This window comes from Caulobacter vibrioides, assembly GCF_002858865.1.
Taxonomy (GTDB): domain Bacteria; phylum Pseudomonadota; class Alphaproteobacteria; order Caulobacterales; family Caulobacteraceae; genus Caulobacter; species Caulobacter vibrioides.
This window is the reverse complement of sequence record NZ_PJRR01000016.1, coordinates 1-55,408: the sequence shown is the minus strand read 5'-3', so window position 1 is coordinate 55,408 and position 55,408 is coordinate 1. Positions and strand designations below refer to the sequence as shown.

Here is a 55,408-nt window from a genome sequence, read left to right as displayed (position 1 = left end):
ATCCAGCGCTACAACGCCCGGGGCGGCGACATGCTGAACGGCCTGCCGATGGTGGTGCTGATCAACCAGGGCTCGGCCTCGGCGGCCGAAATCGTGGCCGGCGCGCTGCAGGACCGCAAGCGCGCCGAAGTCGTGGGCCTGACCAGCTTCGGCAAGGGCTCGGTCCAGACGGTCATCCCGCTCCGCGGCGGCGCCGACGGCGCGCTGAAGCTGACCACGGCGCGCTACTTCACGCCTTCGGGCCGCTCGATCCAGAAGACGGGCATCGCCCCCGACCTCGAGGTCGCCCAGACCCGCGACCAGGCGCAAGACATCGCCAACCGCGTATGGTTCAGCGAGGCCAGCTTCAAGAACGCCCTGAACGCCGACGAAGGCAAGTCGCGCGTCGGCGCCCACACGCCGGCCGAGGCCCCGCCCACAGGCTTCGACGACAAGAAGGGTGATTTCCAGCTGCAGCGCGCGATCGCGGTGTTGCAGGCGGGCGGCGTCGCCAAGACGCCCAAGCTCCCCAAGCCGGCCGCCAAGGTCGCCGAGGTCACCGCCAAGGCCGCCGCAGCGGCGGGCGGCAAGACGCCGGTCACCGAGGTCAAGTAGGCGGCGACATCTCGCCCAAGACCCTGAAACGTCAACGCCGCCCCGGGACCCCGGGGCGGCGTTTTCGTTGTCGGAGCGCGCTTTCTAGAAGTCGGCCGAGATCGTGAACTGCACCGTCCGGGGCGGCGCGGGACGGAAGCTGGCGGCGGTGTTCACCGTCGTGCTGATCGTGCCCAGATAGTCCTTGTCGAACAGGTTATCGACATTGACCCGCGCCTTGATCTGGCTGAACGGCCCCGCCGAGAAGCCGTCGCCGATGTCGATATAGGCGTTGACGATCGTGTAGCCGCCGACCTTCTCGCTGTTGATGAAGTTGGTGAAGCGGCTCTCCAGGTGGCGCGCGGAGATGTTCATCAACAGGCCGTCGAACGGTTCGACGGTCAGGCCGCCCTGGACCACCCAGTCGGGGAAGTCCGGCACCTTCTTGCCGGCGATGCCCAGGGTGGTGGCCGCCGCCGTGGTGCTGGCGCGGTAGTTCAAGACATCGTCCTGGAACTTGGCGCTGTTATAGGAAACGTTGGCGTTGAAATAGGCCTTGCCCGCCAGGAACTCCGGCTTCCACTGGCCGCTGAACTCGACGCCCTTGGCCCTCACCGCACCGACATTCTGGAAGAAGGTCTCGGTGATCCCGCCACCGCCCGGCACCAGGGCGGCGAACGACTGCAGACGGTTCTTGAACTCGGTCTGATAGGCCACGATCGAGGCGTTGAACGTCTTGTGGTTGGCGCGATAGCCAAGCTCCCAGTTCGTCGAGGTCTCCGGGTCGGGGCCCGCCACGGTCGGGCTGGCGGCCGAGAAGATGTCGTCGGCCCCGCGCGGCAGCGCCATGTTCTCCGAATAGGAGGCGAAGACCTGATCGCGCCCTGTCAGGCTGTAGACCGCGCCCACCTGGGGCAGGAAGCTGTCCTTCCAGTTGTCCTTCAGCAGCGGACGGCGGCGGTTGATATAGTCGTTGGGATTGCGATAGCCGGCGATCTTGTAGTCGATGTCGGTGGCCTTGAAGCCGAGCTCCAGCTTCAGCTTGGCGTCCATCAGCGTCAGGGTGTCCTTCAGGAAGAACTGCTTGGTCTCGCGCAGGGATGTGTAGTCACGCTGGGCGTGGACCCGCTCGTTGAACAGCGGCGCGCCGTCAGGGTTGCCGCCCGCGACGTTGTAGCGGTTCTGAGTGCGGTGATAGTCGTCGTTCTCCAGCCAGAGACCGGCCTCGATCTTGTTGAAGCCGACATGCCAGGCCAGCTTGGCGGTCACGCCCTGGCGGATGCCGTCGACGCCGGACAGGCCGTACTGAATGCCCTTGGGCGCGAACAGTCCCGGCACGATCAGGCGCTGGGCGTTGTGACTGGCCAGCGAGGTCGCATAGGCCTCGGGCGAAACCCCGTATCCGCCCTTGTCCTCGTAATAGGCCGTCGTGGTCAGGTCGAGGCTTTCGCCCAACGGCGTGTTCAGCGTCAGGCCATAGAGGTGGTCCTTCCGCTTGTTGATCGCGAACTTGTAGTACTGGGCGTAGCCGGTGTTGGAGTACGGCACGCCCGCCACGGTTTCCGGGAGGCTGGCGGTCGGGATCGTGATCGCCGTGCCGAAGGGAACCGAGGTCGGGGGCACGCCCAGATAGGCGAAATAGCGGCCCTTGCGTCCGAAGACATCGCCGGCGGTTCCGGCGTACTGCGCCTTGGTGATCGACGGGCTGTCATAGTCGAAATAGTCGTTGTGCACGGTCTGGAAGGTGATGTCGCCGCCGTTGGGCAGGTCGTACTTCAGCTTGCCCTCATAGTGCTTGCGATCGATCGTGCCCGGGCCGCGCCATAGGTCGCCCTTGATCCACGAGCCGCTGACATAGCCGGACACCGGGCCCAGCTTGCCCATCTCGAGCCGCAGGAAGGTGCGGCGCAGGGCGTCGCTGCCGAAGGTCTGGCTGATCGCGCCACCGGCCTCCTGCGACGGCGCCTGGGTGAAGTAGTCGACGATCGGGCCCAGCGACGCGTAGCTCGGCAGGCCCACATCCCCGGCGCCTGAAGAGGCCGTGACCCGCAGCAGGTTCTCGTTGTCGACATAGCGATAGATCGGGCTACCGCCGAACTGGTCGCTGCGCCCCATCGGAATATTGTCCAGCAGGAAGCCGATCTGCTGGAAGTTGAAGGCTCGCACCGAGACCGAATTGCCGAACTCGTACATGCCCAGCGCGTCATTGGCCTGGACGTTGAAGCCCGGCAGGCTCTCCAGCATCTTCAGGCCGGTGATGCCGGCCGGGGCCGACAGCAGAGCCTCGCGCGTGATCGAGACGGTCGCGGTGGCGCGGTCGGTGCCGATGGCGACGCTGGCCTCCGACAGGCGCTTGCCGGTCACCACCACCGAGTCCACCTCGGCGGCCTTCTCCGCGTCCTGGGCGTAGGCGGAGGTCGCGCCGCCCAGCAGGGAGGCGGCCAGTAGGAGCGCTCTGAAGCGCGCGGTGTCGCGCGTGGGTTTGCGAGAGGTCATGACTATCCCCAATCATGTTGACCCGCCCAGCGTCACAAGGGGACAAATTCAGGTAAAGCCGCAACAAATGAAAACACGTAAACGAAATTGCATCGGCAAAAGCTTACGCAACATCTGTTTGATTTTCGGTCATATGAAATTTGAATACAAAAGAGAAAACGACTTAACCGCGAAAACCTGAAAGGCGATCGCGCTATAAATGCCACCTCGGCGAATTTTTGATCTATAAGCTCGCTAACACACACAGGGGCCTGGACGGGTCGAAGCGACCCGCCTTCTGCCCCCGCTGTCCTTGGCGCCTGAGAGATTCAGCGGCCGACCAGACAGTCGGCGGGCCTTGCTCCTTCGGCGAGAGCGGCGCGCGCTCTGCTTTCCAGCGTTCAACGTCTCGCGCGGTCCTTCTGCTTGAGCGTTTCCGGGGCGGTTTCGCCTTCAGCGCCGGGCAAGGCCCGATCTCTCCCGCGAGAGGCCTTTGAGGAAAGAGCATGGGCGAGGATCGTCAATCCGGGTTCGGAACACTTTGTCGCCGGTTCACGCCTGCGCCCGCGTCCGTTGCAGAAAACGATGATTTCAGCGGCGCCCGCGTCGCCGCGCCGCGCCTCGGATCGCGTCTGGCCACATCTCGTTAACCATATCTTCGAAGCTTGCCGCCTAGGGTGAGGACGTCATGGCCGTCTCGTTTTCGCGCAAGCCCGCCTACGCCGCCGCCGCGCCCGCTCCGGGCGCGCCTGGTGATCTGCGCGCCAAGTTCATGGCGGCGATCAGCAATCCCTATATCAGCGCCAGCGGCGCGGCCCTGCTGTTCCTGGCGTCCGTCGCGACCCTCGTCTTGATCACCAGCGACCCGCATGCAGGCTCGCCCGTGATTCGGCTCGAGCTGACCAAGATCGGCGCGACCAAGAACGCGCCCGAAGGCTGGCGAGAGGCCCTGGGCGGGGATCCCGCTCACGAGGCCGGCCTGCTCCCGGGCGAACTGGGTCTTTCGGCCAATCCGTTCGGCCCGATCATGGCCAAGGCCGAGAGCGAGGCGCCCGTCGCCGAGGGCCTGGAAAACGCGCCGGCCATCCCGCAGGGACCGGGCCTGCCCCAGGCGCCGCTCGCCGGCCTCAGCGCGCCGGGCCCCGGCGGCGGCCTGCTGCCGATCATCGCCGCCGACGGTCGAACGGCCGCCGAAGCCTATGCCCGCCCGTTCACGCCGAACGGTCGCCCCAAGGTCTCGATCGTCATTGGCGGCCTTGGCCTGAACGCCCAGACCACCCGTGCGGCGATCGAGACCCTGCCCGGCGAGGTCACCCTGTCCTTCGCCCCCTATGCCGAGGGCCTGCAGGGCTGGATCGATCTGGCGCGCGCCCACGGCCACGAGGTGCTGCTGGAAACGCCGATGGAGCCGGCCGACTACCCCGCCAACGATCCGGGTCCCTATACCCTGATCGCGGCCAATCGTCCCGACGATACGGTGCGCAAGCTGGAATGGCTGATGTCGCGCGCCACGGGCTATTTTGGCTTGTCCAACTATCTGGGCGCCCGCTTCGTCGATAACGACCAGGCGATGAACACCTTCAACGCGACACTGAAAGCGCGCGGCCTGGCCTTCATCGACGACGGTTTGGCCGCGCGGCGCGCAGGTCCGATCCCCCGAGCTTCGGCCGATCGGGTGATCGACGACGAACTGTCCGCCGGCGCGATCGACGCGCAATTGCGGGCGCTGGAGACAGGCGCGGCCGCGCGGGGTCAGTCCCTGGGTTCAGGCTTCGCCTATCCGGTGACGATCAACCAGGTGCGGGCCTGGGCCGCCGGCCTGCAGGCGCGCGGGATCCAGCTGGCCCCCGCATCGGCCCTGGCGCATCGCTGAGCGCCTTGAGATAAGCTCAGGCATGACTGAGCTGGACCATCCTCAACATCGCCCCAATGTCGGCGTCGTGCTGTTTCACCCGGACGGCCGCGTCTGGCTGGGCCGACGCCATCGCCAGGCCCCGCCCTACAACTGGCAGTTCCCGCAAGGCGGCGTGGATGAGGGCGAGGACCTCGAAGTCGCCGCCCGTCGCGAGCTCGCCGAGGAAACCGGCGTCACGTCCGTGGAGTTGCTCGGGCGCACCGAGGGATGGATCACTTACGACTTCCCCCCCGAGGTCATGGCCAATCCCAAGCACGCGCGCGGCTGGCGGGGTCAGAAGCAGGTCTGGTTCGCCTACCGCTTCGTCGGCGAGGAGTCGGAAATCGATCTGGAAGCGGACGAACACATCGAGTTCGACGCTTGGCGATGGGGCAGGCTCGACGAAACGCCCGAACTGATCGTACCCTTCAAGCGCGGGGTCTACGAAGCGGTAGTCGCCGCGTTCCAGGGGTTCGCGCGCGGGGACTGACCGGTCCGCCGCCGCGAGGGGGAGAACTGAATGGCGGAAACGGTTCTGTTGATCCATGGCTATGGCTGTGCGGGGGACGTCTGGGGCCCCGTCGCCGAGCGCCTCAAGGCCGAGGGCTATCGCGTCGAGGCGCCGACGATCCGATCGGCCGTGCGGACCGTCGATGGCCCCAAGCCTGGCGTCGCGGGCTTGAGCCTGGCTGACTATGTCGCCGAGATGAGCGCCCTGGCCCAGACCCTGGCCAAGGAGACCGGTAAGAAGCCGCTCGTCTTCGGCCACTCGATGGGCGGCCTGATCGCTCAGAAGCTCGCCGAGGCGGGGCATGCCTCAGCCCTGGTGCTGTTCGCCCCCGCCTCGCCGGCGGACGCGCGCGGCAAGCCCAAGCTCTCGCCCGTCTTCACCTTCCTCAACATGGCCCTTCAGGCCAAGCCCGAGACCAAGGCGGGCAAGATGTGGAAGACCGGCTTCAAGTTCGGTGTGATGAACGCGGTGCCGGCCAGCCGTCACGACGCGCTCTACGCCACCATGGTGCATGACAGCGGCCAGGTGCTGGCCGATCTGGCCTGGCCGGACAAGGATCCGAACAGGACCGCCTATGTCGACTCCGCCAAGGTGACGGTTCCGATCCTGGTGATGGCCGGCGCGCTGGACCGGACGACCCCGCTGGATGACGTGCAGCGGATCGGCCGCAAGTACGCCAGCGCCGATATCAAGATCTATCCCAACAACGCCCACTATCTCATAGACGAGCCGAACACGATGAAGATCCTCGATGACGTGATCGCCTGGCTGCGGGGCAAGACCCAAACTCCCGCCGCCAAGGTCGAACCGGCTCCCGCGCCGGCCGCTCCGGCGCCCGCGCCGGAACCGGCGAAGGCGCCCGAGCCCGCCCCCGCCGCCGCGCCTGAACCCGTGAAGGCCGCCGAGCCGGCCTCCCCGCCCAAGGCCAAGGCCGCTCCGAAGGCCGCTCCAAAGGCCGCCGCGAAGCCCAAGGCCGACGCCAAGCCCAAGGCGACGGCCAAGGCTCCGGTCGCCAAGAAGGCCGCGCCCAAGGCCAAGGCTGCGCCGGCGGCTGAAGCACCGGCCAAGTCCGCCGCCGCGCCGAAGGCGAAGGCGCCCTCCGCGCCCAAGGCCGCTGCGGCTGCGAAGCCCAAGGCCGAGGCCAAGCCCAAGGCGGCGGCCAAGGCTCCGGCCGCCGAGACGGCGCCTGCCACCAAGAAGCCCGCGGCTCCCAAGGCTGCGGCGAAGCCGGCCGCGAAGACTGCGACCAAGGCCGCCCCCGCCGCAAAGGCGCCCGCCGCCCCCAAAGCGGCCAAGGCCCCTGCGACAAAGGCGCCCGCCAAATCCTCGCCCAAGGCCAAGAAGTAAGTGTAGGCTGACCCCGCCGACTCTGTTCGTCGGCGGGGTGTTAGGGGCGTTCATGCGCGCACCGGTGATTATGGTCCACGGCGCTTTCTGCGGTGGATGGACGTTCGATACGTTTCGCGCGCCGTTCGAGGCGGCGGGCCATCGGGTGATGACGCCCGACCTGATCGGCCACGACGGAGCCAGCAGCGCCGCCGGCGTGTCGATGACGGACTACGCCCACCAGATCCGCCGCCTGATCGAGACCTGCGACACGCCGCCGATCCTGATTGGCCACTCGATGGGCGGCCTGGTGGCCCAGATGGCCGCCGCCCGCGCGCCCGTCTCGAAACTGATTCTGCTGGCCCCGTCCGCGCCCTGGGGCGTCTCCGGCGGCAGCCTGGAGGAGGCCGTCTCGGCGGTCAGCCTCTATGCGTTCGGACCGTACTGGATGCAGGCCATCGCCCCGGACTATGGGGTCGTGCGCCGCTATAGCGTCGACCGCCTGGAGCGCGCCGAACGCAAGGCCATCTTCGCCCGCATGACGGCCGAGAGCGGTCGGGCGCTGTGGGAGACCCTGAACTGGTGGCTGGATCCGTTCATGACCACCAATGTCCGCGCACCGGCCTGTCCGGTTCTGGCCATTGCGGGCGGCAAGGACGTCATCCATCCCCCCGCCACGGTGCGCCAGACCGCCGCGCGCCTGGGCGGCCAGGTCGAGGTGTTCCCGGACATGAGTCACTGGCTGCCAGGCGAACCCGGCTGGGAAACGGTGGCCGAACGCTGCCTGACCTTCATCGCCGCCGAAGGGCGCGCGGCCGCTTGACCGCGAGGCCTACTGCGGGCCGAAAACCTTCAGCCCCAGAATGCCGGCGACGATCAGTCCAAAGCAAACGAGCCGCGCCGCCGTCGCCGGCTCCTTGAACACGATGATCCCGACGATCGCCGTGCCGACCGCGCCGATGCCGGTCCAGACCGCATAGGCGGTCCCCAGCGGCAGGGTCTTCACCGCCCAACCCAGCAGGCCCATCGAGATCACGAGGCTGACAGCGGTCAGCACGCTCGGAATAGGCCGCGTGAAACCTTCGGTGAACTTCAGGCCCACGGCCCAGCCCACTTCAAACAGTCCGGCGATAAGGAGAATGATCCAGGCCACGACGAGCCCCACTTCGAAAGGCGGGGTCGTCCCCGGAAAAGCAAAAGGCGCGGGGTCGTCCCCGCGCCTTCGCTAGATAGGTCCGCCTCCGGGAGGAAGCAACTGAGCCTTAGCGGCTGGTCGTGCTGTACAGGATCTGCGCACGCTCGAAGTTCTTGCCGACCGAGGTCTCGTCCAGCTTCTTCAGACGCATGTAGACGAGGCCCGCACGACCGCCGGCCCAGGCGTCGTCCCACGAGACGGTGAAGCGGCGGAAGTCGCTGCCGACGGTCTGGTCGTTGCGGATCAGGCGCAGCTGCGGGCTGTTTTCCCAGGTCGCCCAGTCGTGCAGGCCATTGGCCAGCTCCTGAGCCTGCTCGGGGGCCTGCGAATAGTCGATGGTGACGGTGCAGACGTTCTTGTTCGAGCCCGGGTTGTCCAGGGTGACGTTGAACGGCTTCTCCAGCGCGAAGACCCACTGCTCCCTCTTCTTCTTGAAGCCGTAGCTCTTGACCAGCTGGGCGAAGTCGCCGCCGGCCACCTGCGGCTTGCAGACCTTGTCCAGCACGTCGAGCAGGCGGACGGTGAAGGGGTCAGTGGTGCGCGGACCGCGAACCGGCGCGACATAGGTGTCGGCGGCGGGCGCAGCTTCGGCGGCCGGGGCGGCGACCGGCGCAGCCTGGTCCGCAGGCGCGGCTTGAGCGGCAGGCGCAGCCGGGGCGGCGGGAGCCTGAGCGGGCGGGGCGGCAGGGGCCGGAGCGGCGGTTTGTTCCTGAGCGGCGGCGGTGGAAGCGACCGCGCCCCCAATCACGAGGACGGGTGCGATCAGGCTGACGAGCGCAAGGCGCATAGGCAAGGTATCCCCAACAAGACGAGAGGACGGCATTAAAGCCGACGGACGGTCCCTCGCAACCCTTATGGGCGCTGATTAAGACCAAGATTAGGCCACAGGTGTAATTTTATCTCCCGTAGCGCGATGGAAGATCGCTCGCGGCGCGAAAACGCCCCCGATCCGGGGGACCGAGGGCGCCTTAAACCGTGCATGCGCACACGTCGATGCGGATCAGGCCGCTTCGACGGCGTGCTCCGCCAGGATGGTGAGGCCTTCGGGACCAACGTCCGCGAAGCCGCCCTGGATGTCGAACACCTTGGTGGTCGCGCCGTCCTTCACCGTCACCTTGCCTTCGCGCAGGGTGGTCATGAACGGCGCGTGGTTGGCCAGCACGCCGAAGTCGCCTTCGGCGCCCGGAGCCTGGACCATGTCCACCTCGCCCGAGAACAGTTCACGCTCGGGGGCGACCAGAGAGAAGTGCAGCTTGGCCATCAGTTGAACGTCTCCTCGACGCCGCCCAGGGCGGCCTCGATATCTTCATCGGTCTGGATCTCGGTTCCGCAGAACGGGCAGAAGCGGATCGTCGCCAGCACAACGCCGGTTTCGCCCTCTTCTTCCCGCTCGCCGAGATTCAGCAGGATCAGGCCGCTATCGTGCTCGATCAAGCCGGCGTTGGCGTCCGGAGACACCGCTTCGGCCAGCTCGTCGCAGCAGAAATTGGCCAGGTCCGCGTCTTCGGTCATTAGGCTTCAGCCGCCATCTTTTCGGCCTTGGCCACGGCTTCTTCGATCGGACCGACCATGTAGAAGGCGCCTTCCGGCAGGTGATCATACTCGCCGTCGACGATGCCCTTGAACGAGCGGATCGTGTCCTTCAGCTGGACGAAGGCGCCCGGCGTGTTGGTGAACTGCTCGGCGACGTGGAACGGCTGCGACAGGAAGCGCTGGATCTTGCGGGCGCGAGCCACGACCAGCTTGTCCTCTTCCGACAGTTCGTCCATGCCCAGGATGGCGATGATGTCCTTCAGGGCCTTGTACTGCTGCAGCACTTCCTGGACGCGGCGCGCCACCGTGTAGTGCTCTTCGCCGATGACCAGCGGGTCCATGATCCGCGAGGTCGAGTCCAGCGGGTCCACGGCCGGGAAGATGGCCTGGGCCGCGATGTCACGCGACAGAACGGTGGTGGCGTCCAAGTGGGCGAACGAGGTGGCCGGAGCCGGGTCGGTCAAGTCGTCGGCGGGCACGTAGATGGCCTGGACCGAGGTGATCGAACCCTTGTTCGTCGAGGTAATGCGCTCCTGCAGGTTGCCCATCTCGGTGGCCAGGGTGGGCTGGTAACCCACGGCCGACGGGATACGGCCCAGCAGAGCCGACACTTCGGCGCCGGCCTGGGTGAAGCGGAAGATGTTGTCGACGAACAGCAGCACGTCCTTGCCTTCTTCGTCACGGAAGTATTCCGCAATCGACAGGCCGGTCAGGGCGACGCGGGCGCGGGCGCCCGGGGGTTCGTTCATCTGGCCGTAGACGAGGGCGCAGCGCGAGCCTTCGGTCGAGCCGTTGTTGGCCTTCGGGTCGACGTTGACGTTCGACTCGATCATCTCGTGATACAGGTCGTTGCCTTCGCGGGTGCGCTCACCCACGCCGGCCAGAACCGAGTAACCGCCGTAAGCCTTGGCGATGTTGTTGATCAGTTCCTGCATCGTCACGGTCTTGCCGACGCCGGCGCCGCCGAACAGGCCGATCTTGCCGCCCTTGGTGTAGGGGCACATCAGGTCGATGACCTTGATGCCCGTGACCAGCACTTCAGCGGTGTTGGTCTGCTCGGCGAAGGACGGGGCGTCACGGTGGATCGTGCGGCTGATGTCCGAACGGATCGGGCCCTGTTCGTCGATCGGCTCGCCGATGACGTTCATGATGCGGCCCAGGGTGCCCGGACCGACCGGCACGCGGATCGGCTCGCCGGTGTCGCGCACGGGCTGGCCACGAACCAGGCCTTCGGTGGCGTCCATGGCGATGGCGCGGACGGTGTTCTGACCCAGGTGCTGGGCGACTTCGAACACCAGGCGCTGGCCCGTGGCGGTGTTGACGGTCTCGACGGCGTTCAGGATCGCCGGCAGAGCGCCGTCGAACTCGATGTCGACGACGGCGCCGATGATCTGGACGAGGCGGCCGGTGGCGCCTTCCAGGCCGGCGGCGGGAGCCTTCGGCGCGGCGGCGGCCTTCGGAGCGGCCGGCTTCTTGGCGGCCGGAGCCTTGGCGGCGGCGGGGGCCTTGGCGGCGGCGGCCTTCGGAGCAGCGGCGGCCTTGGGGGCGGCGGGCTTCTTGGCGGCGGTCGCCGGCTTTTCAGCGGGGGTCTTGGCCATGGCGTTGCGGTCTTTCGGTCTCTGCGTGCTTGTGTCGTTAGGCTAGATCAGACGGCTTCGGCGCCGGAGATGATCTCGATCAGCTCCTTGGTGATCTGAGCCTGGCGGGAACGGTTGTACTCGAGGGTGTAGCGCTTGATCATGTCGCCGGCGTTGCGCGTGGCGTTGTCCATGGCGGTCATCTGGCTGGCGTAGAAGCCGGCCATGTTGTCCAGCAGGGCCGAGAGGATCTGGACCGTCAGGTTGCGCGGCAGCAGGGTCTCGAGGATGGCCTCTTCCGAGGGCTCGTACTCGTAGACCGCCGTCGGGCCCGAGGCGGCTTCGCCGGTCTCGACCACGGCCGGGATCAGCTGCAGGCCCGTCGGGATCTGCTGCACCACCGACTTGAAGCGGCTGTAGAACAGGGTGACGACGTCGGTCTCGCCCGCTTCGTATTCGCGGGTGATGACGTCGGCGATCGGCTGGGCCACCGACAGCGTCAGCTGGCGATAGGACGACAGGTCAAAGGTCTCGACGATCCGGCCGGCATAGGGCTTGGCGAGCTGCGCCGTCACCTTCTTGCCGACGCAGACCACGCGGACATCCTTGCCCTGGGCGATCAGCCCGTCGATGTGGGCGCGCGCGGCGCGGACGATCGACGAGGTGAAGCCGCCCGCCAGGCCACGATCGGCGGCGGCGACCACCACCAGGTGGCGGTCATCGCGGCCCGTACCGGCCAGGAGCTTCGGGGCGCCGTCGCCGGACACGCCGGCGGCGAGGTTGGCGATGACGCTGGCCAGACGCCGGGCGTAAGGACGGGCGGATTCCGCCGCGTCCTGGCTCCGGCGCAGCTTGGCAGCCGCCACCATCTGCATCGCTTTCGTGATCTTTTGCGTCGCTTTGACGCTCGAGATCCGATTGCGCATTTCCTTCAAGCTGGCCATTCGGCGCTACTCCCTCCGAGCGGTTCCGAGGGGCTTAGGCGAAGGTCGACGAGAAGCTGTCGAGCGCGCTCTTCAGCGTGTTCTCCAGATCCTTGTCGAGCGCCTTCTTGGTGCGGATGCCTTCCAGCAGGTCGGCGTGCTGGCTGTGCAGACGCGCCAGGAACTCAGCTTCGAAGCGACGCACCGACGAGGTCGGGATGCCGTCGAGGTAACCGCGGGTGCCGGCGTAGATCACGCAGACCTGCTCTTCGACCGACAGCGGCGCGTATTGCGGCTGCTTCAGCAGTTCGGTCAGGCGTTCGCCGCGCGCCAGCATCTTCTGGGTCGAGGCGTCCAGGTCCGAGCCGAACTTCGCGAAGGCGGCCATTTCACGATACTGGGCCAGCTCGCCCTTAATCGGGCCGGCGACCTGCTTCATGGCCTTGATCTGGGCGGACGAGCCCACGCGCGACACCGAGATACCGACGTTCACAGCCGGACGGATGCCTTGGTAGAACAGGTCGGTTTCCAGGAAGATCTGGCCGTCGGTGATCGAGATCACGTTGGTCGGGATGTAGGCCGACACGTCGTTGGCCTGGGTTTCGATGATCGGCAGAGCCGTCAGCGAGCCCGAACCGTTGTCTTCGTTCAGCTTCGCGGCGCGTTCCAGCAGGCGCGAGTGCAGATAGAAGACGTCGCCCGGATAGGCTTCGCGGCCCGGCGGGCGGCGCAGCAGCAGCGACATCTGACGGTAGGCGACGGCCTGCTTGGACAGGTCGTCATAGATGATCAGGCCGTGCAGGCCGTTGTCGCGGAACCACTCGCCCATGGCGCAGCCGGCGAACGGGGCCAGGTACTGCAGCGGGGCCGGCTCCGAGGCCGATGCCACGACGACGGTCGTGTATTCCAGGGCGCCGTGCTCTTCCAGGGTCTTGACGATCTGGGCGACGGTCGAGCGCTTCTGGCCGATGGCGACGTAGACGCAGTAGAGCTTGGCGCTCTCGTCCTTGCCGGCGTTCACGGCCTTCTGGTTCAGGATGGTGTCGATGGCGACGGCGGTCTTGCCGGTCTGACGGTCACCGATGATCAGCTCGCGCTGGCCACGGCCGACCGGGATCAGGGTGTCGATCGACTTCAGGCCGGTCTGCACGGGCTCGTGCACCGACTTGCGCGGGATGATGCCCGGCGCCTTGACGTCGACGCGGCGGCGCTCGGTGTACTGGATCGGGCCCTTGCCGTCGATCGGCTCGCCCAGCGGGTTGACGACGCGGCCCAGCAGGCCACGGCCGACCGGCACGTCCACGATCTCGCCGAGGCGACGGACTTCGTCGCCTTCCTTGATTTCCTGGTCCTGGCCGAAGATCACGGCGCCGACATTGTCGCGCTCGAGGTTCAGGGCCATGCCCTTCACGCCGGCCTTCGGGAACTCCAGCATTTCGCCGGCCTGGACGTTGTCCAGACCGTAGATGCGGGCGATGCCGTCACCGACGGACAGCACCTGGCCGACGTCCGAGACGGCGGCCTCTTCGCCGAAGTTGGCGATCTGCGACTTGAGGATGGCCGAAATCTCGGCGGCGCGGATGTCCATGGTCTTCTGGGCTCTCTGCGATCTAATTTTTTCGAGGCGCTTAATTAAAGGCTTAAGCGCGCTTCAGGGCGAATTTCAGGGAATCGAGCTTCGAACGGAGCGAAGCGTCGAAGAGACGCGAACCGACGCGCACCTTCAGACCGCCCAGGAGGGACGGATCGACGCGCGTGGAAACTTCGGGGGTCTTGCCCAGGGCCTGGGCCAGGGCGGTTTGCACGCCCTTCAGCTGGGCCGGCGACAGGGCGGCGGCCGAGACGACTTCCGCCGTCACCACGCCGCGATGCTTGGCCGACAGCTCGACGAAGGCCGAGATCGCGCCGAGCAGGTCGCCGGTGCGACCGTTGGCCGCGACGAGGCCCAGAAACTTGGTGGTCAGCGGCTGGAAGCCGGCCTTCTTGGCCACGGCGGTCAGGCCCTTGCCCTTATCCTCTGCCGAGAAGGCGGGCGAAGCGATCAGGCGGCGCAGGTCGGCGCTGTCGGCGACCATGGCCTTCAAGCTCTTCAGGTCGGCTTCGACCTTTTGCAGGGAGCCGTTCTCGATCGTCAATTCGAAGAGGGACTGCGCATAACGCTGACCCGCATCCGTCGCCTTGGTTTCGTCCGCCACTTGGTATCCGCCCGGTGCGTTGCAAATCGCCGCCGACAAGAAGTTTAACCCTCATCGCGACTTAAAGGCTTGAACGCGCTTGAAAAAAGCACATGGACGGTCGGCGCTGCCGCGCCGCCCCGTCCGAAGCCGCGCGCCTGATAACACGGGCCTTTCGCAGTCGCAACCAAAGGGGCGCAACCGAGCGCTCGCTCAGACCCCGGAGCGACGGAATATCGCCGAGGCCGAGGCCGCCAGCCCCCCGTCGGCGCGGCGCAGTTCACCCTGCGCGAAGATCAGGCTCTTGGTGGCGCGTTCCACCCAGGCCTTGCCGTCAAGGTCGCCAGCGGTCTCGCCCGCGCCATAGTCGACGGTCAGCGAGGCGAGCGAGGCGTCCTCGCCTGCGGCCTTGCAGAGAACGGATTCCAGTTGGGCGGCGAGGCTCTTGTCCATGGGTTTCAACTAGTCCTGTCGCCGGAAAAGAAAAAGAGGCGGCGGGAGGTCCCGCCGCCCCATAAAGGCGAATGCTCGAGGAAACAGCCAGACCGGGCCGGAGAAACGGCGGCCCACAACGCGTCTGGTACTAGGGTAAAGCGATAGGTGTTCTTACTTAGCCGCGACCTTGGCCGAGGCGTTGCAGCGGGCCAGGTCTTCGGCGTCCAGCGACTTGGTTTCGCCGCCGAAGGCCGCGACGCGACCCACTTCCTTGGCGAGCGCCTTGCAGGCGGCCGCAGTGAGGGCTCGCGAGGGGGCCTGAGCCGAGACGCACTCGGCGCCCTCGCAGACAAAGACGGCGCCGCCGGCGACAACCTTGGTCTTGGCCGCGACGGGCGCGTCCAGCGCAGCGGCGATGCGACCGTCGGCGAAGGCCGAACCGGCGAACATGGAAACAGACAGGGCGGCGACAGCCGCCAGCGAACGGAGCTTCATGAGAAAGCCCTCCGGCTTTGGGGACGTTGCGGTCAGATCGAGGATCGGTGAAACGCGTGTACTGGCCGCTCGACCCCGGGGATGACGGCGCCGGTATCCCCACCGGTGCTTCGGGTCCGAACTAAGCATCGCTTAGATATCAGTGATAAGAAATTGCGCAAGGGCAATTTTGCTTGCGCTTCGCATTTTCGAGAATCGCGGATCTCTCGCCGGATGCGGCGAGGCCAGGGTGGAATCGGCGAGCCTTAAAGACCCAGGATCTGGTCGATCCGGCTCTCGGCCTTGGCGTGGATGGCGCGCTCTTCGACCATGCCCTTGGCGCGGGCGTAGCGGCCGTCCTTGCCGACCCGGCGCTGGATGCCGTCGGCGGTCAGCACGGGTCCCGGACCGGCGGGATCGGTGAAGGCGCTCATCAGGGCGGCCATGGTCGCGCCGATGAAGGCGGCGGCCACCGGCCCGATCGCGCCGACCCACCCTTCGCCGAAGATGGTTTGCAGACGATCGATCAGAAGCTCGCGGTTCGGCTGCTTCTCCATCACCCCGATCATCCAGAGGACGGAGCCCTCGACAATCGCGGCCAGCAGCACCGGCAACACTACGCCCAGAACACGCGGTCGGACAAACAGTCCGAGCGCTGCGCCGATGATCGCGAAGGCGGCCATGGTGATCATGCGGCGAGTGTAACCCCGTTCTGGTCAAGGACCGGTTAAGGCCCGTTCCGCAGGGGCACGATTGGCCGCCGCCGCCGCCCGCGCTTTAGTCGCCGCTATAAAGAGAACAATGCGCGCAGGGAGGCTTGACCATGGACTTCCGACTGTCACCGGAACTTTCGGCCTATCTTGAGGAGCTCGACGCCTTCATCGCGAAGGAGATCGCCCCGCTCCAGGCGAAGGACGACAACCAGCGCTTCTTCGACCACCGCCGCGAATGGGCCCGCACCGACTGGGACGCCGGCGGCCTGCCGCGCCACGAATGGGAGGAACTGCTCGCCAAGGCCCGCAAGTTGGCCGACAAGGCGGGCCACTATCGCTATGCGCTCCCCAAGGCCTATGGCGGCCAGGACGGCACCAATCTTGGCATGGCGGTGATCCGCGAGCACCTGGCGTCCAAGGGCCTTGGCCTGTTCAACGACCTGCAGAACGAGCACTCGATCGTCGGCAACAATCCGTTCGTGCTGATGATCCGCGACTTTGGCCGGCCCGACCAGCAGCACCTGATCGAGGACATGCTGGATCGCGGCGCCTTCCGCCCGACCTTTGGCCTGACCGAACCCGACCACGGCTCGGACGCCACCCACATGGAGACCCAGGCGGTCCGCGAGGAACGCCACGGCCAGGCGGGCTGGCGGATCGACGGCGAGAAGATGTGGACCACGGGCATGCACGTGGCCACGCACTGCTGCCTGTTCGCCCGCACCAGCGGCCAGGACGGCGACGCGCGCGGCATCACCGCCTTTCTGGTCCCGGCCCACGCGCCCGGCGTGAAGATCGAGGAGTATCTCTGGACCTTCAACATGCCGACCGACCACCCGCGCGTCAGCTTCACCGACGTGTGGGTTCCCGACAGCGCGATGTTCGGTCCGGAAGGCGGGGGCCTGGCCCTAGCCCAGCACTTCGTGCACGAGAACCGCATCCGCCAGGCGGCCTCGAGCCTCGGCGCAGCCGCCTACTGCATCGAGGAGAGCATCAAGTACGCCCGCGCCCGCAAGCCGTTCGGCAAGGCGCTGTCGGAAAATCAGGCCATCCAGTTCCCGATCGTCGAACTCTCGACCCAGGTCGAGATGCTGCGCCTGTTGATCCGCAAGACGGCCTGGGAGATGGACCAGATGTCCAAGCCCGAGGTCGAAAAGCGCCTCTCGGACAAGGTCTCGATGTGTAACTACTGGGCCAACCGCCTGTGCTGCGAGGCCGCCGACCGGGCCATGCAGATCCACGGCGGCATCGGCTATTCGCGCCACAAGCCGTTCGAGCACATCTACCGCCACCACCGCCGCTACCGGATCACCGAGGGCGCCGAGGAGATCCAGATGCGCAAGGTCGCCGCCTGGCTGTTCGGCTATATGGGTCCGCGCAAGCAGGCGTTTGCGGAGATGGATAAGGTTTAACCTCTGCGCCCCTGACGCGTATCAATTCCCGCGCTATCTAACAGCGGTATGCGAGCCATCATGGTCGCATACCGCAGGCTCGCCTGGTTTGGTGGAGGGATACTTGAACAGCCGTCTCGTTCGTAACGCCGCGCGCGTCGCCCTGGTCGTCGCCATCCCCGCCACCCTGGCCGGTTGCGGGATCAACACCATTCCAACCCAGGACGAGGCGACCAAGACCGCCTGGGCCGAGGTCCAGAACCAGTATCAGCGCCGCGCCGACCTGATCCCGAACCTGGTGGCGACGGTGAAGGGCTACGCGGCCCAGGAGAAGGACGTGCTGACCGCCGTCACCGAGGCCCGCGCCAGCGCCACCCAGGTCAAGGTCGACGCCTCGACCATCACCGACCCGGCCCAGTTCCAGAAGTTCGCCGCCGCCCAGGACCAGCTGTCGGGCGTGCTGGGCCGCCTCATGGTCATCCAGGAGCAGTATCCGGACCTGAAGTCGAACCAGAACTTCCTGGCCCTGCAGAGCCAGCTGGAAGGCACCGAAAACCGGATCACCATCGCGCGGCGCGACTACAACGAGACCGCCCAGAAGTACAACACGACCCTGCGGACCTTCCCCAGCCTGCTCTGGGCCAAGACCCTCTACAGCGACCAGAAGCCGGCCCAGCTGTTCCAGGCCTCGGCCGCCGCCCAGAGCGCCCCGACGGTGGACTTCTCCAGCCCGCCGACGGCGACGCCGCCGAAGGTTCAGTAGATGCGTCTCCTCCCCCGAGAAACGGGGGACGGGGACCGCCCCCGGGTCGCGCGAAGCGCGCGCCCAAGGGCAGGCTCAGCGGTGGAGGGGGCGCTCTCCGCCGCACAGCGTCCCCTCCGTCACGGCGCCTATCCGCGCCGCGCCACCTCCCCCGTTGCACGGGTGAGGATGGTGTTTCTCGCCCTCGTCGCGACCCTCTTCGCCCTGCCCGCGCTCGCCGAGCCCAAATTCCCGCCGCTGTCCGGCCGCGTGGTCGACGAGGCGCAGGTGCTGTCGCCGGACGTCGAGCGCGACCTTTCCGACAAGCTCGCGGCGCTGGAGACCCGCACCAGCCATCAGCTGGTGGTCGCCACGGTCAGCAGCCTGCAGGGCTATCCGATCGAGGATTACGGCTATCGCCTGGGCCGAACCTGGGGGATCGGCGACAAGGACAAGGACGACGGCGCGATCCTGCTGGTCGCGCCCAATGACCGGCAGGTGAGGATCGAGGTCGGCTATGGCCTCGAGCCGGTGCTGACCGACGCCCTGTCCAGCGTGATCATCCAGTCGGCGATCCTGCCCAAGTTCCGGGACGGCGATCTGTCGGGCGGCGTTGTCGCCGGGACCGACGCGCTGGTCGAGCAGTTGGGCCTGCCGCCCGAAGAGGCCAAGGCGCGCGTCGCGGACGCGGCGCGTCCCGAGCGTCACGAAGCGCGCGGCTCGCCGATCGTCGGCTTCCTGATCCTCCTGTTCATCATCTTCGTGTTTTCCAGCCTGTTCCGGGGCCGGCGCGGTGGCCTCGGCTCGGCCCTGCCCTGGATCATCCTCAGCGCGCTGAACAACAGCGGACGCGGCGGCGGCGGTTGGGGCGGCGGCGGTGGCGGCGGTTTCTCCGGCGGCGGCGGCTCGTTCGGCGGCGGCGGCAGTTCGGGACGGTGGTGAGATGGTAAGGCGCATGACCCCCCAAGATCTCGACCGCATCGCCCAGGCGGTGGCGGAGGCCGAAAAGACCACCGCCGGCGAGATCTTCTGCGTCCTGACCCCCGAGGTGTCGGACTATCGCGAAACGCCGCTGGTCTGGGCGGCCGCTTCGGCGCTGGTCCTGCCGGCCGGCGCGCTGCTGGCGGGCTTCCGCCCCGAGATGCTGACCCGCCTGTTCGGCGGCTGGAGCGTCGGCCACCAGGCCGCACACGACGGCGCGATCCTATCAGCGCTCTCCACCTACATCGTGCTGCAGCTCGTCGTATTCGTCGTCGCGGCTCTGGTGGTGTCGATCCCGCCGGTCCGCCGCGCCCTGACGCCCGGCGCGCTGAAGACAGCCCGCGTCAAGCGCGCGGCGATGGAGCAGTTCCTCAGCCACGGCCTGCACGTCACCCGCGACCGCACCGGCGTGCTGATCTTCGCCGCCCTGGCCGAGCACCGCGTCGAGGTCATCGCCGACGAGGGCATCTACAAGGCCGCGCCCAATGCGGTCTGGGATGAGGTGGTCGCCGACCTGGTGGCCGGACTCAAGCGCGGCAAGATCGCCGACGGCTTCGTCGCCGCCGTCGCCCGCACCGGCGGCATCCTGGCCGCCCATGTCCCCCCGCGCGGCGACGACCGCAATGAACTCTCCGACGGCCTGACGATCCTGCCCAAACGGTGACGCTGAGGAAGGCTGGCGGAACGCCTCGCCTCGGCGTCATCATCGACGCCAAGGAAGAGGGGAAACGCCATGTCCAACATCGACCCGACCCGCGCGCAGTTCGACGCCTTCAAGGCCCTGCCGCGCGACACGCCGATCCACATGCTGAACCTGATCCGGCTAAAGCCCCTGGCCGAGTATCCGGCGGACCATCCCAATCACGGCAAGGGGATGAGCGGCCTGGACGCCTATCGCGAATATGGCCGCACCTCCGGTCCGATCTTCGAGGGACTGGGCGGGCGGCAGGTGTGGGCGGGCAGCCCCGAAGTCGTGCTGACCGGTCCCAGCGACGAGCGATGGGACCTGGCCTTCATCGCCGAATATCCGAACGCCGGCGCCTTCCTGGCGATGGTCACGAACCCGGACTACCGCGAGCACGTCAAGCATCGCCAAGCGGCGGTGGAGGACTCGCGGCTGATCCGCTTTTCGCCTTTCGCGCCCGGCAAGGGCTTCGGCGAATAACCGCTACTCGGCCGCCAGGGCGAGGGGCGCGGCCTGGGCGCCGCGCACCAGTCGGCCGGGTAAGGCCCCGGTCGGCTCGCCGTCGCGCTGGGTGACGACGCCGGCGACGATCGTGGCGACATAGCCGTGCGCGCGCTGGGTCAGACGACGGCCGCCGGCGGGCAGGTCATAGGCCACCTGCGGCGCCTCCAGCCTCAAGCCCGCATAGTCGATGACATTGAGATCCGCGCGGTAGCCCGGCGCAATCAGGCCCCGGTCCAGCAGGCCCACAGCCTGGGCGGTGTCGCGGCTTTGGCGAGCGATCATCGTCCCCAGCGGGATCCTTGGACCCCGCGTCCGATCCCGGGTCCAGTGGATCAGGTTGCTGGTCGGGAAACTGCCGTCGCAGATCATGCCCACATGCGCCCCGCCGTCAGACAGGCCCGGCACGGTGTCGCGATGGGTCAGCATGGCGAAGCTGGGGTCCAGCGAGCCGTCGGCGTAGTTCAGGAACGGATGGTACAGCATGCCCCGCCCGTCCTGGGCCAGCATGGCGTCCAGCGCGACGGCGGCCGGGTCGCGACCCTCCCGCGCGGCGATCGCGGCCACGGTTTTGTCGGCCGTCGGCTCGTAGTCCGGGTCGGCGCCGCCCATCGGATAGAGATTGTCCCAGGCTCGCAGCGCGCTGCCGGCGAAGGGGCCCCTGGCGTCGCCGTCGTGGGCCAGTAGCCGTGCGCGGAACGCCGGATCGGACATGGCCGCGACCTTGTCGGCCAGGGGGTGGTCCTTCAGTTCGGCGAAGACCGGGTTCTGGCTGAACGGATTGAGCGTCAGCTCCAGGCCAAACAGCACCCCGACCGGACGACCGCAGACCTGCGCCTTCATCGGCAGGCCGGCGTCGACGGCGGCCGCAACCCCGTCGAGCAGACCGCGCCAGCCTTCAGGGGCCTTGGGGCTCTGGACCAGGGAGAACGACAACGGGCGCCCGGAGCGCTCAACGATCCGCCGCAGCATGGCCAGCTCGGCGGCGCCGTCGACGAAATCCGACACCACCTGCAGCACGCCCTTACCGGCGGCCGCCAGGCCCAGCGCGATCCCCGTCAGTTCGTCCTCACCGGCGGTCAGGGTCGGGGTGGGCTGGCCGTCGCTGGTGCGGTGATTGAGGGTGCGCGAGGTCGAGAAGCCCAAGGCTCCGGCCTCGACCGCACGCCGGGCGATCGCGGCCATGGCGGCGATGTCGGCGTCGGTCGCCGGCTCACGATCGGCGCCCCGGACGCCCATCACATAGACCCGCAAAGCCGCGTGCGGCAGCTGAGCGCCGACATCCACGTCGAAGGCGCGGCCGGCCAGGAAATCTAGATAGTCGGGAAAGCTCTCCCAGGCCCAGGGCAGGCCCTCGGTCAGCACGGGAAAGGGGATGTCCTCGACACCTTCCATCAGGCGGATCAGGCGGTCGTGGTCGTCCGGGCGGCACGGCGCGAAGCCGACGCCGCAATTGCCCATCACCACCGTGGTCACGCCGTGGCCGGAGCTGGGGCCAAGCTGACCGCTCCAGGTCGCCTGGCCGTCATAGTGGGTGTGAATATCGACGAAGCCCGGGGTGACGATCCGCCCTCGGGCGTCGATCTCCTCGGCGCCGGCGGCGAGGCCCTTGCCGACCGCGACGATGACGCCGTCACGCACGCCGACATCGGCCTGGAAGCCCGGTCCGCCCGCGCCGTCGAACACCACGCCGCTCCGCAGGACCAGATCGTAGGCGCGATCACCCATGGCCGTCCTCCCGTTATCTTATCGTTGTTCACCAAGGTGCGCCCGGCCGGATGCAGGCGTCAAGAAAAAGGGCGGCCGCCGCAGCGACCGCCCTTCCCCGTTCCAGCCTATCTACCCCTAGAACGACTTCCTGACCGTCACGCCCATGGTGCGCGGCTGGCCCACGGCGTAGCCCAGGCGGGCCCGACCACCGCGTTCGCGGTCGAACGACAACAGGGCGTTCTCGTCGAACAGGTTGTTGACGTATAGCGTCAGGTCCACGCCGTCCTGCATCTCGAGACCGGCGCTGAGATTGACGATCTCATAGCTGGGCAGCGCAAGATTGACAGCCGTCGGAACCCTGCCCGTGGCGCCGCCGAACGCCAGGTTCGAGACGAACAGGCGCGGATTGTTCTCCTGGTCGCTGGCCTGGGTGAAGCGGTTGCCCACGTGCTGCAGCGAGGCCTTCAGGTAGCCGTTCACGCCCGGGCGGACTTCCTTGCTGTAGGTGACGTCGAACGACACCTGGAACTTCGGCACCGACGGCAGGCGATTGCCCTCGCGGATGCCGCCGATCACCGCGCCCGTCCCGTCCTTCACGGTCGAGTCGAACTCGGCTTCCAGCAGGCTGCCCGACAGGCCGATGTCGAGGCCGTTGGCCAGGCGCGCGGTCAGTTCGGCCTCGACGCCCTTGGTGTGGGCCTTGGGCACGTTGAACACCACGCGCGACGAGCACGAGCCGGCGTCCAGAGTGGTCTGCAGGTTCTTGATGTCGGTGTAGAAGGCCGCCGCGTTCAGGGTGACGCGCCCGAACCGCGACTTCACGCCGCCTTCGTAGTTCCACAGCGTCTCGTCGTCATAGTTCTGGTAGCCGCCGAAGATCGCCCGGTCCTGCGCCGAGCACAGCGGGATGTTCAGCGGGTCGTTGACGCCGCCCAGACGGAAACCCTTCGAGGCCTGGGCGTTGAAGGTGACCGTGTCGCTGGCCTCATAGCTGAGCAGGAAGCGCGGGGTGAAGCCGTCCGACGAGGTCTTGTCGGTGCGGTTGTCCCCGTTGGCGAACAGGCCGCCCGACTTGAACTGGCGAGTTTCGCTGAAGTCGTAGTAGCGGCCGCCGGCCGTCGCGGTCAGCTTGCCGACCGTATAGTTCAGCTCGCCGAACAGGGCCTTCTGCTTGATGTCGTAAGGCAGGTAGGCGTTGTAGGGCGAGTCCTTGCCAAAGCCGTTGGCGACGGCGGCGGAGGTGCCCGCGCCCAGGACGGCGTCGGTGTAGGTGTCATAGCCGGTGGTCGGCAGGCGCTGGTTGTAGACGCGGTCGACCTTCGAATAGAAGCCGCCGATCACCCACTGCAGCGGACCATCGGTGGTCGAGGCCAGGCGCAGTTCCTGGGTGAACTGCTCGAGGTCGGTGGTGTCGCGCAGGTTCGACGGCAGCAGCACCGCAGCGGCCGGATAGCCCAGATCCACCGAAACGCTGCCGGTCAGGGCGCTGGCGTCGCGGCTGACGGTGATGTCACGGCTGATGAAGCTGGTGACGCTGGTCAGGGTGGCGGCGTCGAACTTGAGGTTGGCGGTCATGTCCGCCAGCAGCGTGTTGTCCGAGAAGCGCTCGTCCAGCAGCAGGTACTGCTCGCGCTCACCCAGCTGGATCTTGGGCCGGGTGGTGGTGTTGTTGTTGGCGAACAGGTTGAAGGTTTCCTGGCGGTTGAAGCCGCCGGCGCGGATCTCCTGATAGACGACGCGCGGGGTGAAGTTCACCTGCTCGTTCGGCTCGATATAGAACGACAGACGGCCGCCGCGACGGGTGCCGTCATTGACGTTCTTGTCGACCTTGCCGCCCTCCTTGCGAGCGTCGATGAAGCCGCCGTACTGGGTCAGGTAGCCGACGGCGCGCATGGCGATCTTGTCGGAGATCGGGATGTTGACCGCGCCCTTCACGTGACCGCCGAACGCGTCGCCGTCCACCAGGTTAGCGTTGGCCTCGAACGTGCCCTCCGAGACGCCCAGCTTGGGCTGGTTGGTGATGTAGCGGATCGTGCCGCCCACCGAGCCCGAGCCGAACAGCGTGCCCTGCGGACCGCGCAAGGTCTCGACGCGGTTCAGGTCGAAGAGATCGACATCCGGCGTGAACAGCGACAGCGAGATCACCGACTCGTCGAGATAGACGCCGACCTGCTCCTTGACGCCGGGCTGGTCGCGAACGACCTGACCGGCCGAGACGCCACGCACCGACACCTGGCTCTGACCCGGGCCGAGGTTCTGGATCGTCAGGCCCGCCACGTTGCGCGACAGGTCTTCCAGGGTCACCGCGCCCGAGCGTTGGATGTCCTTTTCCGTCTGGGCGTTGATCGAGAAGGGAATGTCCTGGATCGTCGCGTCGCGCTTGGTCGCGGTGACGATGATTTCCTCGATGGCGTTCTGATCGGCCTGCTGCGCGGCGGCGATCGACGGCAGCGCCACGAGGCCCGCCCCGATAAGCGTAGAAAGCGCGCTGGCCCCCAGCAGCGCACGCGCGCGACCGCGCGACGACACGATGGTCATGATTACCTCCCTGATGTTTTTGGCGTTCTTGGAGCGTGACTCCCGACGCAACTGCAGCGTTCGTCCTCGCCCTGACGAAAGTCAACGCCAAACGAAGCGCACTAGAATCAGGGCGTTAGACACGCATAACACTGTGATCACAAAGCCACGCCAGGGCCGGGGAAGGGACGGTTTTCCTTTACGCACGCGTGATCTTTCGCAGCGCAAAGAGACGGTCTAGGGTGGCCGCCAATTCAAACTAACGTTTAACGGGGAGTGCGCCTCTATGCGCGAAGCGGTCATTGTTTCCTACGCCCGCACCGGTCTGGCCAAGTCGGTCCGTGGCGGCTTCAACAACACCCATGGCGCGGCGATGGCCGGCCACGCCATCCAGCACGCTGTGTCGCGCGCCGGACTGGAAGGGGCTGAGGTCGAGGACGTGGTCCTGGGCTGCGGCGGTCCCGAAGGCGCCACCGGCATGAACGTCGCGCGCAACGCCGCCATGTGGGCGGGTCTGCCGGTCACCACCTCGGGCCAGACCATCAACCGCTTCTGCTCGTCGGGCCTGCAGGCCATCGCCACGGCGGCCAACTATGTGCGCAACGACGGGGCCAATGTCGCCATCGGCGGCGGCGTCGAGTCTATCTCGCTGGTCAATGCGGGCGGTCATATGAACCGCTTCCACATCACCGAAGAGAAACTGATGCAGACCCATCCGGCGCTGTGGATGGCGATGATCGACACCGCCGACATCGTGGCCAAGCGCTACAATGTCAGCCGCGAGTACCAGGACGAATACGCCCTGCGCAGCCAGCAGCGCATCGCCGCCGCTCAGGCCGCCGGCCTGTTCAAGGACGAGATCGTTCCGATGGCCACCAAGATGAAGGTGGTCAACAAGGAAACCAAGGAAGAGTCCTTCGTCGACTACGTGGTCGACAAGGACGAGTGCAACCGCGCCGACACCACCCTGGAAGGCCTGGCCAGCCTCAAGCCCGTCATGGGCGAGGGCAAGTTCATCACCGCCGGCAACGCCAGCCAGCTGTCTGACGGCGCCGCCGCCGTGGTGGTGATGGAGGCCAAGGAAGCCGAAAAGCGCGGCCTGACCCCGCTGGGCGCTTTCCGCGGATTCGCCGTCGCCGGTTGCGAGCCTGACGAGATGGGCATCGGCCCGGTCTTCGCCGTGCCGCGCCTGCTGGAACGTCACGGCCTGAAGGTCGACGACATCGACATCTGGGAACTGAACGAAGCCTTCGCCTCACAGTGCCTGTACAGCCGCGACCGCCTGGGCATCGACCCGGAGAAGTACAACGTCAACGGCGGCTCGATCGCCATCGGTCACCCCTTCGGCATGACCGGCGCCCGCTGCGCCGGCCACCTCTTGCTGGAAGGCAAGCGCCGCAAGGCCAAGCTGGGCGTGGTGACGATGTGCATCGGCGGTGGCATGGGCGCCGCCGGCCTGTTCGAAATCTTCTGATTTCGATCAGGACGGATCACGGCGCCCATCCTCCAAAGAGACCTGGATCGCTTCACGCGATCCAGAGCGGCGCCGCCGGCCTGTTCGAAATCTTCTGATTTCGATCAGGACGGATCACGGCGCCCATCCTCCAAAGAGACCTGGATCGCTTCACGCGATCCAGAGCGGCGCCGCCGGCCTGTTCGAAATCTTCTGATTTCGAACAGCACACCCGTCTGACAGGGTGCTTGATTGAAAAAGGCCGGAAACCGCTTTCGCGGTTTCCGGCCTTTCTTTTTGCGTCAGGCGCTCAGCGAACCGATCACTGACGAAGGATCAGTGCGCCTCGTCCCAGTTGCTGGCGGCCCGCGCCTCGACGGTGAGCGGGATCGACAGCGCCACCGCCGGCTCGGCCGCCTTTTCCATGACCGCCCGGACCACCGCGCAGGCGCGTTCGGCCTCGGCCTCGGGGGCTTCGAACACCAGTTCGTCGTGCACCTGCAGCAGCATCCGGGTCGAGAGGCCGGCGGCCTCTAGCGCTGCGGGCATACGGATCATCGCCCGGCGCATGACATCGGCGGCCGCCCCCTGGATCGGGGCGTTGATCGCCGCGCGCTCGGCGAACTGGCGGTGCGCGGCCGACTTGGCCTCGATGTCGGGGATGTTGATCTTCCGACCGAAGATCGTCGTCACATAGCCATGCTCGCGCACGAAGGCCTTGGTCGCGTCCATATAGGCCTGGATGCCCGGGAAGCGCTCGAAATAGGTCTTGATATAGGCCCCGGCCTCGCCCTGGCTGATGCCCAGCTGGTTGGCCAGACCAAAGGCGGAAATGCCGTAGACAATGCCGAAATTGATCGCCTTGGCCCGGCGACGGATCATCGGATCCATGCCCTCGATCGGCGTGTCGAACATCTCCGAGGCCGTCATGGCGTGGATGTCGAGACCCTCCTGGAAGGCCTTCTTCAGCTGCGGGATGTCGCCGATATGGGCCAGCAGGCGCAGCTCGATCTGGCTGTAGTCGGCGCTGATCAGCACATGGCCCGGCGCGGCGACGAAGGCCTTGCGGATCTTGCGGCCTTCCTCGGTGCGGACCGGGATGTTCTGCAGGTTGGGATCGGACGAGGACAGCCGCCCCGTGGTCGTCGCCGCCAGGGCGTAGGACGTGTGCACCCGGCCCGTCGACGGCGCGATCGCCGCGATCAGGTTCTCGGTATAGGTGCCCTTCAGCTTGGAGAGCTGGCGCCAGTCCAGCAGCACGCGGGGGAGCTCGTGCTCCGGGGCCAGGCTTTCGAGCACGTCGCTGTCGGTCGACCACTGGCCAGTGGCGGTCTTCTTGCCGCCCTTCATCTGCATCTCGCCGAACAGAACATCGCCGATCTGCTTGGGGCTGCCTAGGTTGAAGGGGCGTCCCACCAGTTCCTGGGCGCGCGCCTCGAACTGGGCCATGCGCAGCGAGAACTCGTTGGACAGCAGGCGCAGGGCCTCTGGGTCCACGCGGACGCCGTTGTTCTCCATCATCGCCAGCACCGCCGGCATCGGACGCTCCAGCGTCTCGTAGACGGTCGACAGGCTCGCCCGCGCCAGCTGCGGCTTCAGATGGTGGTAGAGCCGCAGGGTGACGTCGGCGTCCTCGGCGGCGTAGGCGGTCGCCTCGGGCAGGGCCACGTGCTTGAAGCTGATCTGGCCCTTGCCGCTGCCGGCCACTTGCTTGAACGGGATCGGCTTGTGGCCCAGATGCAGCTCGGACAGCTCGTCCATGCCGTGGCCGTGCAGGCCCGCCTCCAGCACATAGCTGATCAGCATGGTGTCTTCGATCGGCGCGACCTGGATCCCGTGCCGGGCCAGCACGGCGATGTCGTACTTGGCGTTCTGCGCGACCTTCAGCACCGCCGGATCTTCCAGCATCGGCTTGAGGGTAGCGATGACGTCGGCCAGGGGGATCTGCTCGATGTCGGCCGGGGCCTCGAAGGCCAGGCCGTCGGCCTTTTCGCAGTGGCTGATCGGGATGTAGCAGGCCTCGCCCGGCGCGATGGCCAGCGACACGCCGCACAGCCCCGCCGTCGCCGATGAGAGCGCGTCGGTCTCGGTGTCGAAGGCGACCAGGCCCTTGTCCGTCGCCTTGGCGACCCAGGCCTTGAGGGTCGCAAGATCACGGACGCAGGCATAGGCCGCATGGTCGATCTTCACCGGCTCGACCGGATGCGCCGCCGCGCGGGCGGCCGCGCCCATGTAAGAGACGCTGACCACCGGCGCCTTGGGGGGCGCGGCGGGGCGATCCAGCGTGCCGGGCGTCGCGGCGGCCGAGCCGTCGCCGACCCGGCGGGCCAGCGAGCGGAACTCCATCTGCTCCAGGAAGGCGGCCAGGGCCTCCTTGTCGGGCTCACGCACCGTCAGCGCATCCAGCGGCTGGGGCAGCGGGGTGTCGCAGTCCAGCTTCACCAGGGCCCGTGACAGGCGGATCTGGTCGGCGAAATTGATCAGGGTCTCGCGACGCTTGGGCTGCTTGATCTCGCCTGCGCGCGCCAAGAGCGTGTCGAGATCGCCATATTCGGTGATCAGCTGGGCGGCGGTCTTGATGCCGATGCCCGGCGCGCCCGGCACGTTGTCGACGCTGTCGCCGCACAGGGCCTGAACATCGACGACCTTCTCAGGATAGACACCGAACTTCTCGAACACCTGCTCGCGCTCGATGCGCACGCCCTTCATCGGGTCGTACATCGAGACGCCATCGCCGACGAGCTGCATCAAGTCCTTGTCGGAGGAGACGATGATCGCCTCGCCGCCGATGTCGCGGGCCTTGCAGGCATAGGCGGCGATCAGGTCGTCGGCCTCATAGCCCGGCAGCTCGATCGCCGGGACGCCAAACGCCAGAGTGGCCTCGCGCACCAGCGGGAACTGCGGGATCAGGTCCTCGGGCGGCGGCGGACGGTGGGCCTTGTACTGGTCGTAGAGCGCGTTGCGGAACGTCTTTTCCGAATGGTCCCAGATCACCGCCAGGTGGGTGGGCGTGTCGCCCTGCATGTCGCGCAACAGCTTCCACAGCATGTTGCAGAAGCCCTGCACCGCGCCGACGGGCAGGCCGTCGCTCTTGCGCGTCAGCGGCGGCAGGGCGTGGTAGGCGCGGAACAGATAGGCCGAGCCGTCGACCAGGAAGAGCCGGACGGCCGGGCCGTCCTGGGTCAGTTCGGAAGCGTTCGGAAGCGGGGGCGCGGCGGCGTCGGTCATGGCCGGCAACATAGGGGGCGCGGCGCGCGTCGGGAACCCTTCGGCGACCCCGCCCACAGAAACCGCCGTGCCTCAGTTCCTGGCTTGGCGGGGGGCGGAGCGGCGGCCATAAGAGCCCCCGTGTACGTCCCTCCCGAATCCCCAGAGCTCGACCGCGCGCGCGACGTCCTGCGCCGCACATTTGGTCACGCCGACTTCCGGGGTCTGCAGGCCGGGGTCATCCACGAGCTGCTGACCGGCCACAGCGCCATGGCGGTGCTGCCCACCGGCGGCGGCAAGAGCCTGTGCTACCAGATCCCGTCGCTGATCCGGCCGGGCCTGGGCCTGGTCATCTCACCGCTGATCGCCCTGATGGCCGACCAGGTGCAGGGCCTGCGCCAGGCGGGCGTCGCGGCCGAGCGGCTGGACAGCAACATCTCGATGGACGAGCGCTCGGACATCTGGCGGCGTATCGACGCCGGCGAGGTGGATCTGCTGTATCTGTCGCCCGAGGGCCTGATGCAGCCCTGGATGCTGGACCGGCTCTCGCGCACGCCGCTGGCTCTGATCGCCGTGGACGAGGCCCACTGTGTCAGCCAGTGGGGCCACGACTTCCGTCCCGAATACCGGATGCTGGGCCGGCTGGCCGAGCTTTTTCCCGACGTGCCGCGCCTGGCCGTCACCGCCACCGCCGACGCCCGCACGCGCGATGACATCCGCGCCGAGCTGCGCCTGCAGGGCGCGGCCGAGTTCGTCGACAGCTTCGCTCGTCCGGAGCTGGCGCTGAGCGCCGAGCGCAAGCGCGGCAAGGGTCACGACCGGGTGGTCGAGCTGGTTCTGGAACGCCCCGGCCGTTCGGGCGTCATCTACGCCGGCTCGCGCGACGGGACCGAAAAGCTGGCCGAACGGCTGAACGCCGAGGGCGTGCCGGCCCTGGCCTATCACGCGGGCCTCGACAAGGCCGTCCGCGCCCGCCGGCTGGAAGACTTCCTCGAGGCCGACGCCGCGGTGATGGTCGCCACGATCGCGTTCGGCATGGGCGTCGACAAGCCCGACGTGCGCTATGTGATCCACGCCGATCCGCCGGCCGCCATCGAGGCCTATTGGCAGGAAGTCGGCCGCGCCGGGCGCGACGGACAGCCCGCCGAGGGCATCACCCTCTATGGCTCGGCCGACATGGCCTGGGCTGCGCGCCGGATCGAGACCCGCGAGGCGCCCGATGAGGTCAAGCAGGTGCAGTCGCGCAAGCTGCGCCAGTTCTACGCCATGCTGGAGGGCGTCACCTGCCGCGCCGCCGCCGTGCGCCGCTATTTCGGCGAAGAGGGCGTCGGCCGCTGCGGGGTCTGCGACATCTGCGTCTCGCCGCCCACCGGGATCGACGCCACGCAAGCGGCCCAGAAGGCGCTGTCGGCCGTCCACCGGCTGGGCGGGCGTCTTGGTCGCGGCCGCGTGATCGAGCACCTGATGGGCAAGACCAAGGACGTCACGCCCCAGGAGGCGCAACTGCCGACCTTCGGCATCGGCCGCGAGTTCAGCCAGCCGACCTGGCGCGATCTCTTCGACACCCTGATCTTCGAGGGCCTGCTGCGCGAGGATCCCAATGACGGGCGACCGCTGATCGGCCTGGGCGATGTCGAGGGCGTGCGGCAGGTCTATCGCAACGAGCGCAAGGTCGCGCTGCGCCAGACCACCGACGCGCCCGACAGCGGCGGCCGCGCGGGGGGCGGAATGCGCAAGCGCCGCGAGGGCCGCGCCCTGACCATCCCGGCCGAAAACCAGCTCCTGTTCGAGGCCCTGCGCTCCTGGCGCAAGGAGCAGGCCCAGCTGCAGCACGTGCCGCCCTATGTGATCTTCCACGACGCCACCCTGGCCGAGATCGCGGCCGCGCGCCCCGCCACCCTGGCGGCGCTGGGCAAGGCCGGCGGCGTGGGCCAAGGCAAGCTCGATCGCTATGGCGAGGCGGTCTTGAAAGTGGTTCGCGAGAACTAATCGGCGCGCGGCGAGTTCTCTCAGGATCAAGCCGAGGAGCCCCCATGACCCACGTCAACAGCCTGACCCCCTCCGACATCACGTCTGCGGTCGACGACATCGTCGAGAACACCAAACGCGCCAAGGACGCCGCGCTCGACGCCGTCAAGTCGGCGCGCGACACGGCGACCGAGGTCGCTCAGCAGACCCGCACCTTCGCCGCCGAACAGGCCCGCGCCGGCGCGGCCTGGACCACTAAGCAGGCCAAGGAAGCCCACCATGTGGCCGAAGATCATCCGATGGGCCTGGCGCTCGGCGCCTTCGCCCTCGGCCTGGGCCTGGGTTTCCTGATCTCGCGCAATCTGGCCCGCTAACGGTTTGCGCGGAAGAGGATGCGCCGCGCTCTAGGTCCGCACGCCGTCGAATGCGTCTGCTTTTCCTTCGTCATCCCGGCCGGAAGACCGCGTAGCGGGCTGCAGAGCCGGGACCCAGGGGCGACTGCAGTGCGCCGGCCCCCGGGTCCCGGACAGCCTCTGCGAGGCTTCCGGGATGACGACAGCTCTAGCCTTTGCGGCGGCAAGCGTTTCGCCTGCGCGATTGAGCCCCGCGCCTAAAGACTGAGGCGCTCGGCGTTCACGCCCGCCGCCCGCCAGGCGGCGAGGCGTCCGAACGCCAGGGTCAGGGCCTTGCGTCGCGCGGGCGCCAGCGGCGTCAGCGGCGCCTCGCGCACCACCGCCCCGCCAAACCCGTCGGCGACCAACAGCCCGGGGTCCTCTGGTAGAATCCCGTCCGGAAAGCTGGGTGCGACCGCGAAATAGAAGGCGTCGCAGAAGGGCGCATAGTCGCCCCACTTCCGATCGACCCGGAAATCCTCCAGTCCCGATTTCACCTCGACGATCAGCACGTCGCCCTTGGGTCCCAAGGCCATCAGGTCGGCGCGGCGTCCGTTCGGCAGGGTCACCTCCGCCAGGGGCGCATAGCCCAGATCGATAAGCAGCCGCGCCGCGCCGCGCGTCACGGCCAGCGTGGTTTCGGGGCGGGAGGGCGCCAGTTCGATGATCACGTCCATCGGTCGCCATCATGTTCCAGCTTTGTTCGCGGATCAAGTCGGGCGGCGTCTGGCCTTCCCAGCGCCCTCCCCCTAAAGACGGACCATGTCCGGCGCCCGCGCTTCCTTCCTGCCCTATGCGGCGCTCCTGGCCGCGATCGTCACGCTGTGCGTGGGGACATCGTTCGCCAAGACCCTGTTCCCGCTGGTCGGCGCCCAGGGCGTCAGCGCCTATCGCGTCGGCTTCTCGGCCCTGATCCTGCTGGCGATCTGGCGGCCGTGGCGTCATCGGCTCTCCGCCGCCGATCTCCGCGCTGTGGCGATGTACGGCGCGGTGATGGGGACGATGAACCTGTGCTTCTACATGTCGATCCGCACCATCCCGCTGGGCGTGGCGATCGCCATCGAGTTCATGGGCCCGCTGGTCCTGGCCGTGGCCCACTCGCGGCGCCTGATCCATTTCGTCTGGATCGCCCTGGCGGTGCTGGGCCTCGGCCTGCTGCTGCCGATCAATCCCGGCGCCGAGCCGCTGGATCCGGTGGGCGTCGCCTATGCCTGCGCGGCGGCGGTGATGTGGGCGCTGTACATCATCCTGGGCAAGCGGGCGGCCCACCTGCATGCGGGGCGCTCGGTGGCGTTGGGCATGACCACCGCCGCGCTGATCGTCGCCCCGATCGGCATCGTCTCGGCCGGGCCTGTGCTGTTTGATCCGAAGATCGCCGCCCTGGGGCTGGTGGTGGCGGTGCTGTCCAGCGCCATCCCCTATTCGCTGGAGATGATCGCCCTGCGCGGCATCCCCAAGCGCAGTTTCGGCGTCCTGCTCAGTCTGGAGCCGGCGGTCGGCGCCCTGGCGGGCCTGGCGATCCTACACGAGCGGCTGAGCCTGACCCAATGGCTGGCGATCGCCGCCATCGTCGCGGCCTCGGCCGGAACGATCCTCTCCACCCCCGCCGAAGCGGTCGAAGCGGTCAGCGAGGATGTTCCCTGATCTCTAGGGTCGTCCGCCGCGTGCGACGAACCAGCCGTTGCGGAAGCTCTGGTCGGCCTTGCCATAGAGGAACGGCGAACCGTCGGGCTGGGTGAAGGCGCCGCCCGCGGCGACCAGCACGGCGTGGCCGGCGGCGGTGTCCCACTCCGAGGTCGGGCCGTGGCGCGGATAGATGTCGGCCGAGCCTTCGGCGATCCGGCACATCTTGATTGAGCTGTCCATCGGCGTGCGCAGGGCAAAGCCGTACTCGGCGGCCAACTCCGTGGCCTTTTCCTCGCGCATGGTGTGGCTGATCAGGCCCAGCGCCTGACCGGTCGGCCAAGGACGAACCCGGATCGGCGCCTCGGCCGCGTCCGGCCCGGCGCGCTTGGCCGCGCCGTCAGCCGTGGTGAACCACACCTCGCCGGTGGCCGGGGCGCAGACCGCGCCCGCGACCGGAACGCCGTGCTCAATCAGGCCGATATTGACCGTGAAGTTCGGATCGCCGCGCACGAAGGCCTTGGTGCCGTCGACCGGATCGACCAGGAAGAAACGCGGTCCGACGGACTCGGGCGTGCCGAACTCGCTGGCGTCTTCTTCCGAGATCACCGGGATAGCGGGGTAGAGCGCCGCCAGGCGCTCCAGGATCAGGCGCTCGCCGGCGCGATCGGCCTCGGTCACCGGGCTCTCGTCGGCCTTCTGGGCGACGGCCAGTTCGGTGCGCCAGAACGGCAGGATGACCACGGCGGCCTCCTCGGTGATCTTGGCGAGGGTCCGGCCCCAGTCCGCGAGATCTTGAACCGTCCGCTTATCGTCGCTCATGCCTGCCCCCGGGGGTCGTCGCCGACGAAGACCAGCCGCACCCGCGTGGCGTCGATGGTCTGCTTGCCGGCCTCTTCGAAATTCACCGTCACGCGGTGGCCGATCACGGACTGCACCTGACCCAGACCCCAGTCGGGCTGGCTAGGATGGCGCACGAGCACGCCGGGTTCTAGGAACGGATCGATCACGGTCGCTTCCATAGGGCCAGTGCGCGCGGGATGAAATCGAAGACCCGCCAAGCGGGTGCGTTATTTTCTCCAAGCGGCGATAGCCGCGCGGCGCCGGAGCCCGGTTTGCGAATGGCTCAAATCACGGCAGAGTTCGCCGCCATGACCGAGACCGTCACCGAGACCACCGCCCCCGCGTCCCCCGAAACCGACGTCCAGGGTCCCGACTTCGCCGCCATGCTGGCCGCGCGCCTGTGTCACGACTTCATCAGTCCGGCCAGCGCCATCGTCTCGGGTCTGGATCTGCTGGAAGACCCCTCGGCCCAGGACATGCGCGACGACGCCATGAACCTGATCGCCTCGTCGGCTCGCAAGCTGGCGGATCTCCTGCAGTTCACCCGGGTGGCCTTCGGCGCCTCGGCCTCGGCCGAGAACTTCGACTCGCGCGAGCTGGAAAAGCTGGCCCAGGGCGTCTTCGCCCATGTCCGCCCGACCCTGGACTGGCAGATCGAGCCGCAGGCGATGAACAAGCCCTCGTCGCGCGCGGTGCTGAACATCGCCCAGATCGCCGCCAGCGCCCTGCCGGCCGGCGGCGTGGCCACCGTCAAGGGCGTGGCCGCCGATGGGCGCTTCTCGATCATCGCCGACGCCAAGGGCCCGCGCGCGCGCCTGCGTCCGGAGGTGCTGGCCGGCCTCAAGGGCGAGCCGCTGGCCGAGGGCCTGGGCGGTCCGTGGGTGCAGGCGGCCTATCTGAACGCCCTGGTGCGCGCGGCCGGCGGCCAGATCGCCGTCGAGATCGGCGAGGACCGCGCCTCGATCGCCGCCTGGGTCCCGGCGTAATCTTTAACAATCTCCGCGCCCCGATCCGGGTTTAGCAAACCGCTCCTTAACCAGCGGCCGCGCATGGTGGCGACCTGGATTGGAGCGCGCCGTGAAGACCTGTCTGGTGGTCGACGACAGCCGGGTGATCCGCAAGGTCGCCCGCCGAGTCCTCGAGGACATCGGCTTCGAGATCGCCGAGGCCGCCGATGGCATGGAGGCCCTGGCGTGGTGTCGCGCGGCCATGCCTGACGCGGTGCTGCTCGACTGGAACATGCCGGTGATGAACGGCATCGAGTTTCTACGTCAGCTGCGGGCCGAGCCCGGCGGTATGACGCCCAAGGTCGTGTTCTGCACGGTCGAGAACAGTCCCGACCATATCCGCACAGCCCTCGATGCGGGTGCGGACGAGTACATCATGAAGCCCTTCGACGGCGATATCATCGAGGCGAAGTTCGCCGAGGCGGGCCTGCTGTGACGCCCGAGGACATGGACCTGCTGGCGGCCCTGGGCCGCGCCCGCGCCGGCGTGCGGGTCGAAACCGAGAAACCCTACCTGATCGAGAGCCGGCTGGCGCCCCTGGCGCGCCGCGAGGGCTACGACTCGATCGACGCCCTGATCGGAGCGCTGCGCACCAAGCGCGAAGAACGGCTGATCTGGGCCGTGGTCGAGGCGCTGTGCCGCAGCGAGACCACCTTCTTCCGGGGCCGGGAAACCTTCGCCCAGCTGCGCGACCAGATCCTGCCGGCCCTGTCGCATCGCCGCCGGGAAGCGCCGATCCGCATCTGGAGCGCCGCCTGCGCCACGGGTCAGGAAGTCTATTCGATGGCGATCGCCGCCGCCGAAGCCCCGGGCCTGGTCACCGGCACGCGGTTCGAGTTCTTTGGCTCGGACCTCTCCGAACGCAGCCTGGAGAAAGCCCAGGCCGGCATCTACACCCAGTTCGAGGTCCAGCGCGGCCTGCCGATCCGCATGCTGATCAAGTACTTCGAGAACCAGGACGACACCTGGGCTATCTCGCCGCGCATTCGTCAGATGGTGCGCTGGAAGCGCATCAACCTGCTCGCCGACCTTTCGGCGATGGGACGGTTCGACGTGATCCTGCTGCGCAACGTGCTGGGCGGCATGGACGCCTCTCTTCGCGGCCAGGTCGCGCGTTCGCTGGCCGCGTTGCTGCCCGACGACGGGGTTCTGGTGCTCGACACCGAGGACGACGCCTCCGAGATCGACGAACTGCTGACCCCGGCCCCGGGCGGGCGGGGGATCTATCTGCGCGATCCGTCTATCCGCGCGGCGGCCGCCTGAAACAAGAAAAGGCCCGCCAGCGGACTGGCGGGCCCTTTCGATGGACCTTGGCCCAAGGCTTAGTTTTTCTTGACGTCGCGGGCCGTGTCCGTGACGGCCTTGCCGGCCGACGAGACGTCCTTGCCCGCGCCTTCGACCGTGTTGCAGGCCGCGACCGACAGGGACGCGGCGAGGACGGCGAGGATCACCAGTTTACGCATCATTTTCTCCGCTGTTCGCCGAGGACCATCGCGGGCCGAGGCGTTTGAACCGTTGCCCTTGCAGAACGCCAGCGGCGAAGCTCGGTTCCGGATCAGCCAGCGGCGCTCAGCGCCTGGGGCGTAGGAAAGGTCAGCCGCACCGTCAGGCCGCGCGGCTCGCGGGTCTCGAACGCGACCTGGCCGCGAAGCTGGCGCGCAAAGGCGGTCATCAGGGTGCGCCCGACGCCTCCGCCCAGGCTCTCGACGGCCCCCGGACCATCGTCGCTGATCGACAGCTCGGCCTCCTCGCCCCGCACGTGGAAACCGACGACCAGGGTCCCACCGCTTGGTCCGAAGGCATGCTTCTGGGCGTTGGTGATGGCCTCGACCGCGAACAGGGCGATCGGCGCCAGGCGATCCGGATCAATGACCAGCGGGTCGGCGTGGACCTCGGTCCGCACCAGCCCGCCGCCGCCGAAGCCGCCCATGTCGCTGGCCAGCAGCTGGGCCGTCAGCTCTTCGAGGAACGGACGCAGATCGACCCGCTTCAGATCGGGGCCCTGGTAGAGCGCGCGATAGATCTGGGCCAGGGCGGTGATGCGCTGCCGAGTGTCGTTCATCGCCGCCTTGGCCGCCGGATCCGACAGGGCCCGCTGCTGCATGTTCAGCAGCGAGGTGATGATCTGCAGGTTGTTCTTCACCCGGTGATGGATCTCGCGCATCAGCGCGTCCTTCTCGGCCAGGCTGTCCATCAGCGAGGCGTCGCGGGCGACGATTCCGCCGGCCATGGCGTCCAGCGTGGCGGCCAGTTCGCGGATCTCCGGCGGCGCGCGCTCGGCCTGCAGCGGCCGCACGGTGAAGCGGCCCCGCGCATAGATGGCCGCCACGCGCTGCAGATAGACGATCCAGCGGATCACACCGCGCTCGGCCGCGTACAACACCGCTCCCAGCGCCAGGAAGAAGGCCAGCAAGGGCAGCAGCAGGCGCGAGATCGGATTGATCGACGCCCAGGACAAAAGGCCCGGCGACGGCGCCGACAGGATCACGAACACGTGGTCGTCGACCAGCGGCGCGGCGGAATAGTTGCGGCTATGACCTTCGAGATCGGCGCCGCTCCACATCACCGACTTGTCGCGCGCCGCGATCTGTCGCCAGTCCAGCTTGGGCGCCCCGAACGCGCTTGGACGGGTCGCAGCGAACACCCGGCCGTTGGAATCGGCCAGGGCCACCTCCGCGCCTTCGGGCATGAAGCGATTGGTGGTCTGGAGCTTCAGCTCGCGCAAGGTCAGCACGGCGGCCATCGCCCCGTCGAAGCGCTCGGGGGTCCCCGCGCGGACGGCGGCCAGCACCGCCGGTTCGTCGGCATAGACCACGCCCGGCGCAGAGGCGACGACCATGTCCTCACTGGCCCGCAGCGCCTGGAACCAGGGGCGCGCGCCGCGCTGGGGATCGTACGGAGTCGTCGCCGCGGCGCAGGACACCCGGCCGCGCGCATCAAAGCGGATCAGGTTGGCGTAGCCCGGCAGCCGGGCGCGGACGTCGGCCAGGCGCTGGGCGCACTCCAGGCCCACCGAGCCGGGACCCAGGGTCTGCAGAAGGACGCCCGCCGCCTCGATGCGGGCCCGGGCGATGGTGGCGCTGTGTCCGGCCGCGAGCTCCAGGCTCTGGCGGCGCGCGTCCGCCTCCGCCCGGAAGGCGAAGATCGACTGCAACCCGCCCAGGATCAGCACAGGCAGCAGGGCCACGCAGAGCGCCATGGCCAGCCGGACGCGGATCGAGGTGACGGCCCGCGCGGCGCGGCCGGTAAAGACGGTCACCGCAAGGCGCTCAATCGCTCCGCGTCGGCCAGGATCGCCCGCATCGCATCCCCCGCCGCCGCGCCATCACGGTCATAGGCGCCGCTCTCGAGGATCGCCTGCAACGCCCGACGCGCGCGGCTGACCCGGCTCTTCACCGTGCCGACGGCGCAATTACAGATTTCGGCCGCCTCCTCGTAGGCGAAGCCCCCGGCCCCGACCAGGATCAGCGCTTCGCGCTGTTCGGCGGGCAGCATCGACAGGCCCTGGCGCAGTTCGTCGAGGGCGACGGGGGCCTCGGGATCGTCCACGGCGACAAGGGTGCGTTCGGCCGCTTCCTGGTCGAGCTGGCTCTGGCGCCAGCTACGCCGCTTTTCCGAATAGAACTGGTTGCGCAGGATCATGAAGGTCCAGGCCTTCATGTTGGTGCCCAACTGGAAACTCGCGCGCGCGTCCCAGGCCTTCATCATCGCGTCCTGCGCCAGATCGTCGGCCGCGGTGGGATCACCGGTGAGGGTGCGCGCAAAAGCGCGAAGGTGCGGGATCAGCGTCACCAGCTCACGCTTGAAGCTGTTGTCCCGGACCGGATCCGGCGGCGAGCGTCCGACCTGTTCCGCGACCATGCCTACTCGCCCCCCGCCGGACGCTCGGCCTTGCGGAGGATGGCGAGAAATTCGTCGGGCACCGGCTCGTTGACGACCTCGTCGAACATCTGCCGCAGCTTGACGCCGATCGCCTGCTGGCGGAGGCGCGCTTCATCCAGCGCCGCAGCGCCCTTGCGTTTGTCTTCCATCGGTACGTGTTCGATCATGTCCTCGACGCCGAAGTTCATCGGCGCCCGCCCCCTTTGGCCGAATGTCTTTCCGCCAGACGACAACGTGGTTTTCCGTACCCGGTTCCATAAGCTTGGGCATAAGATGGCAAAATTCTGCTTAGGGCGGAACCGTCGAGTTGAGCGGGCGTTATCGACCTTCGACGGAACGGCGTAGCTTCGCCGTTAGTTAGTAGATCTTCGAAGACACAGAATCGGGAGGGGTCATGAGTCTTCTTGCTCGCTTGGCGCCGCATTTGCCTTACATCCGCCGCTACGCCCGGGCCTTGACCGGCGACCAAGCGACCGGCGACCACTATGTGCGCGTGGCGCTGGAGGCCCTGGCGGCGGGCGAGCTTGTTCTGGACGCCAACCTGTCGCCTCGCGTGGCGCTTTACCGGGTTTTCCACGCCATCTGGCTCAGCTCCGGGGCCCAACTGGAAGTGGGTCACGACCAGGGCCTGCACGCCGGCGACGACGCCGCCCAGCGCCTGATGCGCATCGCGCCGCGCTCGCGTCAGGCGTTCCTGCTGACGGCCCTGGAAGGGTTCACGCCCACAGAAGCCGCCCAGATCCTGGACTGCGACTTCGGCGAGGTGGAGCGGCTGATCGGTGACGCCCAGGCCGAGATCGACGCCGAGCTGGCGACCGAGGTCCTGATCATCGAGGACGAGCCCGTCATCGCCGCCGACATCGAGGCGCTGGTCCGCGAGCTGGGCCATGACGTCACCGACATCGCCGCCACGCGCGGCGAGGCGCTCGAGGCCGTCACCCGCCGGACGCCGGGCCTTGTGCTGGCGGACATCCAGCTGGCCGACGGTTCGTCGGGCATCGATGCGGTCAAGGACATCCTGGGGCGCATGGACGTGCCGGTGATCTTCATCACCGCCTTCCCCGAGCGCCTGCTGACCGGCGAGCGTCCCGAGCCGACCTTCCTGATCACCAAGCCGTTCCAGCCCGAAACGGTGAAGGCGGCCATCGGTCAGGCGCTGTTCTTCCATCCGCGCCGCACCGCCAAGGCGGCCTGAGAGCCCCAAGACTGCTCCCCAAGTGGAAACGGCCTCCCGCACGGGAGGCCGTTTTGCGTTGAGATTGCCGCGGGCGCCGTCGTCAGGTCGTCCCCGCCCTTCGACAAGCTCAGGGTGAGGACGGCGGCTGGCCTCGGAGCACGCGAAATCCCCATCCTGAGCTTGTCGAAGGACGAGGATTTCCATCCCGATCAACCTGGGGGCTGCTTGGTCGGGCGCAGCAGGCCGACATCGTAGCCCAGCGCCTTGGCCCGCGCGGTCAGGGCCACGCGGTCAGCGTCGCTCGGGGGCTGACGCGACAGCAGCCACAAATAGCGCCCGGAGCCCTCGCCGACGATCGCCCAGCTGTAATCGTCGGCATGGTCCATCACCCAGTAGTCGCCGAAGAACGGGCCAAAGAAGCTGACCTTCAGCTTGGCGTTGGTCGCGGTGTCGACGACCTTGGCCTTGCCCTCCGCCGTGCGGACCGGCCCATCGACCGCGTCCTGCCGGCAGGTGTTGAACACCCGGATCAGGCCGTCGGGACGCCTGGAATATTCGGCCGTGACGCCCTCGCAGCCCTTCTGGAAGCGCATGTCATAGCGCGCCACCTCGTACCACTTGCCCAGGTAGCGATCGAGCTCGACCGCCTTGGCCGGCTGGGGCGGATTGGGGTTGCCGACCGGGCCCGACGCGCAGGCGCCAAGGGTCGTGGTCAGCGACAGGATGACGGGCAGGACGAGCAGCGACTTGCGCATGGAAACTCCGGAAAGACGTCGCCCTGCGATACGCGCGGAGCGCTCCGGCGGACGCTGGCGGACCACCGAAACGAAAACCGCCCCGCCGGGGTTCCGGCGGGGCGGGACGACGTCGCAGGGGGTGGGATCCCTACTCGGCCGCGATGCTGACCGCCGCCACCGGCCGGTCCTTGAAGTTGATGGCCTGGAGGTAGCGGATGCCTTCTTCGGCGATGTCATCGCCGACCATGCGCTCGCCCTCGTCCTTCAGTTCGGCCAGGTCGACATACATGGCGTAGAAGGCCTTGGTGCGGTCGGTGATGATGCCGGCGTTCAGTAGGGTCTTGACCAGCACCCGGAAGATGTTGGTCTGTTCCTTCATGTTCTCCCGACGCACGTCGTCGGTCATGATCTTCCCGTACTCCTCGACCACCTTGTCGGGATCCAGGCCAAACTCGCGGTAGAGATCCAGCTGCTGGTGCGGCGAGACCAGGTTGAACAGCAGGGTCTGGAAGCAGTGCGCCGCCCAGTCCTCGATGATCGCGTGCTCCTCGGGCGAGAGCTTGGGCACGGTGCGGTCGGCCCAGATCTTCCCGAACTTGTGGTGGAAGGCCTCGTCGGTCATCACTAGCTGCAGCAGCTTCTTGCCGACCGGATCATTGATGTTGTTGTAGAAGGTGGCGAAGGCGCCCATGGCCAGACCTTCGACCAGCATCTGCATGCCGATGATCTTCTTGTAGACCTCGGGCGAGCCGATGATCTCGACCAGCAGGGTCTTCAGGGCCGGACCGCACTCGACGGGCTTGCCCCAGCGGGCCTTGATGTACTTGGCGAAGCCCGTCACATGGCGGGCCTCTTCGCGGGTCTGGTTGGCGGCGTATTCCTGGGCGCCCTGGTCCTTCAGGACGTGGCAGAGGCTGGCCGACAGGTTCAGCGCGCCCTGCTCGCCGTGCAGGATCGACGAGAAATTCCGCAACACCGACTGGTTGATGAAGCGCGTGCGGACCTTCGGGTCCGACAGGTGGTTCGACACGTAGTCGGTCGACAGGGCGATGACCATTTCCTCGGGAACCAGCGGCTGGTTCTCCATGTCGAACGGCTCGTCGAAATCGATATAGGCCTTGTCCAGCGGATCCCAGAAATGGTCGTGGGTCGCGGAGATGATCTTGTCGAACGCGGTCGAGCGGTTGTTGTACCGGTCAAGTTCGAGCATCGACTCGAAATCGTCCGGCGCCACCGCGTCGTACATGGCGTCCTTGGTGATGTTCCTGTCGGTCATGGCGGCGCTCCCTAATTCGGCCGTTCGTCATGATGGATGGCGCCGAGGCCCGTCTTGCGCGCGCCTTCGACTATCTAAACAGTGTCAACTCAAGACTTGATCGCGGTCAAATGAAAAATGACGCCGCCGTCAGGTTCGCGCCTCAGGGGTATTGCGAGGGATCATGAAAGTCTTCGTTCTGACGGGCGCCGGCGTCTCGGCCGAGAGCGGTCTGGGCACCTTCCGCGACAAGGACGGCGTCTGGACGAAGTACGACCTGAACGAGGTGGCCACGCCGCAGGGCTTCGCCCGCAATCCGGCCCTGGTGCGCGACTTCTACAACGCCCGCCGCGCCAACCTTGCCGAGGCCCGACCGAATGCGGCGCATGAGGCCCTGGCGCGTCTGGAGGCGGATCTGGCGAAGCGCGGCGGCGAACTGTTCCTCTGCACCCAGAATGTCGACGACCTGCACGAGAAGGCCGGGTGCCGGCGCGTGATCCACATGCATGGCGAACTGGCCGTCACCCGCTGTCACCATTGCGAGGCGACCTGGCCCGATAAGGGGCCGCTGAAGCCCGACACCGTCTGCGCCGCCTGCGCACGCGACGGCGGGGCCCGGCCCCATGTCGTCTGGTTCGGCGAGATCCCGCTGTTCATGGACCAGATCGAGGACGCGCTGTCCGCTGCCGACCTCTTCGTCTCGATCGGCACCTCGGGCTCGGTCTATCCGGCCGCCGGCTTCGTGGCCGAGGCGCGGGCGATGGGGATCGCGACCTGCGAGATCAATCTGGAGCCCTCGGCCAATGCCTATGTCTTCGACGAGAAGGTCTACGGCCCCGCCACCGAGGTCGTGCCGGCCTGGGTGGAGCGGTTGCTGGCGAGGCTCTAGGCCGGCCGCGCCACGCCCCATTCGCACCAGCCCAGAGGCCTTGGGGTCTTGGGCATGTAGCGCTGCTCGACCTCGTCCAGGGCGAAACCCGCCGCCTCGACGGCGCTCGCCACCGGCCGCGTCAGGTGACAGCCGCCGGCCATCCGCTTCCACAGCGGTTCGAGGCGACGTTGCCAGCGCGAAACCTCGGCGTCGGGCGACAGGCCGTGCTCGCAGAACAGGAAGCGTCCATCGGGGCGCAGCACGCGGCGGGCCTCGGCCAGCACGGCCGTCGGCGATCTGACCGAACACAGGGTGAAGGTGCACAGCACAGTGTCGAAGCTGGCGTCGGCGAACGGCAGGCGCTCGGCCTCGCCGGCCTGGATGTCGACGACCAAGCCGTCCGGACGCGGCGCCTGCTCGGCGATCGCCCGCAGTTCGGGCGAGGGGTCCACCCCCGTGACGCGCTTTGCCTTGGTCGGGTCGTAATAGGCCAGGTTCAGGCCACCGCCGATCCCCAGTTCCAGCACCTCGCCCTCGGCGCGGGGCGCGACGCGCCGCCGCTGAGCCTGGATGGCCGGCGCGCCGCACGCGCAGCACAGCAGCTTCGGCAGGATATTGCGCTCGTACCAGCTGGCCATGGTTGGTCCTCCCCCGGTCAAGGAGAGCGGCCCAACGGGCGCGAGGTCAAGCCGCGCTCACGCTCAGCCCCGCCCCTCCAGCGCCGCCAGCACCGCCGGCTGCAGACGCGCCAGCTCGGCCAGCCGCTCGACCAGCGCCTCGCGACTGTCCAGGGCCAGGCCGTCCCGCAGACGGGCCATCCGGTCCTTGACCTTGCCGAGGTCGGCCGCGTTGGCGGCGCTGATCACGGCCGCCTGGTGCTTGCAGGCGCCGAATTTCTCGAAGCCCGGACAGGTGCAGGTCCCCTCGCCCGCCGGCGCCCACAGCTGGACGACATAGAGGTCGCCGACGCTGCCGGTGACGTGGGCGGTGACCTTGTCGTCCTCGATTGAAACGAGGTCGACCGCGCCCGCCTCGGCCATGGCCACGCCGGTGTCGAACCAGCGCTCGTCCATCCGTTCGCGCCAGGCGTCAGTGTCGAAGAAGCTCATGCCTCGTCCTCGATACGGTGGATGTCGTCGTCCGAGAGGCCGAAATGGTGGCCGATTTCATGGACCAGCACGTGGGTGATCAGCTCGCCCAGGCTAACGTCACTACGTTCGGCCCATTCGTCCAGGATCGGCCGCCGGTAGAGAAACACCCGCGACGGCTCGGCCCCGAAGTCCAGCACCGACCGGCTGCTCAGATCCACGCCCTGATAGAGGCCCGTCAGCTCGAAGGCGTCTTCGATGCCGAGGCTGTCGAGCACCTCCTCGCTGGGAAAGTCATCAACCCGGATCACCACCTCGCCGGCGAGATGGCGGAATTCGGCGGGCAGGTCGTCAAAGGCCTGCTTGGCCAGCACAGCGAAATCGTCGAGCGACGGGGCGAGGCGATCAGACCAGGTCATCAGATTCACATAGAGCGATTGGCGGCGATCGCCATAGCCGACCGCCGATCTTGCCTGTGAACGCAGAAAACGCGACGCACGGCCACACCCGCGCTTGATCGCCCTCTGGTCACGGCACGACTAATCTGGGATTCTGATTCGAAGACCCGCTGGGGTAGCCACGCGCCTGATGACTTCGTACGACCTGATCCTCGCGGCGGCGGCCGGCGCGGTATGTCTCGCCATTTCCGTCGCCCTGTGGTCCCACGGGCAGCGACGGAACCTGGAGGCGCGTATCGTCGCGCTCAAGACGCGCCTGATCCAGCAGGGCGGCTCGGACGACGCCCCGGCCTGGCTCGACGCCTTCGACACCGCCGTGATCGCCGTCGAGGGCGGCCGCGCAAACTTGGTCGCCGGCGGCGAGGGCCTGATCGCCTGCGCCAAGGCGCTGGGGGCGGACGCCGAGGTCTCGGCCGTGGTCGCTGCGCTCAGCGACGCCGATCCGAACTACGCCCAGAAGCTGACCGCCCTGTTCGAGCGTGGCGAGCCTTGCGTGTTCGAAGCGCGCGGTCCCCATGGCCTGGTTTCGGTCGAGGGTCGCGCGGCGGGCGCCCTGGCCTGGCTGCGCCTGGCGCCGATCGACCGCGCCGACTCGGGCCTGCCCACCGCCGCCCGCTTCGCCGCCTTCGTCGACAGCGTGGTGGAGCCCTGCTGGATCGCCGGCGCCGATGGCCAGGCGATCTGGGGCAACGCCGCCTTTGTGCGCGCCGTGGGCGCGGCCTCCGCCCAGGCCCCGGCCCTGGCGGGCAAGAGCTTTGATCGCGGCGCGGACGCCGTGGTCGTCGAAGCCGCCGGCAAGGGCGAACGTCGCGAAGCGCTGCGCTGGATCAATGTCGAAGGCCGCCGCCGCGCCTTCCGCCTGTCGGCCCAGCCGCTGGACGGCGGCGGCGTGGGCGTGTTCTGCGCCGACGTCACCGAGATCGAGGACGTCCGCGACGCCTTCAAGAAGCACGTCGAGGCGCACGACGAGACCCTGAACCACATCGCCGAGGCCGTGGCGATCTTCAGCCAGACGCGCCGCCTGTCGTATCATAACACCGCCTTCGCCGAGCTTTGGGGCCTGGAGCCGGCCTGGCTGGCCGACCGTCCGACCCACGGCGAGGTGCTGGACCGCCTGCGCCAGCGCCGCCGCCTGCCCGAGACCATCGACTACGCCGGCTGGAAGGCCGCCGAACTGGCGCGCTACGAAGACCTCGGCCCGCAGGCCGACGACCTGTGGGACCTGCCCGACGGCCGCACCCTGAAGGTCGTCCGTCAGCCGCACCCGCTGGGCGGCATGCTGCTGATCTATTCCGACATCACCGGCGAGCTGCGCCTGAAGGCCCAGTACAACGCCCTGATCCAGGTGCAGCAGGCCACGCTGGACAAGCTGAACGACGCCGTCGCCGTGTTCGGCTCGGACGGTCGCCTGCGGCTGCACAACGAGGCCTTCGAGACGTTCTGGAACGTCACCCCGCACGCCCTGGAGGCGGCCGGAGACTTCGAGGGCGTGGTCGAGCTGTGCGTGCCGCGCCTGCACGACCTGTCGTTCTGGCGCGAGCTCAAGGGCCGGGTCGCCGATCCCGATCCGCAGATGCGCGCCCCGACCTCGGGCGAGGTGCGGACCTCCGACAGCCGCATCGTGCTGTACCAGAGCCGCCCCCTGCCGGACGGCGCGACCCTGATCGCCTTCGCCGACGTCACCGACACCCGCGACCTGCAGAGCGCGCTCGCGGACCGCTCGGCGGCCCTGGCCGAAGCCGAGCGCCTGAAGCGCGATTTCGTCGGCAATGTCTCCTACGAGCTGCGCACGCCGCTGACGACGATCATCGGCTATTCGGAGCTGCTGGAGCGGGCCGACGGCATCTCCGAGCGGGGCCGCAACCACGTGGCCGCCGTCCGCGCCGCCGCCACCCAGCTGGCGCGCTCGATCGACGACGTGCTGGACATGGCCCAGATCGACGCCGGCGAAATGGCGCTGGAGATCGAGGACATCCGCGTCTCCGACCTGCTGCTGAACGCCCAGGAGCGCGCCCTGAAGGACGCCCAGCTGGGCGGCGTCACCCTGGCCGTCGAGTGCGAGGAGGATGTCGGCCTGATCCGGGGCGACGGCAAGCGTCTGGCCCAGACGCTGGACCATCTGGTGGAAAACGCCCTGCGCCAGACCCCGCCGGGCGGCCGCGTCACCCTGTCGGCCCGCCGGGCGCTGGGCGAGGTGCGACTGGACGTCTCCGACACCGGCCGGGGCGTGCCGTTCCATGTGCAGGCCCACATCTTCGACCGCTTCGTCGGCCGCGATCGCGGCGGCCCGGGCCTGGGCCTGGCCCTGGTCAAGGCGCTGGTCGAACTGCACGGCGGCTGGGTGGCGCTGGAGAGCGAACCGGGCGACGGTTCGACCTTCACCTGCCACCTGCCCGAGACCCAACAACCCGGGGCGATGCAGCCCGAACTCGGCTTCTAGCTGGCTGGACGGCGCGGAGCGGGGAAGCATTTTTTACCCGCCGCAAGGACCAAACACCCCACCGCCGCATCATTGTGCCTCCGAAGGGCTTTACGCGGCGCATCGGCGCCGCTAGAAGCGCGACCGATGTCTTTCGCCGCGACCAAAACTATTACCCGCAAAACGACCCACCTTGGTGGGGCGGCGGGCGTGCGCGCGATCTAAGCGGCATCCTCGAACCAGCCCCGCCGATGCGCGGGGCGGCTCTCACATCCAGAGACCCAAAGCTCCCCGCGCTCCACACCCTCCCGGAGACGCAACACCATGAGCTTCAAGTTTTCCCGAGCCAATCCGCCCCATGTCGGCGTCGTCGGCGCCACCGGTCTGGTCGGCGGCATGATGCGCGAGCTGCTGGTCGAGCGCGACTTCCCGGTCGCCTCCCTGCGCCTGTTCGCCTCGGCCCGTTCGGCGGGCAGCAAGATCGACTTCAACGGTCAGCAGATCGTGGTCGAGGACGCCGCCACCGCCGACTTCTCAGGCCTCGACATCGTGCTCTTCTCGGCCGGCGGCTCGACCTCGCGCGAGCTGGCCCCCAAGGCCGCCGCCGCCGGCGCCGTGGTGATCGACAACAGCTCGGCCTGGCGCTCGGACCCCGACGTGCCGCTGGTGGTGGCGGAGGTCAATCCGCACGCCCTCCAGAACATCCCCAAGGGCATCGTCGCCAACCCCAACTGCACCACCATGGCCGCCATGCCGGTGCTCAAGCCCCTGCACGACAAGGCGGGCCTGAAGCGCCTGACCGTCAGCACCTACCAGGCCGCCTCGGGCGGCGGCATGGAGGGCATCGAGGTGCTGTCCGAGCAGCTGCGCGCCGGCGCGGCCGGGGATCTGGACGGCCTGGCCCGTTCGCCGGACGCCGCGCCCCTGCCCGCGCCGCGCAAGTGGGCCGTGCCGCTGGCCTATAACGTGGTGCCGCTGAACTACGTGCTGGGCGAGGACGGCTATACCGAGGAAGAGCTGAAGCTGCGCGACGAGAGCCGCAAGATCCTCGAGATCCCCGGCCTGCCGGTCAGCGGCACCTGCGTGCGCGTGCCGGTCTTCACCGGTCACGCGCTGTCGATCAACGCCGAGTTCGACGGCCCGGTCTCGGTGGCCGAGGCGCTGGACCTGCTGGCCGCCGCGCCGGGCGTGGTCATCGACGACGTCCCCAACCCGCTGGCCGCCACCGGCCAGGACCCGGTCTTCGTCGGCCGCGTGCGCCCCGACCCGACCGTTCCGCACGGCCTGGCGCTGTTCGTCGTCGGCGACAACCTGCGCAAGGGCGCGGCCCTCAACGCCGTCCAGATCGCCGAGGTGATGCTGGGGGCCTAAAGACCAACAGCGCCCCCTCCGCCTCGCCGCTTCGCGCCGATTTCGCTCGCTCCACGGGCAGGGATCGATCGCCTCCTCCCCCGCGCGCGGGAGAAGCGGCCATGACGGGCGGAAGGGGGCGTTGCGGTCTTGGGATTATCTTACGGACACTGTAATCCCCCGCCATGCTGACCGATCCTTTCTTCTACCTCGTGGCCATTCCCGCCGTGATCCTGCTGGGCCTGACCAAGGGCGGGTTTGCGGGGATCGGGGTGGTGGCGGTGCCGATGATGACCCTGGCGGTGTCGCCGGTCATGGCTGCGTCGATCATCCTGCCTATCCTGCTCGTCCAGGACGTGGTCAGCGTGTGGTCATTCCGGAAGACCTGGGACAAGGCGATCCTGGTCCTGATGCTGCCGGCGGCGGCGGTCGGCATCTTCCTGGGCTGGGCCCTGGCGGCCCTGGTCGAGGAGGCGGCCGTAGAGCTGGCGGTCGGCGCGATTTCGGTCGTCTTCGCCCTGCAGCGGCTGTGGGCCGAACGCGCCCTCAGGGCGGCCGATTCAATCGAAGCGGGCCCGGCGCGTCCCTGGCTGGGCGTCCTGTGCGGCGCGACGGCCGGGTTCACCAGCCAGATCGCCCACGCCGGCGGCCCGCCGTTCCAGATCTATGTCCTGCCGCGCGGTCTGCCGCGCGACGTGTTCATCGGCACCAGCGCGATCTTCTTCGGCGTCGTCAACTGGATGAAGGTTCCGGCTTACCTGGCGCTGGGCCAGCTGACGCCGCAGGCTCTGGCCACCGCCGGCGTGCTGCTGCCGCTGGCCATCGCCTCGACCTGGGCCGGAGTCTGGCTGGTGCGGCGCGTGCCCGCCGAAGGCTTCTACAAGGTGATCTACGTGCTGCTGGTGCTCGTGGGCGGCAAGCTGATGTTCGACGGCGCCCGCGGCCTATTGACCTGATCGCGTTTTTCCACGCGTTCGTGTCGCCTCGGCCCTTTCGCGGCCATGATGATCGACGCTTATATGTCGCGGAACGAACCTATGCTTCGCGCATACTGCAAGCCACCAGAGCCGGGCCATGACCGAACTCACCCTCACCAGCCAAGCGACCGACTTGGCCATCGCCAAGCCGGGCCGGCACTATCCGACACCGGCGGCCAAGTGCGCCGACCTCGTCGTCCACCTGGCGGGCCTGGCCTTCGCCCTGATGGGTGGCGGCATCCTGCTGGGCCTGGCGTTCGGCCTGGGCAATCTGGGCCAGGTCGCGGCGGTCAGCATCTACACCGTGGGCCTGATCCTGATGCTGTCGCTGTCGACAGCCTACAATTTCGCCAAGGCCCGCTGGCGTCCGCTGCTGCGCCGCTTTGACCACGCCGGCATCTTCGTGATGATCGCCGCGTCGTACACGCCCTTCACCACCCAGAACCTGCACGGCTGGTGGTCCATCGGCATGACCACGGCGGTCTGGACCGTGGCCGGCGTCGGCGTGCTGGCCAAGCTGTTGCTGCCGGGCCTGGACAAGCGCTTCTGGGTGGGCCTGTACCTCGCCCTAGGCTGGCTGGTGCTGGTGGCCATCAAGCCGATGATCGAGGGCCTGTCCTGGCCGGCCCTGCTGCTGCTGGCGATCGGCGGGATCGTCTATTCGACCGGCACGATCTTCTACCTGATGCGCCGCCTGAAATTCCGCCGCGCCATCTGGCACGGCCACGTCATCGGCGGCGCGGGCCTGCACTATGCCGCCGTCCTCGTGGGCGTGGTCCTGACCGGCGCGCACTAACCTTCGGAGGCTGGTGTGGAGAAGGACCCGGCCGGCAGTTTCAGCCTGCAAGGCTTCTTCCGGGACTGGAAGTCCAACGACCCGCTGCGCGGCAAGCGCCTGCCCACGCCGCCGTCCGATCGTCAGGTCGAGGCCGTGGGCTTCCCGCGGGTGCGCCTGACCGTCGACCAGGCCGACGACGCTCTGCGCCAGGCCGCCGACCGGTTGGCGCCGATGCGCTCCCTCCTGGGCCGTGACGAGTTCAATATCCTGGCCCTGTCGGGCGGCGCGGCGGGCGGCGCCTATGGCGCGGGCGTGCTGGCGGGCCTGACCCAAGCGGGCCGCAGGCCGGACTTCGCCATCGTCACCGGCGTCAGCACCGGCGCCCTGATCGCGCCTCTGGCCTTCCTGGGCTCGGCCTGGGACGCGCGCCTGACCGACGCCTATACCGGCGGCCACGCGGCCGAACTCCTGAGCCTGCGTCGCCTGGCCCCTGCGCTCGGCCCCAGCCTGTTCAAGGGCGAGTCGCTGGATGTGCTGGTCGAGACCTTCGTCGATCAGGAGATGGTCGAGGCCATCGCCGTCGAGCACGCCAAGGGCCGGCGCCTGCTGATCGCCACCACCAATCTCGACAGCCAGCGCGCGGTCGTCTGGGATCTCGGCGAGATTGCGGTGAAGGGCGGGCCCGAGGCCCTGAAACTGGTCCGGTCGCTCCTGGTCGCCTCGTCCTCGGTGCCCGGCATCTTTCCGCCCAAGCTGATCGAGGTCGAGGTCGACGGTCAGGTCTTCCAGGAGATGCACGTCGACGGGGGCGTGGCCGCGCCGCTGTTCCTGATGCCCGACGCCCTACTGCACTGGCGCAACCTGGGCACCCGCCTGCGCCGGGGCCGGGTGCATGTGATCGTCAACACGGTGCTGGATCCCTCGACCCAGTCGACGCCGCCGGGCGTGGCCTCGATCATGGCGCGCAGCTTCGAGACCATGCTGCGGTTCTCCTACCGCCAGGCGCTGAGCCTGGCCGCCGGCTTCTGCGCGCGCCACAACCTGCCGCTCAGCGTGGCCTCGATCCCGAACACCTTCGAAAGCATGAACCTGCTGAAGTTCGAAACCGGCCTGATGCGCAGCATCTATGACGCCGGGTTCGAACAGGCGACCTCAGGCACGGTCTGGTCCAACGCCGTGGAGGAACAGAGCCTGTGGCGCGGCCTGTTCAGACGGCAGGTCCCACAGGCGGTCTCGGCGGGGACGGGCCTGATCGTGCGCGACGAGCCGGTCGGCACCGGCGCAGTGGCGACCCGGCTGGAGCCTTGAGGCTAAAACGCGCGCGAGGCTCCCCCGCGCGCCCTACGCCTTCTTCAGCCAGCGCGCGCGCAGCTTGGCGACGTTCGGCGGGTCGGCGCGGAAGTCGGAGGCCAAGCCCAGGCGGGCGTTGCACGACGGGCAGCGCACATGATCCTCGTCGGCAAGCTCGGTCGGCGGGTCGAAGCGCGTGCCGCAGGGTTTGCACTTCCAGTCGCCGACCACCGGAGCCGGCGGCGGAGGGGGCGGCGCGGCTTGGGGCGCGACGAACACCGTCTTGGTCGACGATTTGACCATGCGCTCGAGCGGCGGCGGGCCGCCGGGGGCGACGACGGCGCTCTTCAGGCTCAGGGTCTTGCGGCGCGGGGGCTCGCTGTCGCTCATGGGCTCGCTGACGGTTTTGGGCACTAACTCGGGCTTGCTGCATGAAAGCGGCCGGAAACACAAGCCCAGCCGGCCTTGGCGCCCCCTACCAATGCGGCTTCAGGCTGAAGGATAAAGCCACGATATCATCCTTCTGGGTGGCCAGGCCCAGCACGCCTTCCTTGGCCCGGATTTCCCGGTGGATGTAGCCGAACGAAGCCTGCATCGGGCCCTTGCGCCAGGCCACGCCCGCCTGACTGTCGCCGATCAGACGGCTGGTCGCGTCCTGCGACAGGCCCGCGCGCGTCCAATCGCCGTTCTGACCGCGCAGGAGGTTGAGGCCGACGGCCCGGCCGCTGGCGGCGGCGTAGATGTACCAGCGCCCCCGGTCGCCGAAGGTCGTGGCCCCCTCGCGCAGGCCCAGGGCGTCATTCACGCGGTCGCCGAGGTTCTGCTTCTTGCCCAGGCGCAGGGTCGCCCCCGCCTCGGCCGAACCGCCGGCGCCGCCAAAGCCCAGCCCGGCGTGCGGCGTCACATCGAGCGCGTACTTGCGGCCGGTCAACGCTAGGGCCGAGGGCCAGCCCCGCGTGACGGTGACGTCGATGTCCCGCAGATCGTAAGCGTCGACGTCCGGCCGGGCCAGGATCAACGGCGTCACGCCCGCCAGATGCGGCGCGACAGCCAGGGAGACCCGGATCTGGTTGAAGGCCCCTCCGGCCTCGCCTTGGTAGGTCACGACGCTGGAACGCCAGGTCACCAGGCCGTCGCCATGCGCCTCTCCGTCGACCAGGCGGACAGCACGGACCAAGGTCGGGTCCAGGATGGTCGCTGCGGGCGCGAAGCCGGCGGCGCTCAGCGGAAAATCGACGGGGCGCGCGGGTTCCGGCTTGACCACAAAGGAGGGCGTGGTCGTCGCGATTTGGGCGGCGGCGCTTGAGGCGGCCAGGGTCGCGGCCGTCACCAGGAAAACGCGATACGCACCCATCGCCCGCATGGCGGACTCCTCGGAACCCAGAGGCTCAGCCTACGCCCTTGCAGCCGCCCGTCACGGCGGCGAAAGCGCGCAGCCAGTGAAAGGATCCTGCGCCATCAAGGTTCCGGAAACGTGAAAAGGGCGGCGCGATCACCCGCGCCGCCCCTCTCAAAAGGTCAAATCGCCGTTACTGGCAGGCCAGGCACTCGTCGTAGTCGGTCTTCTCGGGAACGTCGAAGCCGCCGGCGGCCGCCTCGGCCTTGTCCTCGGCGCCGGCATAGGCCGCCCGCTGCACCGACTTGGAGCGCAGATAGTACAGGCTCTTCACGCCGCGCTCCCAGGCCATCCAGTGCAGCATGTGCAGGTCCCACTTGTCGACGTCGCCGGGCAGGAAGACGTTGACCGACTGGCTCTGGCAGATTTCGGGCGTGCGGTCGGCGGCCAGTTCGATCACCCAGCGCTGATCCAGTTCGAAGGCGGTCTTGTAGACGTCCTTCTCGTCCTGGCTCAGGAAGTCGAGGTGCTGGACCGAGCCTTCGTTCTCCAGGATCGAGCCCCACACCGCGTCGGTGTTCTGGCCCTTCTCCTCGAGCAGCTTCTCCAGATAGGGGTTCTTCACCGCGAACGAGCCCGACAGAGTCTTGTGGGTGTAGATATTGGCCGGGATCGGCTCGATACCGGCGCTGGTGCCGCCGCAGATGATCGAGATCGAGGCGGTCGGGGCGATGGCCAGCTTGTGCGAGAAGCGCTCCATCGAGCCGCGGTCGGCGGCGTCGGGGCACGGGCCCTTCTCCTCGCCCAGCTTGATCGACGCCTTGTCGGCCTCGCGGCGCAGGTGCTTGAACATCCGCATGTTCCAGCTCTTGGCCAGGGCGCTTTCGAACGGCACGTTCTGGCTCTGCAGGAAGCTGTGGAAACCCATCAAACCGAGGCCCACCGAACGCTCGCGCATGGCGGCGTAGGCGGCGGCGGACGCGGCGTCCGGCGCGCGGTCGATGAAGTCCTGCAGCACGTTGTCGAGGAAGCGCATGACGTCCTCGATGAACGTCGGGTGGTCGCGCCACTCCAGATAGGTCTCGGCGTTGACGCTCGACAGGCAGCAGACGGCGGTGCGCTCCTGACCCAGATGGTCGGTCCCGGTGTGCAGCATGATCTCGCTGCACAGGTTCGACTGACGCACCTTCAGGCCCAGCTCGCGCTGGAACGAGGGCATGGCGCGGTTCACGGTGTCGGAGAAGATCAGATAGGGCTCGCCGGTCTGCAGGCGCAGCTCCAGGACCTTCTGCCACAGGGCGCGGGCGTCGACCTCGCGCAGGACCTCATTGGTCTTGGGCGAGCGCAGGCCAAACTTGGTCCCGTCGCGCACGGCGTGCATGAACTCGTCGGTGATAGACAGGCCGTGGTGCAGGTTCAGGGACTTGCGGTTGAAGTCGCCCGACGGCTTACGGATTTCGAGGAACTCCTCGATTTCCGGGTGATGGATGTCCAGATAGACGGCGGCCGAGCCGCGGCGCAGGCTGCCTTGGCTGATCGCCAGGGTCAGGGAGTCCATCACGCGGATGAAGGGGATGATGCCCGAGGTCTGGCCCTGGCCCTTGACCTTCTCGCCGATCGAGCGCACGCCGCCCCAATAGGTGCCGATGCCGCCGCCATTGGCCGCCAGCCAGACGTTCTCGTTCCAGACGCCCAGGATGCCGTCCAGGCTGTCATTGACCGCGTTCAGGAAGCAGCTGATCGGCAGGCCGCGATCCGCGCCGCCGTTTGACAGCACCGGCGTGGCCGGCATGAACCACAGACGGCTCATATAGTCATAGACGCGCTGGGCGTGGTCGGCGTCGTCGGCGAAGGCCGTCGACACGCGCGCGAACATGTCCTGATAGCTTTCGCCCGGCAGCAGGTAGCGGTCTTCCAGCGTGGTCTTGCCGAAATCGGTCAGCAGGGCGTCGCGCGAGCGGTCGACCTCGACCTTGCGCACCAGCGCCAGCTGCGGGCGCTTGGCGGGCTTGATCGCCGCCAGGCGGGCCTCATTTCGGACGCTCGACTTCACCGCTTCACTGCCGTTCATGACCAAAATCCATGCTCAATCAGCGTGTTCCGGAGAAGGAAATATCCTCGCCAGCCGCTATATCTTGTGGCTGAGGAGCCCCCTCAACCCAAATATGGGGCCACACTGGTGAATGACTCGTCAACGCCCCCGGGTCGAGTTTTTCGTTAACAACCTGTGAACGCCACCAACTTGCATAGGCGGGACAAGGGGTTGCCTCCACGAACTTTTTTCACCCGCGACAGAGCGCCGCAAGGCGCCGATGGGCGTCCGTCCCCGGACAACAATGTTCGCCCACAGGCTGCGCACAAGGCAGGGTGGCGAACACCAGATGCGGCCGTCGGACGAGGGGGCGGCGCGAGGCGCCCAGACCGCCCGTGGATCAGGCGTTTGGGCGCGAACGGCGCGGTCCGGGCTGCTTGGCGCGCGAGGAGCCGAGCCTTCAGACACACGCGCAAAGAGAAAGGGCCCGGCGTCGCCGCCGGGCCCTCCCAAGTCGTCTGTCGATTCGATCTTAGAAGTTGATCGAGATCGTCGAACGGCGGTTCAGCGGTTCCTTCACGCCATCGCCGGTGGCGACGGCCGGAGCGCTTTCACCCTTCCAGTCCACGCCCAGGACGTTTTGCGAAACGCCTTGCGAGACCAGAGCGTCGGCGACGGCGCGAGCGCGACGTTCCGAGAGCTTGGCGTTGTACTTCGGCGAACCCGAGGTGTCGGTGTGGCCGACGACGATGATCTTCGTCGCCTTACCGTCGTTCGAGTACTTGGCCGCTTCCGTAACCACCGATTGGGCTTCCGGCGTCAGGACCGATTGGTCGAACGGGAAGTACACGATGAACTCACGGGCCTCGAAAGCCGGCGGCGGCGGCGGAGGCGGCGGCGGCGGCGGGGGAGGCGGGGGAGGAGGCGGGGGCGGC

Annotated in this window: 56 protein-coding genes, 1 pseudogene and 1 riboswitch (1 of these 58 cut by a window edge); of the genes and pseudogenes, 25 read left to right on the top strand and 32 right to left on the bottom strand. The window is 68.0% G+C overall.

The genetic code is table 11. The annotated features are described in order from the left end of the window. Window positions 1–594, top strand: the 3' end of a protein-coding gene (locus CVUC_RS12185; RefSeq protein ID WP_010921264.1) for a S41 family peptidase. It extends 801 nt beyond the left edge of the window; the window shows 594 of its 1,395 coding nt (coding positions 802–1,395); its start codon lies beyond the left edge, outside the window; its stop codon occupies window positions 592–594. Between the two features lie 84 nt (window positions 595–678). On the opposite strand, the gene CVUC_RS12180 is transcribed toward CVUC_RS12185, so the two are convergent. Further along, complete coding sequence (locus tag CVUC_RS12180) at window positions 679–3,081, bottom strand: TonB-dependent receptor (RefSeq protein WP_096034459.1); 2,403 nt, start codon at window positions 3,079–3,081, stop codon at window positions 679–681. A 371-nt stretch (window positions 3,082–3,452) separates the two neighbouring features. Beyond that, window positions 3,453–3,541: riboswitch (glycine riboswitch) on the bottom strand. Window positions 3,542–3,736: 195 nt separating this feature from the next. On the opposite strand from CVUC_RS12180, the gene CVUC_RS12170 reads away from it, so the two are divergent. The 4 genes from CVUC_RS12170 to CVUC_RS12155 are packed head-to-tail and all read left to right on the top strand — an operon-like array spanning window position 3,737 to window position 7,602. Then, the gene (locus CVUC_RS12170) at window positions 3,737–4,921 is read left to right on the top strand and encodes a divergent polysaccharide deacetylase family protein (protein WP_096034461.1); all 1,185 of its coding nucleotides are present in this window, start codon (window positions 3,737–3,739) and stop codon (window positions 4,919–4,921) included. A gap of 22 nt (window positions 4,922–4,943) precedes the next feature. Next, the gene (locus CVUC_RS12165; RefSeq protein ID WP_101685828.1) at window positions 4,944–5,432 is read left to right on the top strand and encodes an RNA pyrophosphohydrolase; all 489 of its coding nucleotides are present in this window, start codon (window positions 4,944–4,946) and stop codon (window positions 5,430–5,432) included. Between the two features lie 30 nt (window positions 5,433–5,462). Further along, the gene (locus tag CVUC_RS12160) at window positions 5,463–6,800 is read left to right on the top strand and encodes an alpha/beta hydrolase (RefSeq protein ID WP_096034462.1); all 1,338 of its coding nucleotides are present in this window, start codon (window positions 5,463–5,465) and stop codon (window positions 6,798–6,800) included. A 52-nt stretch (window positions 6,801–6,852) separates the two neighbouring features. Then, window positions 6,853–7,602 (top strand): alpha/beta hydrolase, encoded by a 750-nt coding sequence (locus CVUC_RS12155; protein WP_010921271.1) that lies wholly within the window; start codon window positions 6,853–6,855, stop codon window positions 7,600–7,602. A 9-nt stretch (window positions 7,603–7,611) separates the two neighbouring features. On the opposite strand, the gene sugE is transcribed toward CVUC_RS12155, so the two are convergent. The 11 genes from sugE to CVUC_RS19885 form a co-directional block, all read right to left on the bottom strand. Continuing rightward, on the bottom strand, window positions 7,612–7,932 hold the full coding sequence (sugE, locus tag CVUC_RS12150; protein ID WP_096034463.1) for a quaternary ammonium compound efflux SMR transporter SugE: 321 nt from the start codon (window positions 7,930–7,932) through the stop codon (window positions 7,612–7,614). 109 nt (window positions 7,933–8,041) lie between these two features. After that, window positions 8,042–8,767, bottom strand: a complete 726-nt coding sequence (locus tag CVUC_RS12145) for a hypothetical protein (RefSeq protein ID WP_096034464.1) — start codon at window positions 8,765–8,767, stop codon at window positions 8,042–8,044. Between the two features lie 207 nt (window positions 8,768–8,974). After that, a complete protein-coding gene (locus CVUC_RS12140; protein ID WP_010921274.1) occupies window positions 8,975–9,235 on the bottom strand; it encodes an ATP synthase F1 subunit epsilon in 261 nt (86 codons plus the stop codon). Beyond that, window positions 9,235–9,486: a hypothetical protein gene (locus tag CVUC_RS12135; RefSeq protein ID WP_010921275.1), complete on the bottom strand. Its 252-nt coding sequence runs from the start codon at window positions 9,484–9,486 to the stop codon at window positions 9,235–9,237. The genes CVUC_RS12140 and CVUC_RS12135 overlap by 1 nt, the downstream gene beginning before the upstream one ends. Next, window positions 9,486–11,105: a F0F1 ATP synthase subunit beta gene (atpD, locus tag CVUC_RS12130; protein WP_096034465.1), complete on the bottom strand. Its 1,620-nt coding sequence runs from the start codon at window positions 11,103–11,105 to the stop codon at window positions 9,486–9,488. Before atpD ends, CVUC_RS12135 begins: the two co-directional genes overlap by 1 nt. 47 nt (window positions 11,106–11,152) lie before the next feature. Continuing rightward, window positions 11,153–12,028: a F0F1 ATP synthase subunit gamma gene (locus CVUC_RS12125; protein WP_010921277.1), complete on the bottom strand. Its 876-nt coding sequence runs from the start codon at window positions 12,026–12,028 to the stop codon at window positions 11,153–11,155. 34 nt (window positions 12,029–12,062) lie between these two features. Beyond that, window positions 12,063–13,595: a F0F1 ATP synthase subunit alpha gene (gene atpA / locus CVUC_RS12120; protein WP_010921278.1), complete on the bottom strand. Its 1,533-nt coding sequence runs from the start codon at window positions 13,593–13,595 to the stop codon at window positions 12,063–12,065. A 52-nt stretch (window positions 13,596–13,647) separates the two neighbouring features. Next, window positions 13,648–14,202 carry a F0F1 ATP synthase subunit delta gene (locus tag CVUC_RS12115; protein ID WP_010921279.1) on the bottom strand — a complete coding sequence of 185 codons (555 nt, stop codon included), beginning with the start codon at window positions 14,200–14,202 and terminating at the stop codon, window positions 13,648–13,650. A gap of 192 nt (window positions 14,203–14,394) precedes the next feature. Continuing rightward, complete coding sequence (locus CVUC_RS12110; RefSeq protein ID WP_024265957.1) at window positions 14,395–14,634, bottom strand: PaaI-family thioesterase-like protein; 240 nt, start codon at window positions 14,632–14,634, stop codon at window positions 14,395–14,397. A gap of 153 nt (window positions 14,635–14,787) precedes the next feature. Continuing rightward, window positions 14,788–15,111: a CC_3452 family protein gene (locus CVUC_RS12105; RefSeq protein WP_164468237.1), complete on the bottom strand. Its 324-nt coding sequence runs from the start codon at window positions 15,109–15,111 to the stop codon at window positions 14,788–14,790. A gap of 245 nt (window positions 15,112–15,356) precedes the next feature. Next, window positions 15,357–15,773 carry a hypothetical protein gene (locus CVUC_RS19885; protein WP_024265959.1) on the bottom strand — a complete coding sequence of 139 codons (417 nt, stop codon included), beginning with the start codon at window positions 15,771–15,773 and terminating at the stop codon, window positions 15,357–15,359. Window positions 15,774–15,907: 134 nt separating this feature from the next. Between CVUC_RS19885 and CVUC_RS12095 the strand changes: the two genes are divergently transcribed. The 5 genes from CVUC_RS12095 (at window position 15,908) to CVUC_RS12075 (ending at window position 20,082) form a co-directional block, all read left to right on the top strand. Next, window positions 15,908–17,215, top strand: a complete 1,308-nt coding sequence (locus tag CVUC_RS12095) for an acyl-CoA dehydrogenase family protein (RefSeq protein ID WP_096034468.1) — start codon at window positions 15,908–15,910, stop codon at window positions 17,213–17,215. Between the two features lie 91 nt (window positions 17,216–17,306). Then, window positions 17,307–17,957, top strand: a complete 651-nt coding sequence (locus CVUC_RS12090) for a LemA family protein (protein WP_010921284.1) — start codon at window positions 17,307–17,309, stop codon at window positions 17,955–17,957. After that, entirely contained in the window at window positions 17,958–18,878 is a 921-nt protein-coding gene (locus tag CVUC_RS12085; RefSeq protein ID WP_096034469.1) for a TPM domain-containing protein, read from the top strand. It abuts the gene before it with no gap. Between the two features lie 13 nt (window positions 18,879–18,891). Next, on the top strand, window positions 18,892–19,581 hold the full coding sequence (locus CVUC_RS12080; protein ID WP_233279796.1) for a TPM domain-containing protein: 690 nt from the start codon (window positions 18,892–18,894) through the stop codon (window positions 19,579–19,581). Window positions 19,582–19,650: 69 nt separating this feature from the next. Further along, window positions 19,651–20,082, top strand: a complete 432-nt coding sequence (locus tag CVUC_RS12075; protein WP_010921288.1) for a DUF1330 domain-containing protein — start codon at window positions 19,651–19,653, stop codon at window positions 20,080–20,082. 3 nt (window positions 20,083–20,085) lie between these two features. Here the strand turns inward: CVUC_RS12075 and CVUC_RS12070 are convergent, their stop codons facing one another. Further along, window positions 20,086–21,831: an N-acyl-D-amino-acid deacylase family protein gene (locus CVUC_RS12070; RefSeq protein ID WP_096034471.1), complete on the bottom strand. Its 1,746-nt coding sequence runs from the start codon at window positions 21,829–21,831 to the stop codon at window positions 20,086–20,088. Window positions 21,832–21,948: 117 nt separating this feature from the next. Then, window positions 21,949–24,351 carry a TonB-dependent receptor gene (locus CVUC_RS12065; RefSeq protein WP_096034472.1) on the bottom strand — a complete coding sequence of 801 codons (2,403 nt, stop codon included), beginning with the start codon at window positions 24,349–24,351 and terminating at the stop codon, window positions 21,949–21,951. Between the two features lie 265 nt (window positions 24,352–24,616). Between CVUC_RS12065 and CVUC_RS12060 the strand changes: the two genes are divergently transcribed. Further along, window positions 24,617–25,804, top strand: coding sequence for an acetyl-CoA C-acyltransferase (locus tag CVUC_RS12060; protein ID WP_010921291.1), 1,188 nt, complete (start codon window positions 24,617–24,619; stop codon window positions 25,802–25,804). A gap of 150 nt (window positions 25,805–25,954) precedes the next feature. On the opposite strand, the pseudogene CVUC_RS20455 reads toward CVUC_RS12060, so the two are convergent. Both CVUC_RS20455 and polA read right to left on the bottom strand, forming a co-directional pair. After that, window positions 25,955–26,080 (bottom strand): annotated as a pseudogene (locus CVUC_RS20455) (hypothetical protein); the annotation flags it as partial. A 39-nt stretch (window positions 26,081–26,119) separates the two neighbouring features. After that, the gene (gene polA, locus CVUC_RS12055) at window positions 26,120–29,011 is read right to left on the bottom strand and encodes a DNA polymerase I (RefSeq protein WP_164468239.1); all 2,892 of its coding nucleotides are present in this window, start codon (window positions 29,009–29,011) and stop codon (window positions 26,120–26,122) included. Window positions 29,012–29,131: 120 nt separating this feature from the next. On the opposite strand from polA, the gene recQ reads away from it, so the two are divergent. Continuing rightward, window positions 29,132–30,979 carry a DNA helicase RecQ gene (recQ, locus tag CVUC_RS12050; RefSeq protein WP_101685827.1) on the top strand — a complete coding sequence of 616 codons (1,848 nt, stop codon included), beginning with the start codon at window positions 29,132–29,134 and terminating at the stop codon, window positions 30,977–30,979. A 44-nt stretch (window positions 30,980–31,023) separates the two neighbouring features. Next, complete coding sequence (locus tag CVUC_RS12045) at window positions 31,024–31,332, top strand: hypothetical protein (RefSeq protein ID WP_010921295.1); 309 nt, start codon at window positions 31,024–31,026, stop codon at window positions 31,330–31,332. 236 nt (window positions 31,333–31,568) lie between these two features. Here CVUC_RS12045 and mmcB read toward each other — a convergent pair whose 3' ends face one another. Then, window positions 31,569–32,027, bottom strand: coding sequence for a DNA repair putative endonuclease MmcB (mmcB, locus tag CVUC_RS12035; protein ID WP_096034474.1), 459 nt, complete (start codon window positions 32,025–32,027; stop codon window positions 31,569–31,571). A gap of 85 nt (window positions 32,028–32,112) precedes the next feature. Here mmcB and CVUC_RS12030 point away from each other — a divergent pair, with 85 nt between their 5' ends. Further along, window positions 32,113–32,994, top strand: coding sequence for an EamA family transporter (locus CVUC_RS12030; protein WP_096034475.1), 882 nt, complete (start codon window positions 32,113–32,115; stop codon window positions 32,992–32,994). Window positions 32,995–32,997: 3 nt separating this feature from the next. Here CVUC_RS12030 and cysQ read toward each other — a convergent pair whose 3' ends face one another. Further along, window positions 32,998–33,795: a 3'(2'),5'-bisphosphate nucleotidase CysQ gene (cysQ, locus tag CVUC_RS12025; RefSeq protein ID WP_096034476.1), complete on the bottom strand. Its 798-nt coding sequence runs from the start codon at window positions 33,793–33,795 to the stop codon at window positions 32,998–33,000. Further along, a complete protein-coding gene (locus CVUC_RS12020) occupies window positions 33,792–33,983 on the bottom strand; it encodes a DUF3553 domain-containing protein (protein WP_096034830.1) in 192 nt (63 codons plus the stop codon). The genes cysQ and CVUC_RS12020 overlap by 4 nt, the downstream gene beginning before the upstream one ends. 141 nt (window positions 33,984–34,124) lie before the next feature. Here CVUC_RS12020 and chpT point away from each other — a divergent pair, with 141 nt between their 5' ends. The 3 genes from chpT (at window position 34,125) to CVUC_RS12005 (ending at window position 36,086) form a co-directional block, all read left to right on the top strand. Beyond that, window positions 34,125–34,802, top strand: coding sequence for a histidine phosphotransferase ChpT (chpT, locus tag CVUC_RS12015; RefSeq protein WP_096034831.1), 678 nt, complete (start codon window positions 34,125–34,127; stop codon window positions 34,800–34,802). A 79-nt stretch (window positions 34,803–34,881) separates the two neighbouring features. Further along, window positions 34,882–35,259, top strand: coding sequence for a response regulator (locus CVUC_RS12010; RefSeq protein ID WP_015923289.1), 378 nt, complete (start codon window positions 34,882–34,884; stop codon window positions 35,257–35,259). After that, complete coding sequence (locus CVUC_RS12005; RefSeq protein ID WP_096034477.1) at window positions 35,256–36,086, top strand: CheR family methyltransferase; 831 nt, start codon at window positions 35,256–35,258, stop codon at window positions 36,084–36,086. Before CVUC_RS12010 ends, CVUC_RS12005 begins: the two co-directional genes overlap by 4 nt. 59 nt (window positions 36,087–36,145) lie before the next feature. Here CVUC_RS12005 and CVUC_RS12000 read toward each other — a convergent pair whose 3' ends face one another. The 4 genes from CVUC_RS12000 to CVUC_RS11985 form a co-directional block, all read right to left on the bottom strand. Then, window positions 36,146–36,289 (bottom strand): entericidin A/B family lipoprotein, encoded by a 144-nt coding sequence (locus CVUC_RS12000; protein ID WP_010921302.1) that lies wholly within the window; start codon window positions 36,287–36,289, stop codon window positions 36,146–36,148. Window positions 36,290–36,378: 89 nt separating this feature from the next. Continuing rightward, window positions 36,379–38,082 carry a sensor histidine kinase PhyK gene (phyK, locus tag CVUC_RS11995; RefSeq protein ID WP_164468240.1) on the bottom strand — a complete coding sequence of 568 codons (1,704 nt, stop codon included), beginning with the start codon at window positions 38,080–38,082 and terminating at the stop codon, window positions 36,379–36,381. Continuing rightward, window positions 38,079–38,684, bottom strand: coding sequence for a sigma-70 family RNA polymerase sigma factor (locus tag CVUC_RS11990; RefSeq protein ID WP_010921304.1), 606 nt, complete (start codon window positions 38,682–38,684; stop codon window positions 38,079–38,081). The genes phyK and CVUC_RS11990 overlap by 4 nt, the downstream gene beginning before the upstream one ends. Window positions 38,685–38,686: 2 nt before the next feature. Beyond that, on the bottom strand, window positions 38,687–38,872 hold the full coding sequence (locus tag CVUC_RS11985; protein WP_024265964.1) for a NepR family anti-sigma factor: 186 nt from the start codon (window positions 38,870–38,872) through the stop codon (window positions 38,687–38,689). A 227-nt stretch (window positions 38,873–39,099) separates the two neighbouring features. Here CVUC_RS11985 and phyR point away from each other — a divergent pair, with 227 nt between their 5' ends. Then, window positions 39,100–39,900, top strand: a complete 801-nt coding sequence (gene phyR, locus CVUC_RS11980) for an anti-anti sigma factor/receiver protein PhyR (RefSeq protein WP_010921306.1) — start codon at window positions 39,100–39,102, stop codon at window positions 39,898–39,900. Between the two features lie 191 nt (window positions 39,901–40,091). Here the strand turns inward: phyR and CVUC_RS11975 are convergent, their stop codons facing one another. Both CVUC_RS11975 and CVUC_RS11970 read right to left on the bottom strand, forming a co-directional pair. Next, window positions 40,092–40,637, bottom strand: coding sequence for a lipocalin family protein (locus CVUC_RS11975; RefSeq protein ID WP_096034478.1), 546 nt, complete (start codon window positions 40,635–40,637; stop codon window positions 40,092–40,094). 130 nt (window positions 40,638–40,767) lie between these two features. Further along, the gene (locus CVUC_RS11970) at window positions 40,768–41,895 is read right to left on the bottom strand and encodes a ferritin-like domain-containing protein (RefSeq protein ID WP_015923292.1); all 1,128 of its coding nucleotides are present in this window, start codon (window positions 41,893–41,895) and stop codon (window positions 40,768–40,770) included. A 151-nt stretch (window positions 41,896–42,046) separates the two neighbouring features. On the opposite strand from CVUC_RS11970, the gene CVUC_RS11965 reads away from it, so the two are divergent. Next, window positions 42,047–42,763 (top strand): NAD-dependent deacylase, encoded by a 717-nt coding sequence (locus CVUC_RS11965; protein WP_096034479.1) that lies wholly within the window; start codon window positions 42,047–42,049, stop codon window positions 42,761–42,763. On the opposite strand, the gene CVUC_RS11960 is transcribed toward CVUC_RS11965, so the two are convergent. From CVUC_RS11960 to CVUC_RS11950, 3 genes are read right to left on the bottom strand one after another with little or no spacing between them, the layout of a single operon-like run. Continuing rightward, window positions 42,760–43,404, bottom strand: a complete 645-nt coding sequence (locus CVUC_RS11960) for a class I SAM-dependent methyltransferase (protein WP_096034480.1) — start codon at window positions 43,402–43,404, stop codon at window positions 42,760–42,762. The genes CVUC_RS11965 and CVUC_RS11960 overlap by 4 nt on opposite strands. Window positions 43,405–43,446: 42 nt before the next feature. Then, window positions 43,447–43,854, bottom strand: a complete 408-nt coding sequence (locus tag CVUC_RS11955; RefSeq protein ID WP_096034481.1) for an SWIM zinc finger family protein — start codon at window positions 43,852–43,854, stop codon at window positions 43,447–43,449. Continuing rightward, window positions 43,851–44,252 carry a metallopeptidase family protein gene (locus CVUC_RS11950; protein ID WP_024265965.1) on the bottom strand — a complete coding sequence of 134 codons (402 nt, stop codon included), beginning with the start codon at window positions 44,250–44,252 and terminating at the stop codon, window positions 43,851–43,853. Before CVUC_RS11950 ends, CVUC_RS11955 begins: the two co-directional genes overlap by 4 nt. A 169-nt stretch (window positions 44,253–44,421) precedes the next feature. On the opposite strand from CVUC_RS11950, the gene divL reads away from it, so the two are divergent. The 6 genes from divL (at window position 44,422) to CVUC_RS11920 (ending at window position 51,123) form a co-directional block, all read left to right on the top strand. Beyond that, on the top strand, window positions 44,422–46,731 hold the full coding sequence (gene divL / locus CVUC_RS11945) for a cell cycle protein kinase DivL (RefSeq protein ID WP_096034482.1): 2,310 nt from the start codon (window positions 44,422–44,424) through the stop codon (window positions 46,729–46,731). A gap of 126 nt (window positions 46,732–46,857) precedes the next feature. Further along, the gene (locus tag CVUC_RS11940) at window positions 46,858–46,935 is read left to right on the top strand and encodes a hypothetical protein (protein WP_024265966.1); all 78 of its coding nucleotides are present in this window, start codon (window positions 46,858–46,860) and stop codon (window positions 46,933–46,935) included. 99 nt (window positions 46,936–47,034) lie between these two features. Beyond that, a complete protein-coding gene (locus tag CVUC_RS11935; protein ID WP_096034483.1) occupies window positions 47,035–48,081 on the top strand; it encodes an aspartate-semialdehyde dehydrogenase in 1,047 nt (348 codons plus the stop codon). Between the two features lie 164 nt (window positions 48,082–48,245). Continuing rightward, window positions 48,246–49,016: a sulfite exporter TauE/SafE family protein gene (locus tag CVUC_RS11930; protein ID WP_096034484.1), complete on the top strand. Its 771-nt coding sequence runs from the start codon at window positions 48,246–48,248 to the stop codon at window positions 49,014–49,016. Window positions 49,017–49,134: 118 nt separating this feature from the next. Beyond that, on the top strand, window positions 49,135–49,833 hold the full coding sequence (gene trhA / locus CVUC_RS11925) for a PAQR family membrane homeostasis protein TrhA (protein ID WP_096034485.1): 699 nt from the start codon (window positions 49,135–49,137) through the stop codon (window positions 49,831–49,833). 15 nt (window positions 49,834–49,848) lie between these two features. Continuing rightward, window positions 49,849–51,123 (top strand): patatin-like phospholipase family protein, encoded by a 1,275-nt coding sequence (locus CVUC_RS11920; RefSeq protein WP_096034486.1) that lies wholly within the window; start codon window positions 49,849–49,851, stop codon window positions 51,121–51,123. A gap of 33 nt (window positions 51,124–51,156) precedes the next feature. Here the strand turns inward: CVUC_RS11920 and CVUC_RS11915 are convergent, their stop codons facing one another. From CVUC_RS11915 to CVUC_RS11895, 4 genes are all read right to left on the bottom strand, one after another. Then, window positions 51,157–51,495 (bottom strand): hypothetical protein, encoded by a 339-nt coding sequence (locus CVUC_RS11915; RefSeq protein ID WP_096034487.1) that lies wholly within the window; start codon window positions 51,493–51,495, stop codon window positions 51,157–51,159. An 85-nt stretch (window positions 51,496–51,580) separates the two neighbouring features. Continuing rightward, the gene (locus CVUC_RS11910) at window positions 51,581–52,468 is read right to left on the bottom strand and encodes a lipid A-modifier LpxR family protein (protein WP_096034488.1); all 888 of its coding nucleotides are present in this window, start codon (window positions 52,466–52,468) and stop codon (window positions 51,581–51,583) included. 166 nt (window positions 52,469–52,634) lie between these two features. Beyond that, complete coding sequence (locus CVUC_RS11905) at window positions 52,635–54,518, bottom strand: ribonucleoside-diphosphate reductase subunit alpha (protein ID WP_015923295.1); 1,884 nt, start codon at window positions 54,516–54,518, stop codon at window positions 52,635–52,637. Between the two features lie 487 nt (window positions 54,519–55,005). Beyond that, a partial coding sequence (locus tag CVUC_RS11895) for an OmpA family protein (RefSeq protein WP_145991839.1) occupies window positions 55,006–55,408 on the bottom strand: 403 nt, incomplete at its 5' end.

Bases quoted from the DNA above. Each gene is read 5' to 3' on its own strand.
- atpD (WP_096034465.1), bottom strand. From the start codon at position 11,105: ATGGCCAAGACCCCCGCTGAAAAGCCGGCGACCGCCGCCAAGAAGCCC.
- CVUC_RS11915 (WP_096034487.1), bottom strand. From the start codon at position 51,495: ATGAGCGACAGCGAGCCCCCGCGCCGCAAGACCCTGAGCCTGAAGAGC.
- CVUC_RS12070 (WP_096034471.1), bottom strand. From the start codon at position 21,831: ATGGGTGATCGCGCCTACGATCTGGTCCTGCGGAGCGGCGTGGTGTTC.
- chpT (WP_096034831.1), top strand. From the start codon at position 34,125: ATGACCGAGACCGTCACCGAGACCACCGCCCCCGCGTCCCCCGAAACC.
- atpA (WP_010921278.1), bottom strand. From the start codon at position 13,595: ATGGACATCCGCGCCGCCGAGATTTCGGCCATCCTCAAGTCGCAGATC.
- CVUC_RS11940 (WP_024265966.1), top strand. From the start codon at position 46,858: ATGTCTTTCGCCGCGACCAAAACTATTACCCGCAAAACGACCCACCTT.
- CVUC_RS12000 (WP_010921302.1), bottom strand. From the start codon at position 36,289: ATGATGCGTAAACTGGTGATCCTCGCCGTCCTCGCCGCGTCCCTGTCG.
- mmcB (WP_096034474.1), bottom strand. From the start codon at position 32,027: ATGGACGTGATCATCGAACTGGCGCCCTCCCGCCCCGAAACCACGCTG.
- CVUC_RS12105 (WP_164468237.1), bottom strand. From the start codon at position 15,111: ATGAAGCTCCGTTCGCTGGCGGCTGTCGCCGCCCTGTCTGTTTCCATG.
- CVUC_RS11935 (WP_096034483.1), top strand. From the start codon at position 47,035: ATGAGCTTCAAGTTTTCCCGAGCCAATCCGCCCCATGTCGGCGTCGTC.
- CVUC_RS11985 (WP_024265964.1), bottom strand. From the start codon at position 38,872: ATGATCGAACACGTACCGATGGAAGACAAACGCAAGGGCGCTGCGGCG.
- CVUC_RS12080 (WP_233279796.1), top strand. From the start codon at position 18,892: ATGACCCCCCAAGATCTCGACCGCATCGCCCAGGCGGTGGCGGAGGCC.
- cysQ (WP_096034476.1), bottom strand. From the start codon at position 33,795: ATGAGCGACGATAAGCGGACGGTTCAAGATCTCGCGGACTGGGGCCGG.
- CVUC_RS11930 (WP_096034484.1), top strand. From the start codon at position 48,246: ATGCTGACCGATCCTTTCTTCTACCTCGTGGCCATTCCCGCCGTGATC.
- CVUC_RS12135 (WP_010921275.1), bottom strand. From the start codon at position 9,486: ATGACCGAAGACGCGGACCTGGCCAATTTCTGCTGCGACGAGCTGGCC.
- CVUC_RS12045 (WP_010921295.1), top strand. From the start codon at position 31,024: ATGACCCACGTCAACAGCCTGACCCCCTCCGACATCACGTCTGCGGTC.
- CVUC_RS12110 (WP_024265957.1), bottom strand. From the start codon at position 14,634: ATGGACAAGAGCCTCGCCGCCCAACTGGAATCCGTTCTCTGCAAGGCC.
- CVUC_RS12155 (WP_010921271.1), top strand. From the start codon at position 6,853: ATGCGCGCACCGGTGATTATGGTCCACGGCGCTTTCTGCGGTGGATGG.
- trhA (WP_096034485.1), top strand. From the start codon at position 49,135: ATGACCGAACTCACCCTCACCAGCCAAGCGACCGACTTGGCCATCGCC.
- CVUC_RS19885 (WP_024265959.1), bottom strand. From the start codon at position 15,773: ATGGCCGCCTTCGCGATCATCGGCGCAGCGCTCGGACTGTTTGTCCGA.
- CVUC_RS11990 (WP_010921304.1), bottom strand. From the start codon at position 38,684: ATGGTCGCGGAACAGGTCGGACGCTCGCCGCCGGATCCGGTCCGGGAC.
- CVUC_RS11955 (WP_096034481.1), bottom strand. From the start codon at position 43,854: ATGAGCTTCTTCGACACTGACGCCTGGCGCGAACGGATGGACGAGCGC.
- CVUC_RS12085 (WP_096034469.1), top strand. From the start codon at position 17,958: ATGCGTCTCCTCCCCCGAGAAACGGGGGACGGGGACCGCCCCCGGGTC.
- CVUC_RS11970 (WP_015923292.1), bottom strand. From the start codon at position 41,895: ATGACCGACAGGAACATCACCAAGGACGCCATGTACGACGCGGTGGCG.
- CVUC_RS12125 (WP_010921277.1), bottom strand. From the start codon at position 12,028: ATGGCCAGCTTGAAGGAAATGCGCAATCGGATCTCGAGCGTCAAAGCG.
- CVUC_RS12170 (WP_096034461.1), top strand. From the start codon at position 3,737: ATGGCCGTCTCGTTTTCGCGCAAGCCCGCCTACGCCGCCGCCGCGCCC.
- divL (WP_096034482.1), top strand. From the start codon at position 44,422: ATGACTTCGTACGACCTGATCCTCGCGGCGGCGGCCGGCGCGGTATGT.
- CVUC_RS11910 (WP_096034488.1), bottom strand. From the start codon at position 52,468: ATGCGGGCGATGGGTGCGTATCGCGTTTTCCTGGTGACGGCCGCGACC.
- CVUC_RS12140 (WP_010921274.1), bottom strand. From the start codon at position 9,235: ATGGCCAAGCTGCACTTCTCTCTGGTCGCCCCCGAGCGTGAACTGTTC.
- CVUC_RS12075 (WP_010921288.1), top strand. From the start codon at position 19,651: ATGTCCAACATCGACCCGACCCGCGCGCAGTTCGACGCCTTCAAGGCC.
- CVUC_RS12165 (WP_101685828.1), top strand. From the start codon at position 4,944: ATGACTGAGCTGGACCATCCTCAACATCGCCCCAATGTCGGCGTCGTG.
- CVUC_RS12065 (WP_096034472.1), bottom strand. From the start codon at position 24,351: ATGACCATCGTGTCGTCGCGCGGTCGCGCGCGTGCGCTGCTGGGGGCC.
- CVUC_RS12160 (WP_096034462.1), top strand. From the start codon at position 5,463: ATGGCGGAAACGGTTCTGTTGATCCATGGCTATGGCTGTGCGGGGGAC.
- polA (WP_164468239.1), bottom strand. From the start codon at position 29,011: ATGACCGACGCCGCCGCGCCCCCGCTTCCGAACGCTTCCGAACTGACC.
- CVUC_RS11950 (WP_024265965.1), bottom strand. From the start codon at position 44,252: ATGACCTGGTCTGATCGCCTCGCCCCGTCGCTCGACGATTTCGCTGTG.
- CVUC_RS12030 (WP_096034475.1), top strand. From the start codon at position 32,113: ATGTCCGGCGCCCGCGCTTCCTTCCTGCCCTATGCGGCGCTCCTGGCC.
- CVUC_RS12060 (WP_010921291.1), top strand. From the start codon at position 24,617: ATGCGCGAAGCGGTCATTGTTTCCTACGCCCGCACCGGTCTGGCCAAG.
- CVUC_RS11975 (WP_096034478.1), bottom strand. From the start codon at position 40,637: ATGCGCAAGTCGCTGCTCGTCCTGCCCGTCATCCTGTCGCTGACCACG.
- phyR (WP_010921306.1), top strand. From the start codon at position 39,100: ATGAGTCTTCTTGCTCGCTTGGCGCCGCATTTGCCTTACATCCGCCGC.